The 57,671-nt window shown below is 51.2% G+C and carries 46 protein-coding genes and 3 tRNA genes (2 of these 49 cut by a window edge); 35 read left to right on the top strand and 14 right to left on the bottom strand.

All coding sequences use genetic code 11. The features are described from left to right. Positions 1-613, bottom strand: the 5' portion of a protein-coding gene (locus ACFOMG_RS12785) for a sigma-54 interaction domain-containing protein (protein ID WP_376867087.1). It extends 803 nt beyond the left edge of the window; the window shows 613 of its 1,416 coding nt (coding positions 1-613); the start codon lies at positions 611-613; its stop codon lies beyond the left edge, outside the window. A 133-nt stretch (positions 614-746) separates the two neighbouring features. Between ACFOMG_RS12785 and ACFOMG_RS12780 the strand changes: the two genes are divergently transcribed. From ACFOMG_RS12780 to ACFOMG_RS12720, 13 genes are all read left to right on the top strand, one after another. Beyond that, positions 747-1,799 carry a DUF2333 family protein gene (locus ACFOMG_RS12780; protein ID WP_376867085.1) on the top strand — a complete coding sequence of 351 codons (1,053 nt, stop codon included), beginning with the start codon at positions 747-749 and terminating at the stop codon, positions 1,797-1,799. A gap of 297 nt (positions 1,800-2,096) precedes the next feature. Continuing rightward, positions 2,097-3,281 carry a DUF6160 family protein gene (locus ACFOMG_RS12775; RefSeq protein ID WP_376867084.1) on the top strand — a complete coding sequence of 395 codons (1,185 nt, stop codon included), beginning with the start codon at positions 2,097-2,099 and terminating at the stop codon, positions 3,279-3,281. A gap of 1 nt (position 3,282) precedes the next feature. Further along, a complete protein-coding gene (locus tag ACFOMG_RS12770) occupies positions 3,283-4,764 on the top strand; it encodes a DUF6160 family protein (protein WP_376867083.1) in 1,482 nt (493 codons plus the stop codon). An 11-nt stretch (positions 4,765-4,775) separates the two neighbouring features. Then, positions 4,776-13,769 (top strand): lectin-like protein, encoded by an 8,994-nt coding sequence (locus ACFOMG_RS12765; protein WP_376867082.1) that lies wholly within the window; start codon positions 4,776-4,778, stop codon positions 13,767-13,769. Beyond that, a complete protein-coding gene (locus ACFOMG_RS12760; RefSeq protein WP_376867081.1) occupies positions 13,766-15,214 on the top strand; it encodes a hypothetical protein in 1,449 nt (482 codons plus the stop codon). The genes ACFOMG_RS12765 and ACFOMG_RS12760 overlap by 4 nt, the downstream gene beginning before the upstream one ends. Then, complete coding sequence (locus ACFOMG_RS12755; RefSeq protein WP_376867080.1) at positions 15,211-15,723, top strand: DUF6160 family protein; 513 nt, start codon at positions 15,211-15,213, stop codon at positions 15,721-15,723. Before ACFOMG_RS12760 ends, ACFOMG_RS12755 begins: the two co-directional genes overlap by 4 nt. Positions 15,724-15,730: 7 nt before the next feature. Next, positions 15,731-16,915, top strand: coding sequence for a hypothetical protein (locus tag ACFOMG_RS12750; RefSeq protein WP_376867079.1), 1,185 nt, complete (start codon positions 15,731-15,733; stop codon positions 16,913-16,915). A 333-nt stretch (positions 16,916-17,248) separates the two neighbouring features. Further along, positions 17,249-18,844, top strand: coding sequence for an isocitrate lyase (locus ACFOMG_RS12745; RefSeq protein ID WP_376867078.1), 1,596 nt, complete (start codon positions 17,249-17,251; stop codon positions 18,842-18,844). 397 nt (positions 18,845-19,241) lie between these two features. Continuing rightward, the gene (locus ACFOMG_RS12740; RefSeq protein ID WP_376867075.1) at positions 19,242-21,464 is read left to right on the top strand and encodes an OmpA family protein; all 2,223 of its coding nucleotides are present in this window, start codon (positions 19,242-19,244) and stop codon (positions 21,462-21,464) included. Between the two features lie 9 nt (positions 21,465-21,473). Continuing rightward, complete coding sequence (locus ACFOMG_RS12735) at positions 21,474-22,169, top strand: response regulator transcription factor (RefSeq protein WP_376867074.1); 696 nt, start codon at positions 21,474-21,476, stop codon at positions 22,167-22,169. A 3-nt stretch (positions 22,170-22,172) separates the two neighbouring features. Further along, entirely contained in the window at positions 22,173-23,201 is a 1,029-nt protein-coding gene (locus ACFOMG_RS12730; protein ID WP_376867072.1) for a FecR domain-containing protein, read from the top strand. Then, complete coding sequence (locus ACFOMG_RS12725) at positions 23,201-25,711, top strand: CHASE2 domain-containing protein (protein ID WP_376867070.1); 2,511 nt, start codon at positions 23,201-23,203, stop codon at positions 25,709-25,711. The genes ACFOMG_RS12730 and ACFOMG_RS12725 overlap by 1 nt, the downstream gene beginning before the upstream one ends. Positions 25,712-25,750: 39 nt before the next feature. Then, positions 25,751-26,641 (top strand): diacylglycerol/lipid kinase family protein, encoded by an 891-nt coding sequence (locus ACFOMG_RS12720; protein ID WP_376867069.1) that lies wholly within the window; start codon positions 25,751-25,753, stop codon positions 26,639-26,641. Here ACFOMG_RS12720 and ACFOMG_RS12715 read toward each other — a convergent pair. Further along, complete coding sequence (locus ACFOMG_RS12715; RefSeq protein ID WP_376867068.1) at positions 26,628-26,996, bottom strand: DUF3060 domain-containing protein; 369 nt, start codon at positions 26,994-26,996, stop codon at positions 26,628-26,630. The two genes, ACFOMG_RS12720 and ACFOMG_RS12715, sit on opposite strands and share 14 nt — an antisense overlap. Positions 26,997-27,164: 168 nt before the next feature. On the opposite strand from ACFOMG_RS12715, the gene ACFOMG_RS12710 reads away from it, so the two are divergent. The 7 genes from ACFOMG_RS12710 to nqrF all read left to right on the top strand — a co-directional run bounded on the left by ACFOMG_RS12710 (position 27,165) and on the right by nqrF (position 34,843). Continuing rightward, positions 27,165-28,613 (top strand): glyceraldehyde-3-phosphate dehydrogenase, encoded by a 1,449-nt coding sequence (locus ACFOMG_RS12710; RefSeq protein WP_376867067.1) that lies wholly within the window; start codon positions 27,165-27,167, stop codon positions 28,611-28,613. 361 nt (positions 28,614-28,974) lie between these two features. Next, positions 28,975-30,309 carry a Na(+)-translocating NADH-quinone reductase subunit A gene (locus ACFOMG_RS12705; protein ID WP_376867065.1) on the top strand — a complete coding sequence of 445 codons (1,335 nt, stop codon included), beginning with the start codon at positions 28,975-28,977 and terminating at the stop codon, positions 30,307-30,309. Next, the gene (locus ACFOMG_RS12700) at positions 30,309-31,523 is read left to right on the top strand and encodes an NADH:ubiquinone reductase (Na(+)-transporting) subunit B (RefSeq protein WP_376867494.1); all 1,215 of its coding nucleotides are present in this window, start codon (positions 30,309-30,311) and stop codon (positions 31,521-31,523) included. The genes ACFOMG_RS12705 and ACFOMG_RS12700 overlap by 1 nt, the downstream gene beginning before the upstream one ends. After that, positions 31,510-32,337, top strand: coding sequence for a Na(+)-translocating NADH-quinone reductase subunit C (locus ACFOMG_RS12695; RefSeq protein WP_376867064.1), 828 nt, complete (start codon positions 31,510-31,512; stop codon positions 32,335-32,337). The genes ACFOMG_RS12700 and ACFOMG_RS12695 overlap by 14 nt, the downstream gene beginning before the upstream one ends. Further along, on the top strand, positions 32,337-32,993 hold the full coding sequence (locus ACFOMG_RS12690; protein WP_376867063.1) for an NADH:ubiquinone reductase (Na(+)-transporting) subunit D: 657 nt from the start codon (positions 32,337-32,339) through the stop codon (positions 32,991-32,993). The genes ACFOMG_RS12695 and ACFOMG_RS12690 overlap by 1 nt, the downstream gene beginning before the upstream one ends. Further along, positions 32,993-33,607 (top strand): NADH:ubiquinone reductase (Na(+)-transporting) subunit E, encoded by a 615-nt coding sequence (gene nqrE / locus ACFOMG_RS12685; RefSeq protein ID WP_376867061.1) that lies wholly within the window; start codon positions 32,993-32,995, stop codon positions 33,605-33,607. Before ACFOMG_RS12690 ends, nqrE begins: the two co-directional genes overlap by 1 nt. Before the next feature lie 12 nt (positions 33,608-33,619). Beyond that, on the top strand, positions 33,620-34,843 hold the full coding sequence (nqrF, locus tag ACFOMG_RS12680; protein ID WP_376867060.1) for an NADH:ubiquinone reductase (Na(+)-transporting) subunit F: 1,224 nt from the start codon (positions 33,620-33,622) through the stop codon (positions 34,841-34,843). Between the two features lie 87 nt (positions 34,844-34,930). Here nqrF and ACFOMG_RS12675 read toward each other — a convergent pair whose 3' ends face one another. Beyond that, on the bottom strand, positions 34,931-35,158 hold the full coding sequence (locus ACFOMG_RS12675) for a helix-turn-helix domain-containing protein (protein ID WP_376867059.1): 228 nt from the start codon (positions 35,156-35,158) through the stop codon (positions 34,931-34,933). A 134-nt stretch (positions 35,159-35,292) separates the two neighbouring features. Then, complete coding sequence (locus ACFOMG_RS12670; RefSeq protein WP_376867057.1) at positions 35,293-35,904, bottom strand: phosphoribosyltransferase; 612 nt, start codon at positions 35,902-35,904, stop codon at positions 35,293-35,295. A gap of 118 nt (positions 35,905-36,022) precedes the next feature. On the opposite strand from ACFOMG_RS12670, the gene ACFOMG_RS12665 reads away from it, so the two are divergent. Then, the gene (locus ACFOMG_RS12665; protein WP_376867055.1) at positions 36,023-36,592 is read left to right on the top strand and encodes a phosphoribosyltransferase; all 570 of its coding nucleotides are present in this window, start codon (positions 36,023-36,025) and stop codon (positions 36,590-36,592) included. 7 nt (positions 36,593-36,599) lie between these two features. Here ACFOMG_RS12665 and ACFOMG_RS12660 read toward each other — a convergent pair whose 3' ends face one another. Further along, positions 36,600-37,475, bottom strand: coding sequence for a LysR family transcriptional regulator (locus tag ACFOMG_RS12660; RefSeq protein ID WP_376867054.1), 876 nt, complete (start codon positions 37,473-37,475; stop codon positions 36,600-36,602). Positions 37,476-37,570: 95 nt separating this feature from the next. On the opposite strand from ACFOMG_RS12660, the gene ACFOMG_RS12655 reads away from it, so the two are divergent. Beyond that, positions 37,571-38,215, top strand: coding sequence for a nitroreductase family protein (locus ACFOMG_RS12655; RefSeq protein ID WP_376867053.1), 645 nt, complete (start codon positions 37,571-37,573; stop codon positions 38,213-38,215). A gap of 8 nt (positions 38,216-38,223) precedes the next feature. Here ACFOMG_RS12655 and ACFOMG_RS12650 read toward each other — a convergent pair whose 3' ends face one another. Continuing rightward, positions 38,224-39,105, bottom strand: coding sequence for a DMT family transporter (locus ACFOMG_RS12650; RefSeq protein WP_376867052.1), 882 nt, complete (start codon positions 39,103-39,105; stop codon positions 38,224-38,226). Between the two features lie 81 nt (positions 39,106-39,186). Here ACFOMG_RS12650 and ACFOMG_RS12645 point away from each other — a divergent pair, with 81 nt between their 5' ends. Together ACFOMG_RS12645 and ACFOMG_RS12640 are read left to right on the top strand one after the other, a co-directional pair. Then, the gene (locus ACFOMG_RS12645; RefSeq protein WP_376867051.1) at positions 39,187-39,969 is read left to right on the top strand and encodes a hypothetical protein; all 783 of its coding nucleotides are present in this window, start codon (positions 39,187-39,189) and stop codon (positions 39,967-39,969) included. Positions 39,970-40,021: 52 nt separating this feature from the next. Continuing rightward, a complete protein-coding gene (locus ACFOMG_RS12640; RefSeq protein WP_376867050.1) occupies positions 40,022-41,764 on the top strand; it encodes a VRR-NUC domain-containing protein in 1,743 nt (580 codons plus the stop codon). A gap of 53 nt (positions 41,765-41,817) precedes the next feature. Here the strand turns inward: ACFOMG_RS12640 and ACFOMG_RS12635 are convergent, their stop codons facing one another. After that, the gene (locus ACFOMG_RS12635) at positions 41,818-43,494 is read right to left on the bottom strand and encodes a 2-isopropylmalate synthase (RefSeq protein WP_376867048.1); all 1,677 of its coding nucleotides are present in this window, start codon (positions 43,492-43,494) and stop codon (positions 41,818-41,820) included. A gap of 149 nt (positions 43,495-43,643) precedes the next feature. On the opposite strand from ACFOMG_RS12635, the gene ACFOMG_RS12630 reads away from it, so the two are divergent. From ACFOMG_RS12630 to ACFOMG_RS12610, 5 genes are all read left to right on the top strand, one after another. Then, positions 43,644-44,126, top strand: a complete 483-nt coding sequence (locus ACFOMG_RS12630) for an Lrp/AsnC family transcriptional regulator (RefSeq protein ID WP_376867047.1) — start codon at positions 43,644-43,646, stop codon at positions 44,124-44,126. Positions 44,127-44,147: 21 nt separating this feature from the next. Next, complete coding sequence (locus ACFOMG_RS12625; RefSeq protein WP_376867046.1) at positions 44,148-45,032, top strand: bile acid:sodium symporter family protein; 885 nt, start codon at positions 44,148-44,150, stop codon at positions 45,030-45,032. Positions 45,033-45,070: 38 nt separating this feature from the next. After that, positions 45,071-46,705, top strand: a complete 1,635-nt coding sequence (locus ACFOMG_RS12620; RefSeq protein ID WP_376867045.1) for a sensor histidine kinase — start codon at positions 45,071-45,073, stop codon at positions 46,703-46,705. A gap of 224 nt (positions 46,706-46,929) precedes the next feature. Then, positions 46,930-47,352 (top strand): translation initiation factor Sui1, encoded by a 423-nt coding sequence (locus ACFOMG_RS12615; RefSeq protein WP_376867044.1) that lies wholly within the window; start codon positions 46,930-46,932, stop codon positions 47,350-47,352. A gap of 120 nt (positions 47,353-47,472) precedes the next feature. Beyond that, on the top strand, positions 47,473-48,411 hold the full coding sequence (locus ACFOMG_RS12610) for a LysR family transcriptional regulator (RefSeq protein ID WP_376867042.1): 939 nt from the start codon (positions 47,473-47,475) through the stop codon (positions 48,409-48,411). 2 nt (positions 48,412-48,413) lie between these two features. Here the strand turns inward: ACFOMG_RS12610 and ACFOMG_RS12605 are convergent, their stop codons facing one another. Next, positions 48,414-49,319 (bottom strand): D-hexose-6-phosphate mutarotase, encoded by a 906-nt coding sequence (locus tag ACFOMG_RS12605; protein ID WP_376867041.1) that lies wholly within the window; start codon positions 49,317-49,319, stop codon positions 48,414-48,416. A gap of 303 nt (positions 49,320-49,622) precedes the next feature. Between ACFOMG_RS12605 and ACFOMG_RS12600 the strand changes: the two genes are divergently transcribed. Continuing rightward, a complete protein-coding gene (locus ACFOMG_RS12600) occupies positions 49,623-50,114 on the top strand; it encodes a hypothetical protein (RefSeq protein ID WP_376867039.1) in 492 nt (163 codons plus the stop codon). Between the two features lie 104 nt (positions 50,115-50,218). Here the strand turns inward: ACFOMG_RS12600 and ACFOMG_RS12595 are convergent, their stop codons facing one another. Further along, positions 50,219-50,422 carry a hypothetical protein gene (locus ACFOMG_RS12595; RefSeq protein WP_376867038.1) on the bottom strand — a complete coding sequence of 68 codons (204 nt, stop codon included), beginning with the start codon at positions 50,420-50,422 and terminating at the stop codon, positions 50,219-50,221. A 196-nt stretch (positions 50,423-50,618) separates the two neighbouring features. Between ACFOMG_RS12595 and ACFOMG_RS12590 the strand changes: the two genes are divergently transcribed. Further along, positions 50,619-51,407, top strand: coding sequence for a DUF599 domain-containing protein (locus ACFOMG_RS12590; RefSeq protein ID WP_376867037.1), 789 nt, complete (start codon positions 50,619-50,621; stop codon positions 51,405-51,407). 58 nt (positions 51,408-51,465) lie between these two features. Here the strand turns inward: ACFOMG_RS12590 and ACFOMG_RS12585 are convergent, their stop codons facing one another. Continuing rightward, positions 51,466-52,299 (bottom strand): hypothetical protein, encoded by an 834-nt coding sequence (locus ACFOMG_RS12585; protein WP_376867036.1) that lies wholly within the window; start codon positions 52,297-52,299, stop codon positions 51,466-51,468. A gap of 197 nt (positions 52,300-52,496) precedes the next feature. Here ACFOMG_RS12585 and ACFOMG_RS12580 point away from each other — a divergent pair, with 197 nt between their 5' ends. Then, positions 52,497-52,643: a hypothetical protein gene (locus tag ACFOMG_RS12580; protein ID WP_376867035.1), complete on the top strand. Its 147-nt coding sequence runs from the start codon at positions 52,497-52,499 to the stop codon at positions 52,641-52,643. A 185-nt stretch (positions 52,644-52,828) separates the two neighbouring features. Further along, a complete protein-coding gene (locus tag ACFOMG_RS12575) occupies positions 52,829-53,527 on the top strand; it encodes an FKBP-type peptidyl-prolyl cis-trans isomerase (protein WP_376867034.1) in 699 nt (232 codons plus the stop codon). Between the two features lie 441 nt (positions 53,528-53,968). On the opposite strand, the gene ACFOMG_RS12570 is transcribed toward ACFOMG_RS12575, so the two are convergent. From ACFOMG_RS12570 to galU, 4 genes are all read right to left on the bottom strand, one after another. After that, positions 53,969-54,044 (bottom strand) — tRNA-Asn (locus tag ACFOMG_RS12570). A 36-nt stretch (positions 54,045-54,080) separates the two neighbouring features. Continuing rightward, positions 54,081-54,157: transfer RNA gene (locus ACFOMG_RS12565), tRNA-Pro, on the bottom strand. 17 nt (positions 54,158-54,174) lie between these two features. After that, positions 54,175-54,250, bottom strand: a tRNA-Asn gene (locus ACFOMG_RS12560). A gap of 179 nt (positions 54,251-54,429) precedes the next feature. After that, complete coding sequence (gene galU, locus ACFOMG_RS12555; protein ID WP_376867033.1) at positions 54,430-55,269, bottom strand: UTP--glucose-1-phosphate uridylyltransferase GalU; 840 nt, start codon at positions 55,267-55,269, stop codon at positions 54,430-54,432. Positions 55,270-55,566: 297 nt separating this feature from the next. Here galU and zwf point away from each other — a divergent pair, with 297 nt between their 5' ends. Both zwf and pgl read left to right on the top strand, forming a co-directional pair. Next, on the top strand, positions 55,567-57,024 hold the full coding sequence (zwf, locus tag ACFOMG_RS12550; protein ID WP_376867032.1) for a glucose-6-phosphate dehydrogenase: 1,458 nt from the start codon (positions 55,567-55,569) through the stop codon (positions 57,022-57,024). Continuing rightward, a protein-coding gene (gene pgl / locus ACFOMG_RS12545; RefSeq protein WP_376867031.1) for a 6-phosphogluconolactonase crosses the window boundary here: on the top strand, positions 57,021-57,671 show its 5' portion. 54 nt of this gene lie beyond the right edge of the window; the window shows 651 of its 705 coding nt (coding positions 1-651); the start codon lies at positions 57,021-57,023; the stop codon falls past the right edge of the window. Before zwf ends, pgl begins: the two co-directional genes overlap by 4 nt.

Below are 57,671 nucleotides of genomic sequence, written 5' to 3'. Positions count from 1 at the left end.
CTTTGCCGGTACCACTTTCACCCTGTACCAATACGCAGCTGGGGGTTGGCGCTACCTGCTGAATGGCAGTTTGTAAGGCCTGCATGGCGTCGCTCTGGCCAATCAGATGACGCTGGCCCTGCTGCTCGCTGAGGGCCTGTTTCAGCAGGTGATTTTCGTCCTGCAGTTGTTGCTTAAGCTGCTTGACCTGACTGAGCGCCGACTGCAGGGATTTCTGGTGCTCCAGGCGTTCACTGATGTCTTTAAATACCACGACGGCACCGGTAATTTCGCCGTTTTCGATGATGGCACTGCTGGAATATTCTACCGGGAAGAAACTGCCGTCTTTGCGCCAGAAAACTTCCTGGTCACTGTGGGCGGTTTTACCGCTTTGCAGGGTCAGATATATCGGACACTGGTGTTGTGGGTAGTGGCTGCCGTCGGCATAGCTGTGATGATGGAACGGGTGAATGCTTTTGCCACGGATTTCATCCTGGCTCCAGCCGGTCAGTCGCTCGGCGGCCTGATTGACAAATGTGGCGTGGCCTTCGGCGTTCAGGCCATAGACGCCTTCGGACATAGCCTCGAGAATACGCTGGTGGCGATGAGACAATTCACTGTGTGTCAGTTTCATGGGTAACTGCTTTTGCTGCCTGAGTTAACGATGCCGGTTGTGAAGTATATCAGTATCTCTTGTCCACCGGGGCCGGGCCGGGTAGGCTTGGCAATTGTTACCCTATTGGCTTGAAAAACAAAGGAAATACGTAATGAGTGGTCAGTTACGCGATCGTGTGCTGGATATCAAAGAACGGGCTCAGGACTGGTGGACTGATGGCGGTTTCGCCCGCGGCGGTCTGATGGCAGTGCTGGTGGTGTATTTGCTGGTGGCTCTGGTGCTGGGTTTCTTCTGGAGTGATGAGCCGGAGACGTTTGCTGTTAAAGAACATGCGGCGACCAAAGCGGAAAGTATGGGGGTGGATACAGTAACCGGTTTTACCACAACGGCGACCCTGATGAAGGTGACCGATACCTTATTGCATAAGCAAGGTGGTTATCTGAGTAATGATATTTTTCCTCCGGGTTTGTGGCTGGATAATATTCCTAACTGGGAGCATGGAGTGCTGGTGCAGGTGCGGGATTTCTCCCGGGCGTTGCGGAAAGACTTCAGTCGTTCTCAAAGCCAGTCGACCGAAGATAAAGACCTGGCGATTGCCGAGCCACAGCTGCATTTCGACAGTAACAGCTGGGCCGTGCCGTCGACGGAAGCCGAGTATGAGCGTGGCCTGAAAGCGCTGGGCAACTACCTGCAGCGCTTGTCTGATCCGAATACGCCGTCGGCCCAGTTTTATGCCCGCGCCGATAACCTGCGTCAGTGGTTGTTTGACGTTGAAACCCGGTTAGGCAGCTTGTCGCAGCGCCTCAGTGCCTCGGTGGGTAAACGGCGGTTAAATACCGATCTGGCCGGCGACTCGGCGGCAACACAATCGACACCGGCGGATTATGATCAGGAAGTGAAAACTCCCTGGACTCAGATTGATGACGTCTTCTATGAAGCCCGCGGAACGGCCTGGGCCTTATTGCATATTCTGAAGGCGATTGAGGTGGATTTCCGCGATATCCTGGAAAAGAAAAACGCTCTGGTGTCATTGCGCCAGATTATCCGGGAGCTGGAAGCGACTCAGGAAGAGTTGTGGTCGCCCGTGATACTGAATGGCAGTGGTTTTGGTTTGTTTGCTAATCACTCGCTGGTGATGGCGTCTTATATCTCCCGGGCCAATGCCGCCATTCTCGATCTGCGTGAGTTATTGTCGCAGGGTTGAATCCAGCCAGAGTGGTGCCGCTTCTGGCGGTAATAAACCTGATAAAAAGCGTCGTTTTCCGGCGCTTTTTTTATGCCCTGAATCTGGGCTGCCATTCTGGTTGCAGAGTAAAATTTACACTACGTTTAGTTTGGGGCTAACTTTTTGTTTTATAAGGGAAATTTTCAATAAAATGATTCTGAAAGCGGTACAATTGTTCTGTTTTTATCTGGTGCTTCGTCGCACTATCTGATAACTTGCACGACCATATCACCAATAGTCCGTTCACATAAAAACTATAAGAACAGGGAGAAGGGGATGGCACTTAAATGCTATCTGGGGCTGGCTGGCGTTCTGTTCCAGATCAGTACCGTACAGGCACTCGAAGCACTCGATGAAGCCGCCATGTCCAATGTGACGGGCCAGGCTCAGGGCATCCGCCTGACGTCGGAATACGACTCTTCAATCAAATCCATCAGCTACTACGATGACGACGGCCTGGGCGCCGACGGCAGTGGTGGTGTGATCAGCTTGTCACCGGTACGGGTGTATACCCCGACTAACCGCCCGTTAATTGTGGATGTGCAGGTGGGCGAAAAAGTGCGGGATAACGGAGAGACACGGACTGGATTGCTGTTTTACAACCGCGATTTGCCCATCAATATCGAAGTGGGTTCGATTGCCATTAATGGTAAGTCGATTGGTGGCTTTGGCCAGCAAAACTTTCAGATCAAAAACAATCTCAATGCCGACCCGTCGGATGATCAGGTCTATACCGTCGATTTATTTGCCGGTGGTGCTGTCGGCAATAATGGTATCACTCTGGATATCGATCTCCCCAGTTCGATGTCGTTCGATACCTACTATGAAGATGACGGAGTACGTCTTTCCAGTACAGTGGATTTTGGCAATCCGTTTGATGCCAGCGGCGGCGGCCTGAAAATGTCGGGTGTAACTTTTGATCTGGTGCCGGAAGGGCTGCAGATTGGTTTGCCGACCATTACCGGTGGCAATGTAAATGTCTATAACGCCAGTATTGGCGACGAAGTTCTTAACAGTGCCGCGTACCGTAATATTAATTTAAAAGGCGGCGCCTTATTGCTGAAAAACGCGGAGCAGGCCGGTGAATCCGGGCTGGAGATAGATCTGCGGGTTAATAAAGACAGTTCACTCGATTATGTGTACATCGCCGGCGAAGTCGATGAAAACTATCTTGCCGGTAATCCGGGGACCGAAATCTATGAAGGTTCCGCCACGATCTCATTTGAGGACGATCTGCTGGTGCAGGGAATGCGGATGAACGTCGACGGTGAGCGGGGCCTGGTGTTCGACTTCGACAACACGACGGCCACTGACGGCGTTCGTGCCCATCTGCAGGGGCGTAATATTCGTTTTGATCGGGCCGATCGCGCTGCCGCAGGGATTCATTCACCCAGTATCGGCACAATCGACGCGCGTCTGCACCTGACTAACAACACCTATCTGCAGGTACAGGGGCACTGATATGAAACAAACAACGTCATTGTTGCTGCTGGCTTCACTGAGCACACCTGCAATTGCTTTGCAGGCTATTGATGATAATGCTTTGGCCACGGTGTCCGGGCAGGCCGGTATTACGATTGAAACCTCTAACAGTGCTGCGGATGGTACTGTGCTGACGGTTGGAGAATTTGTCTTTACTGAACTGGATGAAGACGGATTAGGGGCGGAAACTTTCTCAATGGAAGATATTCGCCTGCAAATCGTCGACCTCGACGGTGCCGGTAATGTGTTAGGACCGGGTGGCTTTAAAACCACGATTGATGTTGCTGATACCGGTGAATTGAGCATTAAAACCACCGACCTGTCAGCACTGAACCTGAATATCGGTGACGTTCGTATCGGAACCCGTTCGGTTGGCAGTGTTGGGCTGAATAAATGGCGTTTTGCCCCGGGCAGTTTTCTCGAAGTTGCTGCTGTGCCAGGTGCCGATGGTGTTAAGCTGCGTAATCGTACCTATATGACGGACGGCAGCCGCATCGATTTTACCTACATCGAAGATGACCTGGCACTGGCGACTGATGTTGAGTTTAAACCCACTTCGGGTGGTTCGCCGTTTCAATCAGAATTCTTTATTTCAGCAGTTGACGGTGAACTGCGACTGGAAATGGGTACAACCGAAGGAACGCTGGAGTTGAATAATATTCGTTTGCTGGATGCGACGGATGGCAGTGACTTATTCGGTGGTGCTGACTACGGCGATATAGGCTTTGGTGATGTCAGTGTGAATGAAGCCTATTTTACACTGCAGGCAAACCCGGATGCTGAAGGACTGAAAGGACGTTTTGCTTCTGATCTGACCATTGGTACCGCTTTTTACCGCAGCAACGATAAGCGTATTAATCTCGGTAATGTACGTTTATCGACAGGTAAAGAAGCCGGTGGTGCACTAAAAGAGGTGGGTTATACCTTCGAGATTGTTGGTGGTACCGGCTTATATGGTAATGGCATCAGTGCATCATTTTTTGACGTTGATGACCTGTCTTTATTTATCGACAACATTACCTTCAGCGACGGTGACGGTACTAATGCCTCTGGCAGTCTGGGGTCTTACGGTATTGAACATTTTTCACTTAATGGCGGCTCAATGACAGCCCAGATTTGGGCATTGCCGGGTTCTGGCCGTCAGGGTATCCGTTCCGACCTGCAATTGTCTGATGGTGTCAGCTTCGACTTAACAATTTATGATGAAGAACCAACCGGGACGAATGATCCGAAATTAACGGCCAGTGTGGTGGTTAATGATTTTTCCCAGGAAGCCTATATCGATGTCACCAACAAGGGCCTGCAGGTCAGTGTTGCTGACATGGAGCTGAGTGCCAGTATGAATGCCCTGCGACTGGGTGATGGACAAACCTATCAGGGACAATCCGGTCGTTTAGTCATCGACAGTTTAACCGTTGAGCCAGGTGCGTATTTACGCGTTGAGCCAATCCAAATTCCATAAGAAAAAGCACTATGAATAATAAAAAAACAATTCTCATTGCGCTGAGTTCTTTTGTTCTGAGTTTTTCTGCTCAGGCGATTCAGAATAATGCGGGTTTGGACGTCTGGTATGACGCCGATGGTTTTCAGGCCGATGGCAGCACGAATAATCTTTGGAATAGTGGAGAGCCGAACGATTCCAGTGGTGAGGACTGCGGTGTATTGCTCTCCAATGGCACATTTAACGATGCCGACTGCGGCGGTTCTCGCCGGGTATTATGCTTCAATGGCTCGCAGTGGCAGCTCAGCGCTGCAGCAACCAATATGGGCCCAGAAAATAATGCGAATAACGATTTTGGTGGTGCTGCGGTAGCTTGTCCTGCTGGTTATCAGTTTGCCGCACCGACCAATCCGGATGAAATTGCTGAGGTGCAAGCGCAGCTGGGTGCCATTAACGACGTGTGGGTCAATCTGTCGGACAAAGCTCAGGAGGGACGCTGGCGCGCCAATATCGGTGTTACCGTTAAACGGCCTTCTGTCGAAGCATCAAAAGATACGCTCAACTTGTGGGCGCCTGGCGAGCCAAATAATTCCGGCGATTGTGGTCAGATTTACACCAGTGGCAGTGCCGCCGGGTTCTGGGATGATGCTGGCTGTTCGGGCAGTGCAAAAGTTGCCTGTTACAACCCGGTTAACGAAGAATGGCGCGTAACGGCTGGCTCTTACAATATGGGCAACAATGATACGGTTGGGAATGGTGCTGCCACGACCGCATGTAGCACAGAGTTTGGTGCTGGTTTTGAATTCTCGGCCCCTAAGTCGTTGGCTGATACGCAAGCTATTGACGCTGCCAGTAATGATCCATCGGTGTGGATTAATCTGCAGGATAAAGAAAAAGAAAATATCTGGGTGTTTAATCAGGGCACCGCGTTTGGAGCTTCTCCATGGTTGTCCGGGCAGCCTGATAATTCCGGTGATTGTGTCGCTGCTACCGGCAGCAGCGGTGACTGGAATGATCTTGCTTGTGCGAATTCATTTCAGCTGGCTTGCCAGAATCGCCAGACTAAGGCATGGCAGCTGGCAGCCGCGGCGCCGTTTGGTGAGCTTGCAGAAATGCAGCGTTTGTGCGCAGCGTTGGGTAAAGACTACGAATTTGCGGCGCCAGAAACTGACGCCGAAGTTGCAGCACTGAATGGTGCGCGTACGCTAGCGAACGATACGGTCTGGGTCAATGCAAACGATCAACAGTTTGAAGGCTTTTGGCAGATAAACTGGGGTAAAGAAAACTGGGCCCCAGGACACCCAGTCGACCCTGTCAATAATCAGTGCGCACAAGTGCGCATCAGTGATGGTAAGTGGGTATCCGCTGACTGTGAAAGCCGCGCGAGGATTTTATGTTCGGATGGTAACGGCTGGCGTCTTGGCAATGAAAATATTCATCAATATACCAATACCGCTTTGGTGGCTTGTCCTAGGGTAAATGGTCTGACAAACCGCTGGCAGTTGGCGACCCCTCGTAGCAAGGGTGAGGTAGAGGTTGTGTCACAGTATGTACAATCTCAGTCTGGCAGTGATACCGCCTGGTTAAATGGTCGTTATTTAAAAGATGTTGGCTACTGGTCATGGAATAGCGATGAGGGCCCCTATTTACGGGGCGGTGATTTAAGTGCACCAGTGTGGTACGACGTTTATGACGGACAGGATCGCCGAGATCCAACAACCGTTGCCTATTACGAGCAAAATCGCAACTTTCAGTACTCCGATGCCGCTCCTGGAACACCGGGTGGAAATAATGAAGAGCGGTTGTTTAATCATATCTTGTTTTTGAACACTAAAGCATTTGCGTACTGGAATGCTGGCGAGCCGAACTTCAGCGGCCGTTGTACGCAAATGTATATTGATAACGAAGGGAAGTGGGATGACACTACCTGTAATACCCGCTATAAGGTTGCCTGTAGCGATGGCTATGAATGGCGTATTTCCCCGGTTCCCGCCCAGGTGAATCCAGCGGGTAACTCCACTGACACTACAGAGAATATTGATCTGGCACAGCAAGCGTGCGCCTTAATTGAAAAAGACGGCGTGGCGGGGAATTTTAAATTTGCTGCACCGCTGTCATTTGTCGAAAGTTTACGACTGCAGAATCTGGCACAAAAAGAAGGTGTTAACCGAATCTGGATCAATGTTCAGAGTCTGCGTTTTGAGGGAACTTGGAAATACAATAAAGACGCCGATATCGTTGCTCCGTTCTGGAATGCCAATGAGCCTAACAACGCTGGTGGTAATGAAGACTGTGCTGAATTAACGACCTCGGGTTTATGGAACGATGCCGCTTGCTCAGGGCAGCGAGCACTTGCTTGTTTCGACCCTTATGACGGTGTTAATGGCCGTTGGCAATTAACCGCTTCATCAAACTATGTTGGCAATGACATTGTTGCTGCCAATCTGGCCTGCGAGCAAATTGGTAGCCGCTATAAATATTACGCGCCGGTTAATCTGTCACAAAACAATGATCTGGCAGGTGTTCTGGCTGGCGCATCGGTTTGGATTAATGCCAATGACATCAAGCAGGAAAATGCCTGGGTACTCAATTCCGAGCTGAATAACTGGGATTTGGGCCAACCAGCGACAGCCGCTTCTGGAAATTGTGTTTCTGCCAATGCCCAGTCCTCGTTGTGGCAGGTTCGTGACTGTTCTGTCGCACTTCCGGTTGCGTGTTCCACCGGATCTCGCTGGGTGTTTACAAATACGGCGGTCAGTTTGGCCGACTTTGGTGAAGCTCAGCGCCAGTGTGATGCTCTTGGTGAAGGGGTATTGTTTGCAGCGCCTAAAAACCCGATTCAGTTTGATAGTTTTCGTTATTACGCGGAACAACAAGGGCTGGGTGGCGACTTCTGGATCAACGGTTATCGCCAGGACAACGGCAATAACTGGAACTGGAATATTCAGCAATTGTATGTTCCGGCCTGGGGCGCGGATGAACCGGATGGTAACAGCAGTGAAACCTGTGCGACTTTGTCTGCTGCTAACTGGGCCGATCAGGCGTGTGGTGGCAATTTTAAATATTTATGTCGCGACAATGCCGGCAACTGGGCGGTATCAAATATTTCGGGAGCGTTGACGGATTTTGCTGAGGGCGTCAGTGCCTGTAGTGACCTGGGTGCTGGCTGGGTGTTTGCTGCACCTGAGACATACAATCAAAACCTTGCCGCACGCGAAGTGGTGGCCGCTGAAGGTGGTCAGGTGTGGGTTAATGCAACCGATGCACTGAAAGAAGGTAAGTGGTTATTAAATGCCGCCAGTATTGGCTCGACAAACTCCATTGGCGCTAATTACAGCAATTGGTTAAATAATTCTCCTGGCAATGACGTAAGTAGCAATCCGCTTGGTGAAGACTGTGCATACCAGGACAATAACGGACAGTGGTCGGCTATTAGTTGTTCGGTTGCCGATAATTACCCATGGGCTTGCACCGACGGTACTAACTGGCGGGTTACATCTGTGAGAGGTCGTATTCAGCAATTTTCTGATGGTCATAAGGCGTGCTTTAATGAGTTTGGTAGTCGTTACATTTTTGCTGTTCCTTTGTCTAAAGATGATGCGATCCAACTCGATTTTGCTCGTAAATTGTCTGCGCAGGAAAATAATCTAGCCGTCAACCGTGTATGGCTGAACCTGACCGATGGTGGGAATGAGGGGGTGTTCCGTTACAATTTACCATTTGTAAACTGGTCTGGTGCTGAATATCCGCCTGGAGTGGAACCGATTAATAATTGTGTTCGGAAAGGAGCAACTCCGATTGGGAGTAATAATGCGTGGCAGGTTGTTGATTGCGTAACACAGGCTGCCCACTATGCTTGTTTCAGTGGTTCCAGCTGGAAAATTGCTACCTCAGAAGGCGCTTTGATCGGCGGTTCGTTACAGATTATTCCGCAAATCGGTAAAGACTACTGGTCATACGAACGTGGCAACCAATTGTGTAAAGAGCAACACGGTTCTGAATATTATTTCTCTGCCCCGGTCACGGCCGCGGAGGAATTAGCACTCGATAAAGCCATTCGTAACGCTGATGCACAGACTCGTAATACCTGGATTAATTATTACTACGTTCGTTCTCTGGTGTCGGACAACAATCGCTGGTTCGCAGACCGTGTAACGTTGGGGAACTGGCAGAAAACCGAATTTGATAACTTCAGTGGCTCAGACTGTGCAGCGCTTAAAAAGCAAACCGATACTCATGCCGTCTGGCAGGATGCACAGTGTAATAGTACTCAGCTGTCTTATGCGTGCCTCAATCTTAATGATGCCAGCTGGCAGATTACGCCAACAACCGGTAACTGGAGCAAAGGTTTTGAAGTGTGTGAGGCGTCAGGTGGTTTATATGCCGCTCCTCGCTCCGCCGATGAGCTGAATACACTGTTAGCGGGTTTAGCGATACAGGGCAGTGTATGGGTGAATGCAACCGATACCGCAGTTGAATCGCAGTGGATTGTAAACCGGTTACGTTCTGCCTGGTGGGATGAAAATGAGCCGCGTAATAATGGCAATAAAGATTGTGCGGTAGTCGATCCAGCCAGTGGTTTATGGCAAGCAGAGAAATGCAACACTCAGGAATACCCGTTTGCCTGTCGCGTCGTGAATGGCAGCAATGTGGAATGGCGAATTTCTGCAGCCAAAGGGTTGTGGAGCCAGGGGTTTGGTGTCTGTGCGCGTGAATTTGAAGGGTTCGAATTTATGGCGCCGGTGGGTTATGGCAATACTCTGGCGAAGTCAGAACAGGAGGCCTTGGCTGCGTTGGTCACCACAACGCCGGTATGGATTAACTACAGCGATCAGGATATCGAAAGCGCCTGGCGCACCGAGCGGGCCTACAGCGACTGGGGAGTCGCATCGCTGCTCGATGAGCAAAATGACTGTGGCTATTTTGACCGTGTCACTCAGGGAGCGGGCACCTGGTATGCCGACCGTTGTAAATATACGTCGGCCAGTCCGATTGAACGTGGTTTTGCCTGTACGGATGGTTATGAATGGCGTTTGGTACAAACAACAGCGAGCAGTGATCAGCGCTGGTCCGCCGGGTTTGATGCCTGCCAAGCGCTCGGTAGTGAGTGGGTATTTTCAGCGCCGGCTGACGGTGTTGATAACGCCAAGCTGAAACTGGCTCTGGAGTTGGAAGGCCAGTCCCAGGTGTGGATCAATATTCAGGACCGTACCGGTGAAGGCGAATGGCAGATTAACGGACCTCAAACCAATTTCCCGATCGAAATTGAGGTAGTGGCCGACACAACCGTTTCAGAACAGACCAGCAATATTGAGCTGCGCGCCAATTTAACCGACGACGAAGAGCAACCAATCCCGGCTGTTGCAGCCGGTGTTCTGGGTTGGGAGTTAGTAGAAGCAGAAAGTGATCTGGGCGGATTTAGCGTCGCCGATTTCTCCCTGACAACAGCCGTACTAAGCGGCGATACTGCAAATGGTTCTGGTGTTCTGACGGCGACATACAATACGCCAAGGCTGTTCAAAAATGACCTGACACTGGTATTCCGTGTATTCACGACCGATACCAAGCCCGGACCAAGTGCTGAGGTCAAAACCTCTGAAGCACGAGTGGCCGTGACGGTTAAGGCGCCACTGATCGCAGCCTATAACTTCGACGACCCGAATGCTGTTAATCGTGATGTGTCGGGTAACGGCCGTGATGCCTTTAATACTCAGGCGCACCCATTACCGCCTGTGGCTAATGGCGCTCTGCAGTTCTCCGCCAACAGCGCGATGCGTGTTGCCGGTAAACAAACGGATCCGATCAATGGTCTGGAGTTACCACTGAATGAGTACGCGCTGGCGTTCCGCATCAGCATTGAAGAAGATTTTGATGACGATGGCGAAACTGCAAACTTCCGCGGCATTTTGCAAAAGGGTGCTCTTGGCGAGCCTGATCGTCGTCAGCCCGGGATTTTCTTACGTCCGGATAGCAATAAACTGCACGCCCGTAGTTCCACCAACGTCAATTTTAATCGGGGACTGTATCAATCATCGGAGCCGGATTATGTTACCGGTTCGCCGGATGAGCCGGAGGTGGCTGTTCGTCAATGGCTGAACGTTATTTACGTCAAACGTGCCGGTGGCTTTGATGTGTACGTTGATGATATGACCAGTGCCAATGCGCTGATCAATTATGACTACCCATCGGGTGAAAATGCAGTGAGCAACGACGATGACTTATGGTTTGGTTTGACCCCGGATGTGGTTGCCTCGTTTGTTGGCAGCATGGACGATATCTTTATTTTTGACCGTGCGCTGAATGAGAACGAGCGTATAAATCTGTTTGATATCGCACCACCTGTGGGTGAAGTCGCTTATGTTGTTGATGCCAGCTCGGCGAATGAAGATGCGGGGACAATAACGGTTGAAGTGGAACGTCGTCGTGGCTATCGCGGCGCCTTCAGTGCGACTTTCAGCCTGAATCCCAATGCACCAACCACGGCAACCGTAGGTGATGTACTGAATGTTGCGGCCGTAGATGCCGGGCTGGTTGACTCCGGTACTGCGGTTAACAGTGTGACACTGGATTGGACACACCAGGAAAAAGGCAGCAAACCATTTACCATTCAGCTGGATGCCATGGATGATGGGTTGCGTGAAGGTGCGGAGCGGGTTGACGTTGTCATTGATTCCGCGACGGATGGACAAATCTCTGACGATAACCGTCATATCCTGACTCTGAACGATGTTACACCTAACCCGAACGGTAACTTCTCGGTCTATCGCTTATCGTCTCCGGCTGAGCTGGCCGATTACAGCAGCGTGAAAGTAGCGAATCCGGTTGTACTGGAAACCGAGAGTGCGCCTCAGTACCTGTGTGTGGTGCGTGAGAGTGGTGGTGTTGGTGAAGTTGCGGTGAGTTATACACTGGCAGGCAGTGCATCACGGGGTGCCGATGCGGTGAATGACGACTACAACCTGGTTGCAGGTAGCAATCGTATTGTACCACCGGCCGGTGCTTCGGTGAGCGGGCAGCTACTGTTTGCCGATGGTGACCAAAGCCCTCGTTGTTTCGAAGTTTCGGTGTACAACCATGCGGCCGAAATTGGCGAAGCGGACCGCACGATTGATGTCCAGCTGACGTCTGTTAGCCCAACGAACAGCAGTGATACCCCGGTACTGACGCAGGATCGCAATGCTAATATTGTGATTCGAGATTATGCCGTGGGTAAAATTGAATTTGCCGCAGCGTCCGGCACCTGTTGGGAGCCTAATGGCGCTGACGCTTGTTCAGTTGTCAGCGGTGATAACTGTTTGCCGGATACCATTGAGAGTCAGTTTAATGAACTGGATGCCTGTGAAGTGACAGTCGTTCGTTCTGGCACCGGTACCCAGGCACCTGCGCAAACGGTTACGCTGGATATCTCGGCATTGACCGCGAATAATGACTTAACCGGTTCGGATATTACTCTCAATTTCCCAGCCGTCTCTCCATCGTCGCCGGCGACCTCAGCTACAGAAACTCAGGTGGTGCAGCTGTCGGTGGTGACTGATAACAGCCAGGAGCCACTGGATGAGGTGGGCACGCTGACTCTCACCGGCACCCCGGCCGACCTCGGCAGTCAAACCAGTTATGACCTGACGATTAAGGATGTTACCACCCCGGCGGTGATCAGTATTGATAGCAAACCCGACCTGGCCGGAAAGAATTACCAGATTGAAGATGGCCAGTCGTTTGATATCGACGTCACACGTGGTGGTAATTCTGACACGGAATTCACTCTGACTAGCGAGCTGACCACTAGCAAAACCGGCAACTGTGATATTACTGATTTGCTCGACTTTACTGCTGGCGATTTTACCGCAGTGACAAGCACGCAGGATTTTGCACGCAGCGGCGTAAACCAGTCCTGGCAGGTTAAACCTCGTAAGGTTTATGACCTGGGTGAAAATTACACCGTATCGCTAACGTTATCGAATCCGGTGTTGGGCGCTGAAAATGTGTCCCGCGTGGTGGGTTTTGGTAGTGCGGCTAACGCCAATGATGCCAGCCCTTCTACGGTGCGAACTTTTACTATTGGTGGCGATGACAGTGGCGCCATTAACGGAGCGCAGCCTGCGCCTGCAGTCAAGGTGAATAGCGACACAGAAGATATCTATGTATATCAGGATCTGTCATGCGCTAACACTGACCCTGACCCAGTAGCTAATTGTAACCGGGTTAACGATACCTTCTATGCGGTATCAAAAAAATTGGCGCAGCGCGCTAAGGTGACGGTAGCACTGACGTTGCCCGCGGTACCCGGTCTTACGATTCATAACAAAGACTGCGCCGTTGGGCGAGCATATTATCGTTGGTACGAAGTTAGTGACGCTGGTGTTGAATCACCTTTAGAGCTAACCACTCTTGATGCCGCTGGTCAGAAAGCCAATGTCGGTATGATGGTAACAGCCGGTAGCCTTTCTGGGTGGGTGGATATACAGGAGCTGGTTGAAACTCCAAAGGAAACTGGTGAATTAACCATTACGCTACCATACACTTATACCTCTGATGTTAGTAAAAACCTTCGAGTAAAAGTCTGGTATGGCTCAAATATACAGTCATCAATTAATGATGCGGTTGCTATAACTGACGTTGACCGGACTTTAACTGTGAAGCCAAGGTGGCGAGAAATAAAAGTCCGTCAGGGACAGTGCCTCAGGGGCAGGAACTCTGGAAGCGGTTATGCTGGACAGAGCTGTGGTAGTGGTGAGTTAAGCGCCTTGTGGACGATTAATCCAGTGAATAACTTTATATACAACCGCGAGGATTATCGTTGTACTAAAGGTAATAATAGTGCGTATGCAAACGTTTTAAATGCAACTACTGATTGTAGTGATGCCAATGCTTGGCGGATATTTGATCAAACTAACTCTGAGTTTCGTGTATTTCATCCAACCGGTAATAGGCGTTGGTGTACTACTGGTGTTGGTAACGTTTTACAAATGCTAAACGGTATTTGCGGTGACGCTGATGAGTACTTCTTATGGGGTAATGACCAATGAAAATAATTACAACACCGTTGCTTTTTTTGCCCTTCACTACTGTTGCATTGCAAGCGCTGGATGAAAACGAGTTATCCAACGTCACCGGCGAAGGCCTGGGTGCCACCTTTGATAACGTTGTGCTGTATTCTGAAGACTTGGGCAGTCCAAACGACTTCGAGTTAAACCTGTTTCTGGATGATCAGGGCTTTGGCGGAAATTATTTGCGCTTTAGTGAGCTGCGTTTAAATAAGTCTGGAGCAGAACCCGGTCAGGCCGATTCTGGCGGGCAATTCGGTACGTATACTGATCCGTTTTTTATAGGCCTGCTCCTGGATGTTAACGAAAGCTACAGCTCTTTGCATGATCATGATGGCGATCCGGGGACTGGTTTTGTCAATATGCCACGCTCTCACACCGCCTTGTACACCGGCTTTCCGGCGGCGAATGAAGTTCAGAAAGAGCGTAGCTTTTTCTACTATTCTCGTAGTGACCTGGGTGGACTCGACGATGAAGCCCGCTATCGCGGCAATCCGGATGGTTTCTTCTCATCCGCCAATAACGTCAATGTTGGTAACTTTTTTACCTTGGCAAATAACTTCGATAGTTACCTAGCCGAACAGGAAGCGGTGCTCGACCAGGCGACGGATAAATTTGATCTGCATTTACGCATAGATTCGATCAACGATAGCAACCGTAATCTAGATGCTGAAGATCAGTTCCTGGCCAGTATCGATCTGGAAGGCTTCCGCTTATACGGTACGGAAACCTTTATATGGTCACACTCACGTAAAGGTCAGGAAGATGCCGGTATTAATCGCGCCGGTGAGATCATTATGGCCGATTATGGTTTAGCTATTGCAACCAGTGTTGGGCTGCGCGCCGATAAGCTGACCATCAATGCTGACCCACAAGGTCTTGCGACCAGTGCCTTGTCGGCCGAAGGCGTTGATGTATACCTGCCGCTTGGCACAATCGATCAGCCAATGACCATCAGCACGGTGCAGTTTCAACAGCAATATCGCGGAGAGTGGCTAACCGATGGTAATGGCAATCGGGTTGCCAGCTCGCTAGCGCCAGCATCAACACAACTGCGCTTAGAGATTGCGCCCCTACCTCAGCAGGCGATTCAGTCTGAGCGCGGCCATATCTATATTCAGCAACTGTCGTTTGGTAACACGGTGGACGCGGATGGCAACCGAATTGTTGACGATGAAGTGGTCACCGGCTACGAAGACATCTATTTGCGTAACAGCAATGGCGAAATCGTAGAGACGGTGGATGATGTGCAACATGTGGCTTTTGTTCCCAAAACGGTGACCTATAACGAACAGGTGAAGATCTACAACGAAGCCAATCCAACAACGCCGATCCCTTATATTCCCAACGAAAATACCCTGGAAATTAAAGGGCTGGAAATTCAGCGTTTGGTGATTACCACTCAGGACTTGGATTTAACACGATGAAAAAAATAATAATAACAACCGTGGCCATGCTGGGCTCTTACGCTTGCTGGGCTGATCTTAAGCCGATGGCCGAAGACGAATTGCAGGCACAGACCGGGCAGACTGGTATTACGATCAGTGCCAAGATGGAATTCGGTGAAGATACCCGTATCAGCTACAGTAATACGGATGCCAGTTTTTCGGATTCGCAGGAAACCTGGTTAGTGATGGATCAGATTACTGGTTCTATCGAGATGAAAGGCCTTAAAATTGATCTTAAAGATGGTCTCGGTCCACAGCAGGATAAAAGTGCTTTGGTTATGACTCTGCCGGAAGAGGTTCTGTTCGATCATTATGCGATTGAGGGGGTTTACGTTGGTCTTGATAAAGATGTTGATCGTTCCGGTGCTAATACCGGGCAACACGTCTTTCTGATGGGAGTGGACGTGGATGGTGTCTTGTCTATGCCTGCGGAAACCAAAATCAATATTTTCCCGGCGGAAAAGCCGGTGATTAATGGTTTGAATTAAGGAGGCTATGATGAAATTCATTTTTGTTATGTTGTTTACTTTATGTGCCTCCTACTCATTTGCGGCACTTGAGCCGATGACCGAAGCGACAATGTCTGGCACTTATGGTCAGGCCATTTTTGAAGTCAGAGACCAGGCGGTTGAACAGGCGGATGGCTCCTCTTTAAATATGCTGCGATTAACAATGGGCGCCCATGTCGAAATTAACGCAAATATTGAAGAGTTATCTTTGGGACGTTACTGGCGTCCTGAAGGCACAAACTGTACTGGCGGTGCGGGTGGCGACAAGGTGTGTTACAACAATATTGTCCCTGAAAGTTACAATGATAATATTAACTGGGCTTGTACTGCTAAGCCGTGTGGCTCTATTGGCCTGGATTCAGCTAATTATTTGTCATCTGACTTAACTCACGACATCGGTGAGGAGTCGTTTTTTAATAAATCGATCTTTCCGGCGGGGTTTGAGCCAGACTCCGGCGTAGATGTGAAGTTACGTCATTTGACTATGGGGCAGGTGCGTGATGATGATGGTGATGGTGTTTTTGAGCTGATTCCTTTAGTTCAGGAAAACCCTTATTTTGAATTCGCCTTTGATGAATCTTCTGGTGCACGAAAACTGGTTGGTTTTCGCCTGGGGTTTGAAGACAGCTTTGGTTATCAGGGCAATGCTATTGATGTAATTTCTGGCTTTATCCGGCCGTCAATTACAGTGGATGCAAAGTTATTTGGGGCCATTAATGTTGGTCAGATTTTCCTGGAAACTCAGCTTGGCGGTGTGAGAACCATTGGCTGGATTGATGCCAATACGACGTTCCTGAAAGGCACCACAGGTTTGACTGGCTTATTGATTGGCAGCGAAGAGGATCTGGAGAGCCAGTCATCTCATGCGCAGCTTTATCCGGTACAGTCGAACTACCTGAATCATTCACCGGCGTTCTTTTTCTCCGCCGGTACTCGTTCGATTACCTGGAGTGAAGTGGGTGGCTTTACTCCTGCGGCTTCCCAGCCCGGTTTTTGGCTGAATCTGGGGGGGGATGGGGCGCTGATCGCTGAAACGCAGAAAGGCAGTCACCCTATTAATTATTATCCGGGCCATAGCTATGGTCAGGGTTATCGAGATGGGATAGGTAGCAGTGCAAACATTCAGAACTACAACAACGCCCAGCCCAGTTGGTCTGAGACTTACCAATAGTTAATATTTTTGTATGAATAGCACTTAAAGCCACCTGTTTCAGGTGGCTTTTTTGTTGCTGGCCAGGTGGTCGTCTTCTGGTCGACAGTACGCCTGGAGAAGGCAGCTGTTTTCAGGTCGTTTTACCGCTCGGCTGACCCCCGCTTGTTGTGTTTCTGCAGCATCGGTAAAGTCTCGGCTCATTCTCTCAGGTTTATTCAGCTCAGAAATAGTAGGTATACATACTATTGATTTCAATTATGGGGGGGAACTCTCTAGTATTCGCTGCAGTTAGCATTCGCCCATGCCGGGAAATGCCGATATCTCCAACAACCCACTTTGAAGGATTGACTCATGTCAGCTTATCAAGACGACATCAAAGCGGTATCAGCGCTGAAAGAAGCAGCTGGTAGCCCTTGGGACGCTATTAACCCAGAATCTGCAGCTCGCATGCGCGCTCAGAACAAATTCCAAACTGGTCTGGATATCGCTCGTTACACTGCCAAAATCATGCGTGAAGACATGGCAGCGTTCGACAAAGACAAGTCTCTGTACACTCAGTCTCTGGGTTGCTGGCACGGTTTCGTAGGTCAGCAAAAGCTGATCTCTATCAAAAAGCATTTCGGTACTACTAAGCGTCGTTACCTGTACCTGTCTGGCTGGATGGTTGCGGCTCTGCGTTCTGAGTTCGGTCCTCTGCCTGACCAATCTATGCACGAGAAAACTGCAGTAGCGTCTCTGGTTAACGAACTGTACACCTTCCTGCGTCAGGCTGACGCTCGTGAACTGGGTGGTCTGTTCCGTGCTGTTGATGCGGCTCGTGAAGCTGGCGATGCGGCTAAAGAAGCTGAACTGCAAGCTCAGATCGACAACTACGAAACTCACATCGTGCCTATCATTGCTGATATCGATGCTGGTTTCGGTAACGCTGAAGCCACTTACCTGATGGCTAAGCAAATGATCGAAGCGGGTGCTTGCTGCCTGCAGATCGAAAACCAGGTTGCTGACGAGAAGCAATGTGGTCACCAGGACGGTAAAGTGACCGTTCCACACGCTGACTTCCACGCTAAGCTGCGCGCTCTGCGTTACGCATTCCTGGAGCTGGGCGTTGACGACGGTGTTATCGTTGCACGTACTGACTCTGAAGGCGCAGGCCTGACTAAAGAAATCGCTGTTGTTCGTGAGAAAGGCGATCAGGGTGACGTTTACAACTCATTCCTGGACGTTGAAGAAGTTAACGTTGAAGACGTTAAGAACGGCGACGTACTGCTGAACCGTGACGGCAAGCTGGTTCGTCCTAAGCGTCTGCCTTCTGGTCTGTACCAGTTCCGTCAGGGCACTGGCCACGAGCGTTGCGTATTCGACTGTATCGAAGCTATCAACGCTGGTGCTGACCTGCTGTGGATCGAAACTGCAGTACCGACAGTACACGAAATCAAAGGCATGATGGACGAAGTACGTAAAGTACACCCAGATGCGAAACTGGTTTACAACAACTCTCCATCATTCAACTGGACGCTGAACTTCCGTCAGCAAACCTATGATGCATGGGAAGCTGAAGGTAAAGACGTTTCTGCATACGATCGTGCAAACCTGATGTCTGCTGAATACGACGACTCTGAGCTGTCTGCTGCTGCTGACGCTCGCGTTAAGACCTTCCAGGCGGATACTTCTCGCGAAGCGAACGTATTCCACCACCTGATCACTCTGCCGACTTACCACACGACTGCACTGTCTGTGGACAACCTGGCTAAAGAGTACTTCGGTGACCAGGGTATGCTGGGTTATGTTGAAGGCGTACAGCGTAAAGAGATCCGTCAAGGTATCGCTTGCGTTAAGCACCAGAACATGGCTGGCTCCGACATGGGCGACGACCACAAAGAATACTTTGCTGGTGAGAACGCTCTGAAAGCCGGTGGTGCTAAGAACACTTCTAACCAGTTCTCTTAAGATCTGATTAGTTGTTCTTAAAGAAGCGGCCTACGGGCCGCTTTTTTTATGCGCGCTTGTTATCCATTGCCTTTTATCTTGTTATCTCAGCCGCTTGTGTAACTTTGTGGTTCAGACATGATTGGAACGCTTGTAAAGCGTAACTGTATGATAAACTGCGCCATTCGTTTGTTTGCATCCGGTTGTATTACTATCGGTTTATCGACATAAAATCCTGGCTTGTTACCTGTGTGGCCGGGTTGTAACAAAAGGTTGGTATTGCGTGTTCAGAAAACTCTTTGTGGCAATGGCGTGTTGTGCGGCCCTGAATGGTCAGGCTAACGAGACGCCGCTTAATCTGGATGATAATGCTGATGGCATTTGCAACAGCGGCTACAGAGAGCCGTCGGAAGTTTGTATGCCGGCTCCTCGTGCAGGACTGGATTCTGATAGTGATGGCATCTCGGATGAAAACGAAGGTGTTGGTGAGCTGACTAACGCGGACTGGCGTTATGATGCCGCAACCATGGATCAGGATAATGATGGTGTGCCGGATTATCTGGACCCGGATGATGATGGCCCGGGCCCGGGTGATTCTGACGGCGACGGCATTGATGACAAAATTGAATGTGGCGCTTTTCCCTGTCGTAACACCGATAGTGACGGTGCTTATGATTATCGCGACCCGGATTCGGATAACGACGGTTTATCGGACGACTTTGAAGCTGATCACATCGCTGGTAATGCTGATCAGCTGGTCAGTAATCCCCTTGATATTGATGGTGATGGCTGGGCCGACTATCGCGATACTGATGCTGACAATGACGCTATCCCTGACGAAGATGAATGTTTTACGCGGGATAAAGAAGGTAAGTGTTTAAAAAACCAGGATGGGTCGCCCGCCGCTGACACGGATGGTGATGGTATTCCAGATGTTTATGATATTGATGATCGTGGCGCTTTCGGCAACCTGGTGGGCGGTGACAGCGATCAGGATGGTATCAGTGACAAAGAGGAATGTTCATCCTGGCCAGCCTGCCCGGACAGTGATACCGACGGTAAGCCGGATTACCTCGACAGTAACCTCGATAGCGATGACGACGGCATACCTGATCGCATAGAAGCCCCTGGTTTTGATTTATTAACCAATCCGCAGCAGCAGGCGCTGGATACCGATCAGGACGGTATTGCTGACTATCTGGACCTTGACTCGGATGGTGATGACATTCTTGATAAAGACGAACGTTCTGAGCCCTTTAATCCCGATCATCGCCGGGACACCGATGGCGATGGTATCCCGGATGTGGTCGACTTCGATGGCCGTTTGAACGGCAATGGTGCCGGCGGAGACAGTGATGACGATGGGGTTGCGGATGCGCTGGAATGTCCGCAGTGGCCACAGTGCCTCGACAGTAATGGCGATGGTATTTACGACTATGTCGACAGAGATTCCTGGCCACCGCCGCCGCCTGAACCGGATTATGGTGAGTTAAAAACCGGGGTTGGTCATGGTGGTGCCGTCTGGTGGTTATTGTTGCTGGCACCATTGTTGTGTTGGGTGCGTGTCGCGGACGCAGGCTCTGCCGATGACGAAGCACTGTTTGATGGCTGGTATGTGTCAGCCGGGATGGGGCGCAGTCAGTTAGAACCGGATACCAGCGGAAGTTTGTATGCTATTCAGCGTCGTGGTGACTGGGGATATCGTGTGGCTGCGGGACTGGATATCAATCACGACTGGTCATTGGATGCGTATTATGCCGACCTTGGGCAAGCTAAGCTGTCTCCTAAGGGAGAATTGAGTTATGCCAGCTATGGTGCCGGGGTGAGCGGTAATTATTGGTTGCTGGGGGGGGAGCGTTTACCAGGGAGTCTGGCATTGACGGCGCGTGCTGGTCTGAATCAGCTGAGTAATACAGCCAGTCAGCTGGATTATCGTCAGCAGTCCGCTGTGCAGCTGGCACTGGGTGCGGGCCTGGAGTTGTATTTAGCGCATAACTTCAGCGTTGCACTGCAGCTGGATTCTTTTGCTCAGGATGCCCGTTTATTAAGTCTGGTGGTCAGTAAGCGTTTTGGTCGCCAGCAGCGGTTGGTGTATGCCTTGCCAAAAGAGGACAATCGCCTGATGTTCAGTGACCTGCCGCCGCCGGGATCGGGCAGAGTGGCTGTTATTGAACCTTATGTGCTGGACTCCGATCAGGATGGGGTGCTGGATGATCAGGATCTCTGCCTGAATACTCCGCCGGCAGATGGTTTTGTTATTGATGCGGATGGCTGTGCGCCGTTTCAGGGAGTCATTGACGTCATTCGTTTTGAGGCGGCCAGTGCGCGGTTGACCGCTCCGGCCCGTGAGCAGTTGGCCATTCTGGCTGATGCTGTGCAGCGGCAGATGCAAATGGTTGCAAAATTACGCCTGCAGGTGAGGGTGCATACCGACAGCCGTGGCAGCGATCATTATAATCGCCGTTTGTCTCAGATGCGGGCTGAAGCGGTTGTGCAGCAGCTGATCCGCCGGGGGATTGCCCCGCAGCGTCTGAGTGCGCTGGGCTTGGGAGAGAGAAAGCCGCTGGCCAATAATGCTACGGCGGAAGGTCGTGAGCAGAATCGCCGGGTAGAGTTTATTCTCACCGGAACCAATGAATAGAGGTGTTGTGTGTTAATTGCTTTTCTTGAAGATGACCTGGATCAGGCCGCCAATGTCACTGCCTGGTTCGAAGAGTTTGGTTTTGAATACGAGCACTTCACTCATGCCCAGGCGCTGTTGAAGCGCTTAAAAGACCGTAATTTTGATGCTGCTCTGCTCGACTGGGAGTTGCCGGATATGCCGGGTACTGAGGCGTTGCGTCAGATTCGCGAAAAATACCACCATGATTTACCGGTGCTGTTTTGTTCGATGCGCGACAGTGAAGAAGATGTTGTTACGGCACTGGAGTTGGGTGCTGACGACTATATGCGTAAACCACTGCTGAAAATTGAGCTGAAAGCACGTTTATCAGCGTTATTACGCCGTATTCAGGGGCCAAAAGAAGGTGATGGCCGGATTATTGAGCAGGGGCCGTATCGCTTTGACTTACAGAATCGGCAGGCATTTTGTGATGGCCGCCAGGTGGATATGACCGATAAAGACTTTGAGTTGGCGACCTGCCTGTTCGACAACATCGGACGTATTATGTCACGCAGCTTTTTACTGGATGCTGTGTGGGGAGTGTCGTCGGATTTAAATACCCGGACCGTTGATGTGCATATCAGCCGGGTGCGTAAAGCACTGGCGATTACCCCGGCCAGCGGCTTTCGCATTAAAACCATCTATCAGCATGGCTATCGGCTGGAACGGATTGATCACGGATAAATTATGATGCGTATTTTTTTGCAGCCGCTGCTGTTTTTGTCACTGTTGTTCCCGTTGTTTTCACTGGCAGAGCAGGATCAGGATGATTGGCTGTACCAGGTAAAAGTGAACGACACCATCTGGGATATCTGCAAAAACTACGTTGCCGATAGCCAGTGCTGGCGCAAGCTGGTGGATTATAACCAGATAAAAACACCAAAGTATCTGCCGCCGGATACCATTGTGCGGATACCGAAGGCCTGGCTGAAGCCTTCTCTGGCTCAGGCGCTGGTCATTGCTGTGCAGGGGGAAGTTAAGGTGTTGCGCGATGGTGAGGAAGGAGAAAAGCCGGTGACAGTGGGGGATCAGTTATCCCAGTTTGATACCATTACCGCGCGTAACGGCAGCGCTATGATTAAATTTGCGGACGATTCACGTTTGTTGCTGAAACCGAACAGTGCGGTGCGAATGCAGGGGTTGCGCTATTACCAGCGTGGTGGCATTGCCAATACTCAGCTTCGTTTGCTGAAGGGGCGGGTCAAAGCCAGTGTGGAAAAATTACGGGGTCTGGAAAGCCGTTTTGATATCGCCACACCCGCTGCTGTGGCGGCGGTGCGCGGCACAGAATTTCGGGTTGGTCTAGCCGAAGAGAGCGGCAAAGCGGTGATGGTGACGGAATTGCTTGAAGGTGGCCTGGATATGACCAACGACCAGGGAAAGCAGCGTCTGGCAGCCGGTGAAGCATTACGTGCGGTTGAAGGTGAAACGCTGCAGGCGCCGGTTAAATTATTACCTCGGCCACGTCTTGAGTTGAGTGCTGCCGAGCAGGTGGTGTTGCCTTATTCACTACGCTGGCAGCCGATTGCGGGGGCTGCTTATTATAAAGTGTCGTTGCGTCAATCCGGCTTGTTGCTGTGGGAGAACAGTACGACTGATGTGACTTATGCCATCGACCTGCCTGGTGATGGCGATTTTGAAGTGCAAATCAGCGCTGTGGATGAACAGGGCTTTGAGGGTCGGGGGCGGCGTTTACGTATAGCATCGGGTGAATAATGAACAGGAAGCATTTATTCGCTGATGGGCCGCTGATTGTTCTCGCCTTGCTGCTGATTGTGGTGGTTAACCTCAATATCAGCTGGCATTGGTCGGCGGCGACGGATCGCTTCTGGTATGACCGCCTGATGTTATTTTCCGGGCAGCAGGTCAGCGACGATATACATATTATTGAAATTGATGATCAGAGCTTATCTCTGATTGGTGACTGGCCCTGGGATCGTGCATTTCATGCTGAGTTGATTGATATTCTGACGGCCGCCAATGCGGATGTTGTGGCCTATAACCTGGCTTTTACGGCGGGTAATGCACCGCTGAATGCCAGTGATTATTTATTGGCCGATTCTATCGAGCGCAGCGGACGGGTAATTCTGCCGGTTTATTTTGGCCAGATATTTAAAAATGGTCCGCTGGAGTTGGTGTTGCCAGCCTCGGTGTTTGCTGAACATGCACATCTGGGGCACGTTAATGTGTATCTTGATCAGGATGGTGTTTATCGTCGCCTGAGTGTTAATGATGTCTATGGCAGTCATGACTGGCCGCATTTCTCTCTGGCAGCGCTGTCGGTTGCTGAGCCGAGCAAAGCTGAACGTTATCGGGCGTTCAGTTCATTGCTAATCCGTTTTGTTGATCCTGACCGTGCCTTTCGGCGCCATTCTTTTGTTGATGTGATCACCGGTGAAGTGGATCCGGCTGAGTTTTATCAGAAAAAAGTGTTTGTTGGTGTGACGGCAACCTCGATTGGTGATCCCTTGCTTACGCCTGTCAGTGCGTCGGGCACTCAGACTGCGGCAGTTGATATTAACGCCAGTATTTATCAGATGCTGGTGAACGGAGATGAAATTCAGCGCTTGCCTGCCGTGTTCAGTTATCTGGTTAATACGCTGACCATTTTTTTGCTGCTGTTGATTATTCCGCGCTTATCCATTTTTTATCAGATCGCATTTTCCCTGTTGTCGCTGCTGTTGTTACTGGTTTTGTCCTGGCTGGTGATGGAGTTTGGTTATTGGTTTCCGATAGCGGGCGTTGGTTTTGCTGTGGCATTAATCCCGTTTGCCTGGAATGCGATTCGGCTTAGCCGGCTGTTCAGTTATTTTCGTAAGGAGGCGCGATTGCTGGAGCAGCGTCGCCGGGAAGAAGTTTTCCATTTTCCGGATCAGCTGAGTTTGCAGTCTCGGGAGCAGCTGGAGCGTTTACTCGATACTCTGGCGGTAAGTCATTATCGCCTGTTAAAAGGTCGGTTACATGCGGATGAGCCGGGTTCGACCCTGGATATTCGCAAATGGCTGCCATTGGTTATCGCCGGGGAGGAATATCAGCTGGTTGTTGAGTTTCAGCATTATGGTCAGCGTGAAAAGCGCCAGTTACATTTGTTGATGCGCTGGCTGGAATCGTCTGACGTTCAGCAAGCTGAGGATGACAGCGCGGGGGTGAGCAGTGATATCTTTTCTCGCCAGTTGCAGTTGGTGCAGGGCTATCAGGACTACATTGCTGCCAGTCAGCATTTGTTTGAGTCCAGCATTCAGGGATTAAGTTCAGCCGTACTGGTGGCTGATCTCAGCGGTCATTTGTTATTTCGTAACGAACAGGCTTTCCGCTTGTTACCGGGGCAGAGTGAAAATTTATTCGAGTTGCTGGAGGCGTGTCAGTTGGCAGGACGCCTGCAGTGGCCGGAATTGTGGTGCCAGGCCATTCTGGATCAGTGCCCGGTGACGGCGGAGGCGAGGCTTGAGCCCTTTGATGTATCCATCAGTCTGCGTTGTCTGGAAGACAACAGTGCGCGGTTGTCGGTATTGGTGGTGAATATTTCTGATATCAGTCAGGTAAAACGCGCTCAGCGTGCGCGTAATGAAATGATTGATTTTATCTCGCACGATATGCGTTCTCCGATTGCTTCGCTGCAGGCGCTGGTGCGTCAGGCGGAAGCCAGTCCGGCGACGTTTTCCCGGGACGAGTTTTTACGCAAAGTGGATAGTCACAGCCGCAGGGCGCTGAATTTTGCTGAAGAGTTTCTCAGTCTTGCCAAGGTTGAGAGTGAGGAAAATATTCAGGTGTATGAAGTGGATATGTATTCGGTGTCGCAGAATGCTGCGGATACCCTGTATGAACAGGCTCGGGAAAAACACATTGAGCTGGTGCTGACGGTTGATGACGACTGCTGGGTAATGGGGAATGGTGATCTGCTGGAGCGGGTAATTCTGAATCTGGCCAGCAATGCAATTAAATACAGCCCGGAGCAGACCCGGGTGGATATTCGTATTACCGACAGCGGAGACAATATCCGGGTGGCGGTGGCTGATCAGGGAGAGGGGATTCCGGCAGATTTGCTGCCGGATTTGTTTAAATCCTTCCAGCGTGGCACGGGTGAGCGGGAAGTGAAAAGTAAAGGGTTGGGCCTGGGGTTGCGCTTTGTTGATGTGGCATTGCAGCGCCATGCCAGTCAGATACATGTGGCGTCATCGTCTTCGGGTTGCTGTTTTTATTTTGAGTTACCAAAACTCAGTTTCTGACGCGTATAATGCGCGCTTTTGTTTCTTGAGGCGGCAGGCGTGTCCCGATCGGTATTAATCATTTTTAACCCGGTATCCGGTGCCGGCAAACGAGCCCGGGTCGACGCGGTGAAGCAATATCTGGAAGCCGGTGGTGCGGAGGTTGAACTGTACCTGACGCGTGGTGCCGGGGATGCCACCACGTATCTGCAGAGTTATGCGGGTGAGCTGGATGTTGTGGTTGCTGCGGGTGGTGATGGTACTGTTAATGAGGTGGTCAACGGCCTGGTTGATCGCCCGTCGGACAGTTATCGGCTGGCTCTGATTCCTACCGGAACGACTAATGTGCTGGCGCTTGAGTTGCGGTTGCCTAAATCGCCCCGGCAGCTGGCGGATATTATTCTCGGAGAGAATACCCGGGCTGTGTACCCCGGACGGGCTAATAACCGTCGTTTTCTGCTGATGGTGGGGATTGGTTATGATGCCTGGGTGGTGGATAAGGTTAACCTGGCGCTGAAAAAGCGAGTGGGAAAACTGGCGTATGTCTGGTCAATGCTGAAGCAGTTACGCCACTTCGGTAAAAAACAGTACCGCTTGCTGGTCGATGGTCAGACTCATCTGGCTAACTCCGTGGTTATTACCAATGGCCGTTACTATGGTGGTTCCTTTGTGTTATCGCGTCAGGCTGATCTGAGTCATAAGACAACTCAGGTGTTGATGATTTCCGGTGCTAATCCGCTGACCTTTCTTGTTGCTTTGTCAGGCCTGCCGCTGGGAATTATGGAGCGTATGCCCGGTGTGGTTTCCGTCGCCGCGCGCCGTGTTGAGGTTGAAATACCGGGACGCCAGCAACGTGAGGCGGTGCAGGCTGATGGCGACTCTTTGGCAGAGTTGCCATTGCTGCTGGAGATGGAAGATCAGGCGTTAAATGTACTGGTTAGTAACGCGTGATGTCGTTATTGGTGCCGTTATCGGTGATTTTGATATGTGTTTGGGCATACACTTTGTTGCTGTCACCTCTGATTACAACATCACCCTTGTTACCATAGGCAATCAATGTGTTGTGATCACCATAAAGTTCAATGCGTTTTGGGGAGTTGTACATACGGATGTAGTTTCTATTTCCTGTAAAGCGATAGACTGTATCACTTTCTGCTGTGTACTGTTTGGTCGTATTGTTGTCGCTGTCACGTACAATTTTCGAGGATGCAGTGCCAATGCCACCGCTTTCCATGACATCGCCGTTGCCACCGCCACAGGCGGTCAATAACGCAGAGAATAGGATGACAGAAGTTGTTTTCAGCACGGGAAAGTCCTTTTTAGCCGTTTTTATCAGGATCTGCGTATATTATGGCGTTTGTCTGGGCTCAGGTAAATAACCTATGGTTTAAAGGCCAATAATTGTTTGTCCGGCGAAAACGGGGCATACTATGCGCCCCAAATTTGCCACTCATTATTACTGGAAGGTGAAACCGTGAGCCAAGACATGCGCGAAGCCTGTTTACAAGACTGGATGGATCGTGAAGCGATTGCTGAAGCCATGATTCCTCTGATTGGTAGTCTGTACCGTAAAAACAACGTAGTAACGGCTTTGTATGGCCGTCCTGTTGTTAATCGTTCTGTGATCGAACTGATGAAAGCGCACCGCTTTGTTCGTCATATGGAAAAACAAGAGCTGTCAGTTCATGACACCTTCCCGATTCTGCAGGCTCTGAGCGAGCTGAATGTCGCTCGTGCCCATATCGATCTGGGTAAAATGGCGGTTAAATTCCGCAATGAAGGCAACGGCCGCGATGTCAAAGACTTCGTTGCTGAAGAGTTAAAAGACGTGATTGGCCAGGCGCCGGCTGAAGGTGAAAACCGTGACGTCGTGCTGTATGGCTTCGGTCGTATTGGTCGTCTGCTGGCGCGTATCCTGATTGAAAAGTCCGGTGGCGGTAACGGTCTGCGTCTGCGCGCCATCGTTGTGCGTCGTGGTAAAGGTGATGACCTGGTTAAGCGTGCATCGCTGCTGCGTCGTGACTCCATTCATGGCACTTTCCGTGGCACCCTGACGGTCGATCATGAAAACGAAGCGCTGATCGCTAATGGTAACTACATTAAGATTATCTACGCCAATAACCCGGCTGAAATCGATTACACCCAATACGGCATCAATAATGCGCTGGTGATTGATAATACCGGCGTATGGCGTGACGAAGCTGGCCTGGGTCAGCACCTGGAAGCTAAAGGTACAGCGCGTGTGCTGCTGACCGCTCCGGGTAAAGGTGATCTGAAGAACGTGGTTTACGGCATCAACAACAATGTGATTGAGGCGAACGACAAAATTCTGTCCGCCGCTTCCTGTACCACCAATGCCATCACTCCGGTTCTGAAAGTAATGAACGATGCTTATGGCATCGATAACGGTCACGTAGAGACCGTTCACTCTTATACCAATGACCAGAACCTGATCGACAACTACCACAAAGGTGATCGTCGTGGTCGTTCGGCGCCGCTGAACATGGTTATCACGGAAACCGGTGCGGCTTCCGCAGTTGCAAAAGCCTTGCCTCAGCTGAAAGGTAAGCTGACCGGTAACGCCATTCGTGTGCCGACGCCAAACGTATCCATGGCGATCCTGTCGCTGAATCTGAACAAAGAGGTGACAGCAGAGGAAGTGAATAACTTCCTGCGTGAGCAGTCGCTGCATTCTGATGTGCAGAAACAGATTGACTGGGTCAACTCACCGGAAGTGGTTTCTACTGACTTTGTGGGTAACAGCCATGCCGGTATCGTTGATGCTCAGGCGACGATTGCTAACGGTAATCGTGTCAATCTGTACGTCTGGTACGATAACGAATACGGTTACAGCCGTCAGGTGGTTCGCATTGCGCAGCAGGTGTGCGGTGTGGATTACCCGGTATATCCGGCTCGTGGCTGATAGCTGAGTCGAATAACAAAGCCGTTGCCTGTGCAACGGCTTTTTTTTGGCTAAAATTTAGTCATTTGTGATCAGCCTGACTTCAAAAGCCACATATTCGTCGCAGCGGGGGTCTTCTACGCCAAAAGGGGCAAACAAATGCGCCCCTCATCGGTGGATTAATCATGGTCTGATCATTATACTTAGCGCGATTTTTTACTGGGAAATGGGTCCAAGTATTTGTTTCCAAATGCAAAATAGAGCAGAACTTAAACAATAGGTTCTATTCGCGTGCAGCAACTTCGGAGAGAGGGCTTTGTTGTGCGTCTTTTTGTGTACTTGGAAGTCAGTACTCTGGGTCAACTGTGATTAGGCGAGGCGTATGATCAATATCAACAAGGGTCTCGACTTACCAATCACCGGAGCACCCGAACAAGTCATTTCGGCATCGGCCAACGTAACGGAAGTTGCGCTGGTAGGTCCGGATTACGTAGGTATGAAACCTACGATGGCTGTTCAGGTCGGTGATCGAGTCAAGAAAGGCCAGGTGATTTTCACCGATAAAAAAACAGAAGGGGTGCAATATACGGCACCGGCTGCGGGTACGGTTAAAGCCGTAAACCGTGGTGAGCGTCGGGTATTCCAGTCGATTGTGATCGAAATCGACGGCACTGATGAAGAAACCTTTAAGGCGTATTCAGCCGACCAGCTGGGGTCTTTGTCCGCGGCAGATGTGCAGGATAATCTGGTGAAATCCGGTTTGTGGACGGCATTACGCACGCGTCCGTACTCCCGGGTGCCAGCGCTGGGCAGTAAGCCTGAAGCCATCTTTGTCACCGCGATGGATACCAATCCTCTGGCGGCGAACCCTGAGCTGGTTATTAACGAACAGGCAGACAACTTTAAAGCGGGTCTGCAGGTACTGAAGCAACTGACTGACGGTACCTTGTATGTTTGTAAGGCGCCGGCTGCGAATATTCCTGTGGCAGGTGTTGAACAAACCGAAGAGTTTGGCGGTAAACATCCGGCGGGTCTGGCCGGTACGCATATCCACTCTTTGCATGCGGTCAGTGAGAACCGCACTGTCTGGAGTATTGGTTACCAGGACGTAATTGCGTTTGGTGCTCTGTTCCTGACGGGTAAACTTTATACCGATCGGGTTGTTGCTCTGGCGGGTCCTCAGGTAAACAAGCCACGTCTGGTTCGTGTACCTTTGGGCGCAAATCTGGATCAGGTAACGACGGGAGAGCTGAAAGACGGCGAAAACCGGATTATTTCCGGCTCCGTATTTGGCGGTCGTACGGCGGCTGATGGCCATCAGTTCCTGGGACGCTTCCATAATCAGATCAGTGTTCTGGCTGAAGGACGTGATCGTCCGATGCTCCATTACTTAACGGCCGGTACTGAACGTTTCTCAGTGATGCCGATTTACCTGTCGAAGCTGATGAACAAGCTGTTCCCGTTCACCACCACCACGAATGGTAGTGAGCGTGCCATGGTTCCGGTCGGTGCTTATGAAAAAGTTATGCCGCTGGATATCCTGCCGACTCAGCTGTTACGTGCGCTGATCGTGGAAGACATGGAGTCAGCGATTAATCTGGGTGCGCTGGAACTGGATGAGGAAGACCTGGCACTGTGTAGCTTCGTCTGCCCGGGCAAGTATGAATACGGTCCGATCCTGCGTAAAAACTTAACCCGTATCGAAGCGGAGGGCTGATAATGCTGCGTTCTATGCTCGACAAGCTGGCCCCTCACTTTGAGAAGGGTGGCAAATACGAAAAGATGTATCCACTGTACGAAGCCATTGATACCGGCTTGTACTCTCCGCCAAACGTTACCAATAACACCGCTCACGTGCGTGATGGTATCGACCTGAAGCGTATTATGATCACTGTGTGGGTCTGTACCTTCCCGGCGTTGTTTTTTGGTATGTACAACATTGGTCTGCAGGCCAATGAAGCCATTGCGGCCGGTAACGGTACCGCGATTGAAGGCTGGCGCCAGATGCTGATCGCCTTGCTGGGCGGCGGTGCTCATAACGCCGCCAGTGTCTGGGACAATATGGTCTTTGGTGCTGCTTATTTCTTACCGGTTTATGCCACGGTATTTATTGTTGGTGGTTTCTGGGAAGTCTTATTTGCCACTGTGCGTAAGCATGAGGTTAACGAAGGCTTCTTTGTGACTTCGGTGTTGTTTGCCCTGATTCTGCCGCCAAGCATCCCGTTGTGGCAGGTTGCGCTGGGGATTACCTTTGGTGTGGTGATCGGTAAGGAAATTTTCGGTGGTACCGGTAAAAACTTCCTTAACCCGGCACTGACAGGGCGTGCTTTCCTGTTCTTCGCCTATCCGGCTGATATGTCCGGTAACTCCGTCTGGACGGCTGTTGATGGCTTCTCCGGTGCAACAGCACTGAGCAATGCCGCTGAAGGTGGTGTGGATTCAGTGGTTGCCGGTGGTGTGACCTGGCTGGATGCGTTCTTCGGCACGATTCAGGGTTCCATGGGTGAAACATCAACGCTGGCTATCCTGCTGGGTGGTGCGGTGTTGCTGGTGATGGGTATTGCTTCCTGGCGTATCGTGGCGGGTGTCATGATCGGTATGGTTGCCACAACCCTGCTGTTTAACGGCATCGGGTCGGATACCAATCCGATGATGGCGCTGCCATGGTACTGGCATCTGGTGCTGGGTGGTTTTGCCTTCGGTATGATTTTTATGGCAACCGATCCGGTTTCTGCATCAATGACTAACAAGGGTAAATTCTTCTTCGGTGCGCTGATTGGCTTTATGGTGATTATGATCCGTGTGGTTAACCCGGCTTTCCCTGAAGGCATGATGCTGGCAATTCTGTTTGCCAACCTGTTTGCCCCTCTGATCGACCACTTTGTGGTCCAGGCTAACATCAAGCGGAGGATTGCTCGTGTCAGCGAATAACGACAGCATTCAAAAGACCTTACTGGTCGCTATCCTGTTGTGTCTGGTTTGTTCTGTCATCGTAGCCGGTGCTGCGGTATCGCTGAAGCCAATTCAGCAAGCAAACAAGCAGCTGGATAAAAACTACAACATTCTGTTAGCAGCAGGTTTGGTTGAGGAAGGTGCAAAACCATCCGCCGATCAGATCGAACAGCTGTTCGCCGATAAAGTCACTGCAAAAGTAGTGAACTTAAGCGAAGGCCGTTATGCCACTGCCGCAGAACTGGATGAGATCAAAGCGTCTGGCTTAATTCCTCAGGGGAAAGGTCTGGCGGCTTACAACCAGCGCAAAGCGTCGAAAGATCCGGCGTTCTCCAGCAAATTGCCGGGTGATGAAGATATTGCCAGCATTAAACGTCAGGCCAAATTTGCAGCGGTTTATACCGTTGAAAATAACGGCGTGGTCGAAAAAATGGTGCTGCCGGTACATGGCTATGGCCTGTGGTCGACGCTGTACGGCTTCCTGGCATTAGAGGGCGATCTGGAAACGGTTGTTGGCCTGGGATTCTATTCTCATGCTGAAACACCGGGACTGGGTGGTGAAGTGGATAACCCTTCCTGGAAAGCCCTGTGGAAAGGTAAAGAGCTGTACAACAGCAAAGGCGAGCTGGCCATTAAGGTGGTTAAAGGTAAAGCTGCTGCTGATGATGAAAACAGTGTTGATGGCCTGTCTGGTGCAACTCTGACCAGTAAAGGTGTTTCTAACCTGGTGCAATTCTGGGTCGGTGAGAACGGCTTCGGCAAGTTCCTGGCGACTGCTAAAGGAGGTGCTTAATGTCTGTTAAGTCCGTATTAACCGAACCTTTATTTTCCCAGAACCCGATTGCGGTTCAGATTCTGGGTGTTTGTTCTGCACTGGCGGTAACCACCAGTCTGCAGGTTACTCTGGTTATGTGTATTGCACTGACCTCAGTAACGGCGTTTTCCAACTTTGGTATTGCGTTAATCCGTAACCACATTCCAAACAATATTCGTATCATCGTGCAGATGATCATTATTGCTTCGCTGGTTATCGTGGTTGACCAGGTACTGAAGGCCTATGCCTATGAAATCAGCAAACAGCTGTCGGTGTTCGTTGGTCTGATTATTACCAACTGTATCGTAATGGGCCGTGCTGAAGCGTTTGCAATGAAGAATGGCCCTGTGCTGAGCTTCTTTGATGGCATCGGTAATGGTCTGGGGTATTCCGTGGTACTGATTGTGGTTGCCACGATCCGTGAACTGTTTGGTGCAGGCAGCCTGTTTGGCTTCGAAATCCTGCCTCTGATCACGAACGGCGGCTGGTATCAGTCTAATGGTCTGTTGCTGTTGCCACCAAGTGCGTTCTTCATCATTGGTTTGTTCATCTGGGCACTGCGCAGCTGGAAAACCGAGCAAGTGGAAGCGGCTGACTTTAAGATTCTGCCGAACACTGAGAACGGAGGTCACTAATGGAACATTACATCAGTTTATTTGTTAAGGCCGTTTTCGTTGAGAACATGGCGCTGGCGTTCTTCCTCGGCATGTGTACCTTCCTGGCGATCTCGAAGAAGATTCAGACCGCGATTGGCCTGGGTGTGGCTGTGGTTGTGGTACTGGCGATTACCGTACCGGTTAACAACCTGATTTATACCTATGTATTAAAAGAGGGTGCCTGGGCCTGGATGGGGCCGGATTACGCTTCCGTTGATCTGAGTTTCCTGGGTCTGCTGACCTATATCGGGGTAATTGCCGCCATGGTTCAGATCCTGGAGATGGTACTGGATAAATACGTACCGGCGCTGTACAACGCGCTGGGTGTGTTCCTGCCGCTGATCACCGTAAACTGCGCCATCATGGGTGCGTCGCTGTTTATGGTTGAGCGTGACTACAACTTCGCTGAATCGACCGTTTACGGTATTGGTGCAGGTGTGGGTTGGGCGCTGGCGATTACGGCGCTGGCAGGCATTCGTGAAAAGCTGAAGTACAGCGATGTTCCTGCGGGTCTGCAGGGGCTGGGCATTACCTTTATGACGGTAGGCCTGATGTCGCTGGGCTTTATGTCTTTCTCCGGCGTATCACTGTAAGGAGCAATTACAATGAGTCCAGAAATCATCCTCGGCGTAGTGATGTTTACGGTCATCGTACTGTCTTTAGTTGCGGTGATCTTAAGTGCACGTGCCAAGCTGGTTAGCACCGGCAACGTTAAAATTCTGATCAATGGTGAAACCACCGTTGAAACAGAAGCCGGTGGTAAGCTGTTGCAAACCCTGGCTGCGAATAACATTTTCCTGTCTTCCGCCTGTGGCGGCGGCGGTACCTGTGCCCAGTGTAAGTGTCAGGTGACATCCGGTGGTGGTTCTATGCTGCCAACGGAAGAGTCTCACTTCACCAAAGGTGAGGCCCGTGAAGGCTGGCGTCTGTCTTGTCAGGTGCCGGTGAAACAGGATATGGAAGTCGAAGTCGACGAAGAAGTATTCGGTGTTAAGAAGTGGGAAACCACTGTTGAATCCAATCCGAATATGGCCACCTTTATTAAAGAGCTGACGTTACGTCTGCCGGAAGGTGAAAACGTTGATTTCCGCGCCGGTGGTTACGTTCAGCTGGAATGCCCGCCGTTTGAAATCAATTTCTCAGACTTCGATATCGAAGAAGAATATCGTGGTGACTGGGAACGGTTTGGTTTCTTCGACCTGAAGACCGTCAACAAAGAAAACGTCATTCGTGCGTATTCAATGGCGAACTATCCGGAAGAGAAAGGTGTGGTTAAGTTCAATATCCGTATTGCAACACCACCACCGGGTACAACCGGTATTAACCCGGGCATCATGTCATCTTACGTGTTTAACCTGAAGCCAGGTGACAAGGTAACCGTTTACGGTCCGTTCGGTGAATTCTTCGCCAAAGACACCGATGCTGAAATGGTATTTATCGGTGGTGGTGCGGGTATGGCGCCAATGCGTTCACATATCTTCGACCAGCTGAAGCGTCTGAAGTCTGATCGCAAGATCAGCTTCTGGTACGGTGCACGTTCCCTGAAAGAGCTGTTCTATCAGGATGAATACGATGCGCTGGCGGCTGAGTTCCCGAACTTCGACTGGCACGTGGCGATGTCTGATCCACAACCAGAAGATAACTGGGATGGTCTGACCGGCTTTATTCACAATGTATTATACGAACAGTACCTGAAGGACCACCCGGCTCCGGAAGACTGTGAGTTCTATATGTGTGGGCCACCGATCATGAACCAATCGGTGATCAAGATGCTGGAAGGCTTAGGTGTTGAGCCGGAAAATATCTTGCTGGATGACTTCGGTGGTTAATTAACACCGGCAATCCGCTAAAAAAACCGGCCTTGGTGCCGGTTTTTTTATGCCAATATTCTGGCCGCCACTGGATGCCCGGCGACGTTATAACAGGGATTTCTGGAATTCTCCCGGCGTTTGTCCGGTCCAGCGTTTAAAGGCTTTATGAAAAGCGCTGACGTCCTGAAAGCCTAGCTGATAAGCCACCCGGCTGATGGGACGTTCTTTCTGGCTGAGCAGGCTGGTCGCCAGTGCCGCTTTAAAGCGTCGTATCTCTTCCTGGAAGCTGGTGTTGTCGTGTTTTAAGTGACGCTGCAAGGTACGGGAGGTCATATTGAAGTGGCGCAGCTAACATTCGATACCCAGGCGCAGGATCCTAATGCGGTCGATTGAGTGGTGTTTTCAACGAAAAAATAACCCGACAGCTGTTGGGTTATTAAATTTTTGGACGGTGGTTTTGGCCGCTCTCATTCGTTAATAAATTGTGGATGAATCATCGGCGCAACAAAAGGTTTATGTTGTTCGATTTCCTGCTGGGTCAGGCCGTTTAATTCATAGGGAAATACCAGCCAGTCGTTGGTCTGGTGCAGGCAGAAGTCCGGATTAAAATCGGTACGGTTGTAATCCGGCCGTTGCCATAAGGTGGCTACTTTAACCTGGGATGGCATATTGCGTTTCAGCTTGCCGCGTAAGCGGTTAATCACCGCCTGAATGTTATGGCCGGTGCTGAAAACGTCATCAACAATCAGTAAACCATCATCGACGTTGAGATTTTCCACCAGATACTGAGTGCCGTGTACGCGGATTTCCTCCGGCGATTCCATAATATCCTGGTAGGCAGTTTGCCCGCGATAAGAGGTTCGCAGTGCAATATGGTCGGTTTTGACTCCCAGCGTCTGCAGGCATTCCTGTACATAAATACCCACCGAACTGCCGCCGCGCCACAGGCCAACAATAAAGGTCGGGCGGAAGCCACTTTCGAAGATAGAAACGCCCAGACGGAAGGCATCCTGAATCAGCTCCTCTTCGTCGAGGAAACGTTTAGGGAGTGAAGCCGGTGCATGTTGTACAGAGGACATAAAGACCGTAAATCCTTGATTCGTATTAGCAGTTTTATAACCAGAGGAGTATGATACACGACTGACCATCTGGTCAGCTAATAGTTTTTGGGCGCACCACAAGAGAGTCATAGTCATCATGAGCGAGAAACTCTACCTCACCGGGCAAAGTCTGCTGGAAGATTCCTACCGGCTGGCGGAGAAAGTGTTGTTAAGTGATTTCCGCCCGACCTTTATGATTGCGGTATGGCGTGGCGGTGCGCCAATGGGCATTGCGGTACAGGAATACCTGGCTTATCACGGTATTGAAACCGACAACATCTCGATCCGTACCTCTTCTTATGCTGCCGGTATCGACCAACAGGCGAAAACGGTACAGGTCCATGGCCTGAACTATCTGGTAAAAAACGTGCGTCACGAAGACAGCCTGCTGATCGTGGATGATGTGTTTGATACCGGTCGGTCAATCGATGCCATCATTGATGAACTGGGTCGTCGTGCGCGCCTGAATACGCCTCACGACATTCGTGTGGCTGTACCGTATTACAAGCCGGAACGTAACCAGACTGAGCGGGTTCCGGACTATTACATCCACGAAACCAGCTCCTGGCTGAAATACCCGCATTCACTGGAAGGTCTGTCGCGTGAGGAAATTCAGCAGGGACGGCCGGAACTGTACGACATCATCAAAGATCATCTGCCACAATAACCGTGTGTTATTGTGCACTGCCGGCAAAGAGTCCGGCCAGGTAGCGGCATGCCGGACCGGCACTGTCGCCTCCGGCAAGCACCAGATACAGATCGATATAACGGCTGGCGTCCTGATCCAGTGGGATTTCCGCCAGTAACCCCTGTTGCAGATCGTCTTCAATCCAGTGTTGCGGCAGCCAGGCAAACGCCAGGCCACGGCGGATGATATTCAGGCTGGTACTGGCATGGCTGACAGTCCAGCGCTGATTGGCGCCTAGCCAGCCGCCATCACGATTGCTTTTTCGGGCACTGTCTTTTACCACCACCTGGCGCTGCTGGCTGAGGTCGTTGTAGCTGGCCGGCCGGCCGAGTTGCTGCAGCGGGTGTTGCGGATGACTGACCGGCAGAAACCGTACCCGTTCGATATGCTGATGCGGTGTGCCACTGGGAACCACGGTCGAAATTAATAAATCGGCTTTACCCTCGCTGAGCAGTTCGAGCCCGCCACCCAGTACAAATTCATCCAGCTCGATACGGGTATCCGGATATTGTCCGGCAAATGCTTCCAGCACCGGCATCAGTGCCGGATGAGGGTAGATCATATCGATTGCCAGACGCACGCTGGGTTCTACGCCCTGTTCCAGCGATGCGGCCAGACGGTCCAGATTATCGGCCTGCTCCAGCAGCTGTTCTCCGCGCTGTAACATGATTTTGCCATGTGCGGTCAGCAGGGCTTTGCGACCTTCCACCTCCAGTAACTGCACCCCCAGCTGCTGCTGCAGTTTGTGGACGCCATAACTGATGGTGGACTGACTTTTATGAATCGCCTCGGACGCCTGGGTATAACCGCCGTGGTCAACGACGGCTTTGAACATTCGCCATTGTTCGAGCGTGGTTTTCATAATCATTCGCCATTATCGAAAGGAATCTGCCAAATTATGCGCTTTTTGTTCGTCTCAGGCGAATTAGCATAGCCGCTTCTCGACAGGAGCACGCAATGAATACTTTTGATGCCTTAAACCAGCGTATCTCGGCTAACTTTTTTGATACTGAGCGTAAGTTATCGTCACAGCAGTTAACCGACCTGATCAATTATGCGCAACAGGCACCCAGTGCGTTTAATATTCAGCACAGCCGTTACCTGGTGGTGACCGACCAGTCAGCAAAAGAGCAGCTGAAAAGCATTGCGTTTAACCAGCAAAAAGTATCCGACGCATCGGCCGTGATTATTGTGTTGGCGGATGAGCGTGGCCATGAACGAATGCCTGACATTGCGCAGCAAGGGGTGGATCAGGGGATTTACGATAACAATGTGCGGGACTATTTCGTCAACGCGACCCAGGGAGCTTATGCTGATAACCCGACAGCCGCGCACGATGAAGCGTTACGTTCGGCGTCGTTAGCGGCAATGAATCTGATGACCGCGGCAACGGCGATGGGCCTGGCCAGTGGCCCGATGATCGGTTTTGACAGCGCTCAGCTGAAGCAAACATTTAACATCGGCGAACGTTATAACCCGGCGATGATGATTGCGGTGGGTTATGCCCGGCCCGGTAACTGGCAGAAAAAACCCCGTCTGGCTGCTGCTCAGGTTGCGGTGATGGATGTCCGCCCGGCACGTGACCATGCCTTATCGTCATAAATGCTTCATCAACTGCGGCGACGGAGGAAATTTCTGACGTTGCTCCAGCGGTTGGCCAGCAGTGAAGCAAAAATCAGTGCGCAGCCCAGCAACTGCTGCGCACTCATTCGTTCATCAAACCACCAGGCGGCAATCGCCGAAGTCCATACCGGTTCCAGCACCATAATCACCGCAGCATGAGCCGGTGACGTCAGCCCCTGAGCGTAGGTTTGTAACAAAAACCGCGCCGCAGTCCCCACGATCACGCTCAGCGACAACCACCAAAGCATGTTGGCGCTAACCTGTGCCGGCCAGCTTTCCAGAGCCAGTGATAATGTCAGTGATACCAGTCCGACCAGTGCCAGCTGAATCGCACTCAGCGCCAGTGCCGGGGTTTTGGCTGCGGCGTGGCTGTTGAGAATAAACGTCAGTGACAATAATAACGCCGCAAAAAAGAAATAGATCTGGCTGGCCTCCGGATGAAAACCGTCCTGCAAGGCTAATAACGCCAGTCCGGCGATGGCCATTGGTAAGGCCACCCAGGTTGAACGGGCGATGCTGTCGCGGAATAACAGGTAACCCAGTGGTGCGACCAGCACAACAGCCAGGCTGGTGATAAATGCGCCTTCACCAATGCTGCGGGTGGTAAACAGCCCCATAATCCAGCAGGCCATTGCGATGCCAAATACCAGACCAATATTAATGGCCGCCCGCCACTGTTCGCGGCTCAGTGACTTCAGGCTGCGCCAGCCAAAAAACGCCAGAATCATTCCGGCCAGTAAAAAGCGGCTACCCATAAATAATAGCGGTGGCATGTCGGCCAGAGACTCTTTCGAGAACATCCAGCTGACGGCGGCCAGCAGGGTAACGATAATTAACAGAAAATCGGCTTTGGAGGAGTGTTGGTTCAAACTGTGGTCCGGTTCAGTTTCGGTTAAGATGGTGGCGTTAGTGTGACAACGGCGACAAGCCTTCAGAAAAAGAGATCAATCATGCGCCAATTTTTACCTCTGCGTCAGTATTTTTCGTTCACCCTGCTTGCAACAGTGTGTTGTTTGCAGGCCTGCAGCAATACCTCCGATGAGGTTAAGGCTTCCAGTGATTTTGCTACAGCCGATATCCGCGCGGAATACAGTGTGATTGTCCGGCCCGACAATGGTGAATTCAGTTACCAGATGGAAGCGCGTTTTAAAAATGGCGATAACAATCTGCAACTGGATGGTGGTGATCGTGTAGTCGCTGAGCGTGGCCGTCAAACTTATCAGCTCAAGGAAGAGCGATTACTTAATCAGATTGTGTATTCTGCTAGCTTCAATATCTCAGCTGATGATAGTGACGATACTGTCAACTTTGCTTTTCTGCGAGATGAAAAAGTGAGTGCAGTTCAATCAAACGTCCATATACCGGAGGTCTTAAATGTTCTTGAGCCCGCATCAAGTAGCTCTGTGGGGCTAACGACTTCGGGAAACCTGAACATAAGCTGGGAAAAAAATGATAGCGGTAATGCGCCTTTAGTCATTGCGCAGCAGTATCATTGTACGGTTCAGGGATCATCAAAAACGCTGGATCTTGTTGCAGCCGTTAAAACGGGTGACAATGGTAGTCACTTGTTACAGGTTGGTGAGGTAGTCGATATTTCAGATTATGATGAATGTTCGCTTAATTTACGCCTGACTCGTACTAAAAAGGGAGAGCTTGACCCTGAATTCTCAGGTGGATCATCTAATGGGTTGTTTATTGCAGAAGTGAAAGATATCACTGTAGCACTACAGTAGATTCTGTTTCACACCCCGCTCCTGCGGGGGTTTTTCTTTGTATTTAATATCTATGAATAACACGCCGGTATTACCCACTTTTTATTATCAGCATAACTTTCTGCATTTATTGCAGCGGGTAAATAATTTGTACCGCGACTTGTTAAACGACGCTGAAATTCAGTTTGTTGATGACTTTCTGGCCCTGAGTCAGGATGCACAATGTTTATATATTCGTTTGTTATGCCGCAAAGGGGATGTTTTCCGGCTGGATAAACTGAACTACCCGGAAATCCATTCACTTGACCTGGCTTGCCAGGAATTGTTGAACGCGCAGTTTTTTTGTTCAGTTGATCTCACTGATATCAGTGACTTTGGTGAAAGTAATCTGATTAAGCTGTTCAGTAAAAAAGAGCTGCTGGATCTGTATTGTGGCATTGCACCCGAGGCGCAGCGCGGTGCACTGAATGCGCTCAGTCGTGAGCAACTGGAGCGGTGGCTGCTGACACAAGCCGAGAGCGAAAGCTGGTGGCAACCCTTGTTGTCGGTTGGCGTTATTGGTGTGTTTGGTGAGCTGGAGTTCACCACATTACGGTTATTATACTTTGGTAATCTGCATCAGGATTTCAGCGACTTTGTGTTGCGTGATCTGGGGATTTACCGTTACGAAAAATACCCGCTTGAACTGAATAGCCGGGGTTTTAACCGGCGTTGCCAGATTGATCAGTATCTGGAATATGATCAGTTACTGACGGCCATGCCGGAGCTGAAGCAACAAACGGCTGAACAGCTGCTGCACTGGGCGGAGCGTTTTCAGCAGTTGGCAGCGACCTGCGATGATGCGTTATTACAGCGTCGTATTGCCCGGCGCTGTTGTGAACTGGCACGTCAGCTGGAGCGTCTGGCAGAGGATGATGCGGCGCTGGCTCTGTATCAGCAGTTGCCGGTGCATCCGGCGCGTGAACGTTGTTGCCGGATTTTATTTCAGCGCAAAGAGGTTGCCGCACTGCTGACGGAATGTCAGAGCATCGCCGCCCGGCCTTATCACGTTGTTGAATACCAGTTTTTGCAACAGTTTTTACCGCGTGTCATTCGCTGGCTGAAGCAGCAGCAACAGTTCAGCCTGATGGCACAATGCCAGGCACTGTTACAGCCTGTTGCGGCGTTGCATGAGCGGACGCTGACACTGGCGATGGATGATGTCTGGCGTCAGCAGGGTGTGGAAGCGGCGGCAATCAGTGCATTGCAGGCAGAGGGTGGAGGGCGTGCCTATCATCTGGAGAATGCGTTAATTCTCAGTGTATTTGGTTTGTATTTCTGGCCGCTGTTGTATGCCCCGGTCAGTGGTGCTTTTTTCCATGAGTTCCAGGCTGCACCGCTGGATTTGTATGAACCGGACTTCGTTTGCCGCCGGCAGTCTGTGTATGACCAGCTGTTGCAACAATTGCAGGGCTTTACCGGGTCACACCAGCTGGAACTCTGTGTGCTTGGCACAGCGGAAGAAAAGCATGGCATTAATAACCCGTTTGTTTTCTGGGGCCTGCTGCAGCCGGAAAATCTGGCTCTGGTCGGTCAGGCTATTCGTCAGATTCCACTGGCACACTGGCAGGCGATGTTTGCTTATTTATGGGCCGATTTAAAACATCACCGTAACGGGTTACCGGATCTGTTATGGCTGAATGATGACGGTGGTTATCGTCTGATTGAGGTTAAAGGACCAGGAGACACGTTGCAGAAAAATCAGCGTGGCTGGCTGGAATATTTTTCCCGGCAGGGAATTCCGGCCAGCGTATTGTATATCCGCACTGCTGAGTGAGCACCGCAGGGCTACTATGCAGGCGGATACATTCCCGGGTTTTCGGGGCTGATTCAGGCGGCGATACTGGCCGATTTCATCGCTGTGTTTAAGCAGGCCAACACGACGCTGAGTCCGGCGGCGACTATATCGGAATCCTGAGCCACGGCGGTGTAACGCTGGCCACGAATGTTGACCTGCATCAGCGCCAGCGCCGAGGCGTCGGCACCTTCGCCGAGTGAGTGTTCGTCAAACTGAACAATCTGAATTTCGATACCGGTTGCTTTGTGCATGCCGTCGACAAAAGCACTGATGGCACCGCTGCCGTGGCCGTGTATCAGCATCAGGTCATCAGCGTCTGAAACCGAGGCCTGAACATGGTGCTGATTGCCCTGGCGGTCGATCTGGTAGCCGGCCAGCTGATACTGTCCTTCGCGTGACATAAAGTGCTGGCGAAATACCTGTAATACCTGTTGTGGCTCCACTTCTCCCTGCTGTTTTTCGGCCAGTGTCTGAATCGGCTGAGCCAGCTCAACCTGCAACCAGCGGGGCAATTCAATGCCAAGCTGTTGTTCCAGCAGATACGCCGCGCCACCTTTACCCGACTGACTGTTCACCCGGATAACCGACTGATAACTGCGGCCGATATCCTGTGGGTCAATCGGCAAATAAGCGACATCCCAATGTTCGTCAGCCCGTTGTTGCGCCAGGCATTTGCGGATGGCGTCCTGATGGCTGCCGGAGAAGGCGGTGTACACCAGCTCGCCGAGCCATGGATGGCGCGGGTGGGTTTTAATATTGGTACAGGCCTCAACCGTGGCAATGATGTCGTCGGCGATACTGATATCCAGCTGGGGATCGATTCCCTGGCTGTAGAGGTTCATCGCCATGGTGACGATATCCATGTTACCGGTACGTTCACCATTACCCAGTAAGGTGCCTTCGATACGGTCAGCACCGGCAAGAATCGCCAGTTCGGCGGCAGCGACGGCACAGCCACGGTCGTTATGGGTATGGATACTGATGATCAGCGCGTCACGCTGATTGACCTGATCGCAGAAATATTCCACCTGGTCGGCGAACACATTCGGCATGGCTGATTCAACCGTGGCCGGTAAGTTGATGATGGCCTTTTTCTCCCGGCTGGGTTGCCACTGGTCAATCACGGCATTACAGACATCCACTGCAAACTCGACCTCGGTGGATGAAAAGCTTTCCGGTGAATACTGGAACACCCATTCGGTGCGCGGGTACTTACGGGCTTCACTCTGTACCTTGGCGGCACCGCGGCGGGCGATATCAATAATGCCCTGTTTATCCAGTGCAAAAACCTTATTACGTTGTACCGGGGAGGTGGAGTTATAAACGTGAATCACCACCCGGCGAGCGCCGGCAACCGCTTCATAGGTGCGTTCAATTAACTCGTCACGGGCCTGTACCAATACCTGAATGGTCACGTCTTCCGGAATCTGATTGGCTTCGATTAACCAGCGGACAAAGTCGTAATCCGGCTGCGATGCGGCCGGGAAGCCGACTTCGATCTCTTTAAAGCCCATGCGTACCAGCAGGCCCCACATGCGTTGTTTCTGCTCCACCGTCATCGGTTCAATCAGTGCCTGGTTGCCATCACGCAGATCGACTGAACACCAGTCCGGCGCCTGCTCGATGGTGTTGCCCGGCCAGCGGCGATCCAGTTTCTGGATCACCGGGAAGGCACGGTATTTTTCATGATTAAATGCGGTGTGTGACATGGTACTTGTCCTGCTGTATGCAATTCAGATGATAGGTGTATTGTATTGCGCCGGCGGGAAAATTAATTTGCAAAGTTGCTATTGTTTTTGCCTTTAAAAGGTGGAATATTCCAATAATATTGTTTTTTTCAGAATAAAGTTGCGCTGATATGTCTGAGTCATCATCGCCGGTCTCCCTGGACCGCACCGATAAGCGGATCCTGCAGTTATTGCAGCAGGATGGCAGCCTGAGTAATCAGGAGTTGGCAGAACGAGTCGGGTTGTCACCATCGCCCTGTTCCCGGCGGGTCAGAGCGCTGGAAGATAATGGCATCATTGAGGGCTACCGCGCCCATGTGGATGCCCGGCGGCTGGGGCTGACGCTGATGGCACTGATCAGTGTCAGTATGGATCGCCATACGCCGGATCGTTTTGAGCAGTTTGAAAGCATACTGCGGGATTGTCCCGAGGTGCTTGAATGTTACCTGATCACTGGTCAGACTGCCGACTATGTCGTGAAGGTGCTGGTGCGTGATATGGAAGGTTTTCAGCAGTTTTTATTGGGAACGCTGACCCGTATCGAAGGGGTGTCGGGTGTTCATTCAAGTTTTGTGATGCGTAAAGTGCTGGACCGCAGCGCGGTACCGGTCTGATTAACAGGGAATAAAGCTCATATGGAACCTCAGGTTGTTGTGTCGCAGCTGGTGCTGCCGCTGGCCCTGGCGATGATGATGCTGGTGATGGGGATGTCAGTGCGGCCGTTGCATTTCCGGCGTCTGCTGCAACAACCGGGCATGATCGTGCTGGGGCTGGTGTTGCAATGGCTGGTGTTGCCTTTGTTGGCCTTACTGCTGGTGATGCTGTTACCTCTGCCCCAGACAGTGGTGATTGGTCTGGTGATTCTGGCCGCCTGTCCCGGCGGTGCAACGTCCAATATTATCAGCCACCTCAGTGGTGGTGATGCAGCACTGTCGGTGACGCTGACCACTGTGGTCAGTTTGTTATCGCCGCTGACGTTACCGCTGGCGGTTAATCTCATGTTGTCTGCACTCGGACTGGGGCCGCTGGAGATTCAGCTGAGTTTTGCTACGGCTCTGGTGCCACTGTTACTTGTGACCGTGGTGCCCCTGTTGCTGGGAATGGCGCTGCGACATTTTCTGCCCGGCTGGAGCCAGCGTTATACCGGCCTGCTGAACCGCATCAGCTTTGCTGTTTTTGTGGTACTGATCGTGGCGCTGGCCTGGGTTAACAGCGAACAACTCCCTCAGCTGGGGTCACTGGTAACCCTGGCGTGTTTAGGTTTATGCGTACTGGTGATGATGGCGGCTGCGTTGATCAGCCGGCTATTCAGCAATGATGTGGTAACGATCAAAACACTGATGATTGAAGCCGGTATTCAGAATGCCGGTACCGCTATGCTGGTGGCGGTTACCCTGCTGCAGCGGCCAGATTTAGCATTGGTGGCGTTGTTTTACGGCATTTTAATGAACTTGCCGGCGTTATTAATGATCGTCAGGCAGCAGTTTGGACATTCTGTCTATACTAAGGCCCGGGCGTAGCAACCATTTTTACAATACCGATGCGTTAAGGTGTGATCTTGAAAGCACAACTGCAGTCTATTGAAAGTCGCCTGACCCTGTACGTAGTGATTTTCAGTATTTTATTGGGCGTCGCCTTCAGTGCCGTTCAGATCGGGTTTGACTATGTCGGTGATCGTCAGCGGTTCAGTCTGCAAACCCGGGAAATGCTGGCGCGTCAGGAAGGTTCTGCTGCGCTGGCGTTATATAACTACGATGACAATGCGTTGCATACTATTCTCGAAAGCCTGCAAATGAATCCGGCAGTGGTCGCCGCTGAAGTGGTGGAGTTTGGCAGCGAATATAAAGTTCACAGCGGTTTAACCATTGATCAGCGTAACCGGCCGGACAGCCGGCCGCACATGCAGACCTTCCGGCGGGATCTGATGGAGCCGCAAAATTATTCTTCCGGCCAGAAAAATCTGGGCGTCTTAACCGTCTGGGCTGATACCCGGCTATTACACCAGGGCTTTGAGCAGCGGGCTGCCCTCACTCTGGTGCTCGATGTATTGCGTAATATTGTGCTCGCTTTTGTGCTGATCATGGTATTCCGTTCGCGTCTGACCGGTCCGATCCGGCGGCTGACCAGTAAAATTCTGCAGGTCGATCCACAGGCACCGGTAAAAATGCCGCTGGCGGTTGAAAAGCAGCTAAAAGGCAGCGAGCTGGATGATCTTATTCATAAAATGAATGCCTTATTGATGTCGATGGACGATGAAATGAATCAACGTTATCTGGCGGAAAAACAGGTGCGTTTTCTGAATGAAAAACTGGAAGAAAAAGTCCGTGATCGCACCCGGGCACTGCATGAAAGTAACCAGCAGCTGCAAAGCAGTCTGGATGAGTTACGTCAGACCCAGGATTTATTGGTTAAAGCGCAGCATATGGCGGCACTGGGCCAGCTGGCCGGAGGCATGGCACATGAGATTAATAACCCGATTGCCGTGGTGAACAGTAATTTAACCACGCTGGCCGATTATCTTACGGATTTGATTGAACTGGGTGAGAAATCGGCGGAAGCGGAGGCGATCATCGCCGATGGGCGTATCGTCGCTGAGCTGAAGCAGTTACGTGAACAGATTGATTTTGACTTTATCCGTGATGACGCCCCGGATCTGGTCGCGGCCAGTCGTCAGAGTATCTGCCGGGTGCAGAATATTGTCGAAGAACTACAGACTTTTGTTGGCGGTGAGGATCAGGAGCGCCAGCTGGCCCAGCTGAGCGATTTGTTCTGGCGTGCGGTCGACGACAATAAGCTGAATGACGATAACAATATTCATATCAGTCACAATTTTGATCTGGTGGTTGACCCATTGCTCTGCAATACCCGGCAAGTCACTATGGTGCTGGGAAAAATTCTGCGTAATGCCCGGGATGCCATGCCTGAAGGCGGCAAAATAGAAGCGGCATTACTGGAAGAAGATGACGTTCTGGTGCTGGCAGTTAAAGATGAGGGAGTGGGTATGAGCGAAGAAGAACTGCTGTATGCCACCAATCCGTTTTTTACCCGCAAGGAGGTTGGACAAGGCATGGGCATGGGGCTGACGGTCGCCTACAACGTCATGGCCAACCACAAAGGGTCGCTGGAAATCGACAGCAGCCCGGGTAGCGGTACCTGTGTTACGCTGACGTTTCCGCTGCATCCGGATGATTAGCAATACTTTTTACTGCGTCAACCAGCATTCTAAACCGGTTTCTTAACCATTCGTGTGCCTGATCCTGCGAGCAGGAACGACGGCAATCAGGTCGGTGATTGGTCAACCGACGATGCTGATGACATAAATTCAGCTTCCCAGCGTTGATGTGGCTGCAGACGGCAGTTGCCCAACCCGGTACAGATCGGTTAACGTCGCGCTCAGATTGATCAGCGAATTTAAAGATGATGGCAAACGATAAAAAAAGCGTCGATTTATCGGCATTGTTAGCGGGTGGCCTGGGGTCGGCCAATACGACGAGTGACAACAGCGGAGCGGTCTATTCCACCGAAAGCGGACGAACCTGCCCGGACTGCGGTAAGGCCAGGCAGGATTGTGCCTGTTCGCAGGACTCTCAGCCCCAAGGGGATGGCATAGTAAGGGTCAGCCGTGAGTCTAAAGGGCGGGGCGGCAAAGTTGTGACGCTGGTGTCGGGTATTCCGCTGGCTGGCGCGGAATTAAAAACCCTGGCAAAAGAGTTAAAAAAGAAATGTGGTGTTGGTGGTGCACTGAAAGACGGTGTGGTGGAAATTCAGGGCGAGCAGCGTGACCTGCTGGTGGCTGAGCTGAGCCGACGGGGTTTTACGGTAAAAAAATCCGGCGGCTGAGGGCTGCGTCATACCGCTTGCAGTAATCATGCTGTTTATACCAAAGACGCAGATAATAGACTTGGTGAATGCCGGGAATCCTGAGACAATACGCCTTTGTTAAGTTTCTGAGGATTGGCCGTGAATCTGGATCGAATTGATCTTAATCTGCTGGTGTACCTGGACGTGCTGCTGCGCGAGGGCAGTGTCACTAAAGCAGCACAGCAGCTGGGTATTACTCAGCCAGCGATGAGTAACGGTTTGCGGCGCCTGCGTGAGCTGTTTTCCGATCCGATTCTGGTACGTACTTCCGACGGTATGACACCCACCGAACGGGCGCAGGAACTGCAGCCTATGATCCGTAAAGCACTGGGTGAGCTGGAAGCGGCATTACAGCCGCTGGAAGATTTTGATGCCCTCGACAGTCACCGGGTGTTCCGCATTATGGTCAGCGACTATGCCGAATCCACGCTGGTACCGGAACTGGTTAAACGTCTGCGTCACGATGCTCCCGATGTTATTCTGGACGTATTAACGCCCTCCGATGTGACCTTCAAAGATGTTGAAGCCGGCAAGGTGGATATGGCAATTAACCGCTTTGACGAAATGCCACAGTCGTTTCATCAGATGACACTATGGCAGGATGATTTTGTGTGTCTGGTGAATCCGAATCACCCTCTGGTGGACAGGTTTGATCTGGACGCGTACCTGGCCAGCAAACACATCTGGGTCAGTAAAACCGGTATGGGTGCCGGCGTGGGGATCGACCCGGAAAAAATTGTCCGCCTTGGCTGGGTTGACCATGCGTTATCCAAGCTGGGTCATAAACGTAAAATTTCGGTATTTACCCGTCATTATCAGATGCCGGCGTTGCTGGCACACAATAACGATCTGGTGGCAACGTTGCCGCGCCGGGTGGCAGAGATGCAGGCTGAGGCCGCATCGTTACAGGTAAAAGAGCCGCCGTTTTCTATCCCACCGTTCGAACTGAAAATGGCCTGGTCGCCGCTGCTGCAACACCACCAGGCCCACCGCTGGTTGCGCCGCACCATTGTGGATGTGGCGCAGCAGTGTCAGTAATCTCAGCCTCGCTGTAACGTCAGTGTGGTGGTGTGTTGCCGGCCGGCCGGCAGGCAAATGATATCATCCATCACATTGGCGGTTTCGATACACAACATGCGCTGATAGTCGTCGTCAGCAAACTGGCTCAGGCGACGCGATTTATCAATCCACGGATTCCACACCACACAGGAACGACTGCCGTGGCTGCTGAGCAGCCACTGGCGTGCTGGCGTTTGCAGCCGCACGGGCCGGGCTTGTGGCAGAAAATAAATACGATCGGTTTCCGCTGCGAAACGGACCGCGCCGCGTTGCCGGCATAAGCGCCAGTCCCCATCTTGCAGTTGTAAGGCATCGCGATAAGCACACTGTTCCAGCCCTCTGATATAGCTGTTGCGAATATCCCCGGTGGGTATATAGCTGTGCAGCGCCTGACTGATGTGCAGTGTTTTATCACTGAGGTTATGGCTTGTCAGTGCCACCTCCAGCCGCTCCCGGCGCAAAGTAAAACACAGGCTGGCCCGGGCATGACCACGCCACTGTTCAGAGTGCTGGCTTTCCAGTTCCAGCGTCAGGCGAACCTGATCGCACTTTTCCTGTAACTGTTTCAGCTGCCAGATTTGCTGGCGCGCAAACCCATGTGCGCCGGCGCTGGAGATGTCGTTGATGTGTTGTTGCACCTCAGCCGGGTTTTTATCGGCTTGTCCGAACCAGGGCCAGCATACGGGGATGCCACCACGCACGGCCTGGCCGGGGATATATTCAGCCTGACGGCTGAGCCATAACCAGGGCTGGGGGTCGTCTGTCGGGCGGAAATAAATCAGCTGCGCGCCCTGCAATAAAATATCGGTCTGGAACAGCGGGTGGCGTATGGCTAAACAATCCAGTTGCCCCCGTTTAACCTGCTGACAAAAAACCGGTGTTGGCATACACAATCCTGATGATCAAAACTGACAGTATACCGGCAGTTACAAGCCCGGGGTAATTGTCGGTTATTGGCAGACCGATCGGTCGGAATGTTATTCTCCGGTTCCCGTTTTCAGGAAGAAGCGTGATTTTCGTTTTGGTGGTATCTGATTTAAAGAATGCAGCAAACGCGACTCAGGGAGGTGCGGCTTATGAAAAATAAATATTTTGCGATGTTTCTGGCGTTACACCAGCTGTTGGCGGGGACCTGGTGGACTACCAGCAAGCGGTCGATACGCCAGCACAACTGATTATTGACGGTATCTATGTACACTGATTTGGATAAATGTTTTTTAAAACAACAGCTGCTGGAAGCTCTGGATCAGCAGATCGACGCGGCTATGGCGGCTGCCCAGCAGGCCCAGCAGGCGGCGTCTCACGAAGATAATCAGCCGGAAAACCAGTATGACACACTCAGTCTGGAAGCCGCTTATCTGGCCCATGGCCAGTCGGAGCGTATTCTGCAGCTGCAGCAACAACGCATTACTCTGGCGCGCTGGCAGGTGACTGATTTTACTGCGGATGATGTGGTGGCCTCCGGAGCGCTGGTGGTGCTGCAGCTGCAAGACGAGCCGCGGCCACAGCGCCTTATCTGGATTACGCCGCTGGGTGGTCTGCAGTTATCGCAGCGCGACTGCCTGATTCAGGTGATCAGTAATGAAACGCCGTTGGCTGCCAGATTGCGCGGGCTGACTGTCGGTGATGAACTGGAGTTGCCGGGGCAAGCTGGCTGCTGGGAGCTGGTGTCGCTTGTCTGAAACTGGTTTGGGGTGTGCTGGCGCCCGTTTAAACGTGTATATCACCAGTTATCGAATGCACGGATTGTGCGGCTGGCAGAGCTGATTCAGCAGGTGGGGCTGGCTTAAGCGGCCAGAGCGGGGGAACACGAGCGGTCGGACCGCTCGCGCAGTTGCAGGTGAATTTGTTGCCGCGCCTGCTGGCGACCGGCCTTGCGGCTGCTCTGATGCGCGCCACCTTTTTTCATAATATCTGCATGAGCAACCGGGTTGCGCAGATGTGCTCTGGCTTTACCTTGTGGTGCAGCTACGGGTTTGCGTTTTGCCATAGGGTTCTCCTGATAATGGCGGGTTCTGGCGGCGCTATTGTTTCTTTATTTACCCTGGCGTCAAGTATTTTGTGTGGCTGCTGACCCGTTTTCCGACAGCAGGCTGTTTTTTTCTGTTTATGCGGTTAATACCTATTTGATGCGCTTTGGCGTCGTTGTACTCTGGGCATAAATATCATGAGTCAAGAGAGTTGCCGTGCTGAACGAATTAGGGATTGCTAACCTCATCAGCCTTGCCTGGTTTTTATTTTGCTGGGTCAGTTATTCATTGTTTGCCAAACGTATGGCGAAAAAAGTAGCGTCGTTATCGTCGGTGTTGCATGTGCACCGGATTAACTGGATGCGGCGTTTATTACAGCGTGAAGTGCGGGTGGGGGATGCTTCGTTATTGGCAAACCTGGAGCGTAACGTCACCTTTTTTGCGTCGTCGTGTGTGCTGATACTGGCCGGTTTGCTGACGGCGCTGACGGCTGCTGATGAACTGCAGATTATATTGTCGGGGCTGACCTTTGTTGAACCTGATTCGTTGCTGGCGCTGGAAATGAAACTGGTGACACTGATTTTTGTTTTTATCTACGCCTTTTTCACCTTTACCTGGTCAATGCGGCAGTTTGGTTTTGCCTCGGTGTTGTTTGGTGCTGCACCGTCTCAGGATGATGAAACGGTAACCGCCAATGAGAAGCGCAGTTTTGCTATTTACGCCGCTAAAATTATTGATCACGCCAGTCACAGTTATAACTATGGCTTGCGTTCCTTTTATTTTTCGCTGGCGATAGTGGCCTGGTTCGTCAGTCCCGGGTTGTTTATGCTGGCCGCTACCGGTGTGGTCGGGGTGTTGTACGAACGTGAATTTTTGTCCAATTCACTGCAGGCGCTGAAAAAAGTTGAGAATGTTGGCGAAAAGTTATTTCACGACGATAAAGAACTGTATCGTCGTTCTCTGGTGAAACCCGCTAAAGATAAAAGCGATAACCGCAAGCTCTGAGGCGGGCTTCTTGCCGGACTGATCGGAAAGAAGCCGCCGCGGCATTATTATTCCTGAGTTATTCCTGATCGTTCACAAACTCAGCCAGAATCTCTCCGCTTTTCTGGTTGTAGATGATGGCGGATAACACCTCAGCACGAACGGCGTGTGTCGGGTGTTTACGATAGCTGGAGTCGAGATAACAACGGTCTTTCAGCAGGCAAAAGCGTAATCCCAGTTGCAGTTTTAGATCACGGTCAACGGTGTGTGGGTAGCTGATTTCCGGCGCTACCTGCCAGGATAAATCTTCAAACAGTCCGGTTTCCCAGTACCACTTCTGATTGTCTGTTTGCAGTTGCTGGTTGTTTTTAAAATTCAGTGCGGCGGCCACCCAGCGTTGTCCCCGGGGTTTTAATACCGGTTGACCAATACGGTTTAACTCAGTCTGTTCTTTTAAGGTAAATTCCAGCACCGACTTGGCTTTCTGGCCGGGCTGATATAACGCCGACTCATCCGGAAACAACGGGCTGTATACCGCACTGTTCGGCAGGTTGCGCATTCCGACGATTGTGAAGCTTTGTTTGGCTTTGTTGTAGTTGTATTTGGCAGGCTGCAAATCAAATACCTGATAATACAGCTGGTCGGACGACAGTTGTTGCTCTGGTGTTGCGGAGAAAAGCTGTTCAATCTGGCTGTTGTTCAGCTGACTGTTTTGTTGCTGTGCTGTGCGGGCACTACTGATGCGATTGTTGATACGTTGTTCGCGGCGCTGAGCTTCCAGTTGTGCCTGGCGGGCAGCCGCTTCGGCACGCTGGGCTTCCAGCAGCTGCATGCGGCGCAGTTCTTCGGTGGATGGACCACTACAGGCGCAGAGTAACGTCACTGTAGCTAACAGAAAGGCGATGCGTGGCATGGTGACCTCTTGATTATTATCTTTGATCGGCTTGCCATTATAACGAGGCTCGGCCGGAATTTCTGGTGTAAGTGGTCAAAAGTGGACAAATAAAACAAGCTGTGCGAATCTGGCGGCATCAGAATAGGACGGGCACTGGTGTGAAATATCTGCTGTTGATCGCTGTTTTCGGGCTGACGGGTTGTGGTAATACGACGATGAGTCAGTTGTCTGATAAGGAGCTGCGTAAACGTCATGCTGAATGCCGCATGAGTGTTAATCTGTCGGCACCGGAAATTCAGGTGTGTAACAATATTCAGCGGGAGTGCCAGCGCCGCGCGCAACAGGGTAATTACGCCTGCTGAGTTGTCTGGCGATTGCCGCATTGAACAATGATGTCTTTTCCCTACAATACGCCCCCTTTTATCAGACTGTTGGCCGGTTAACATTTCCGCCATGGCAGTGTGATCTTTGCGCTTCTTTCATAGGAATTCCACAGTGCTTGTAGTAGGGTACAAAATCTGTAGAAATATCATGTGAAGGAAACCCCATGAAACTGAATAAATTTGCACCAGTGATTCTGGCAGGTGCAGTGTTATTGGCCGGTTGTGGTCAGGAGGAAAAAGTGAAGTTAGAGAACCATATTGATCAGGCTAGTTATGGTGTTGGCCTGAACATTGGTCGTCAGCTGTCTCGTGAAGAAGTTGAAATGAACGCCGACGCTATTGCAGCGGGTATCAAGGATGTATTGTCCGGTGCCGAGCAGCGTGTTGATGATGAAGCGATCGAAGCGGCATTCGCAAAAGTGCGTGAAGAACAGCAACGCAAACAGGAAGCTCTGAATGATGCAGCGGCCAAAGAAAGCGAAGAATTTCTGACTAAAAATGCTGAGCGCGAAGAAGTCACTGTTACTGAATCCGGTCTGCAGTATGAAGTGCTGGTTGCCGGTAAAGATGGCCTGGAAAAACCAGCCGCAACCGATACCGTTCGTGTTCATTACCACGGTACTCTGACCGACGGTACTGTATTCGACAGCTCTGTAGAGCGTGGTGAACCGGCTCAGTTCCCGGTGAATGGCGTGATCAAAGGCTGGATTGAAGCGTTACAGATGATGCAGCCTGGCGACAAGTGGAAGCTGTACGTTCCGGCTGAGCTGGCTTACGGTGCACGCAGCCCGAGCCCGAAAATCCCGGCTAACTCTGCTCTGATTTTTGAAGTGGAATTACTGGAAGTGGTTAAGCAGGGTTAATTCCTGCCGGACACACAAAAAAACCTGCCTCCGAAGGATGCAGGTTTTTTTGTGGCTGTTATTAGGTGTGGGCTCAGTCCGGGCTGTCTGTTTCTGTTTCCTGGTGCTGATATTTTTTGCCGGCGTGACTGCCCAAGTCGGCCAGAGTGCGTTTCAGGCTTTGCTGCTGGTTGTGACTCATAACAATGGTTTCACCGCAGTGGCGGCAGATTAGTTTGGCTTGTGCTAATAACTGGGAAGCGGAGCAGGCAGTGTTGCGTTGACAGGCGGGGCAGACCAGCGGGTACTGCATGGTATCGGCGAGCGAATTCACGATGAAGAATCTCAGGGTGCAAGTTTCCCCATTTTTAAGCGAAAAGTATGAAAATTGAAAGACAGGAAGTGTAAATCACCGGATTTAACGATCCAGATCAATTTATAACAAAAAGGTAAAAGAAGAAGTGGCTCCCCGAGCTGGACTTGAACCAGCGACCAATAGATTAACAGTCTACTGCTCTACCGACTGAGCTATCGGGGAACAAAGGCGAACGTGATTACGTTCAAAACAAATTGTTGGTCGGGGTAGAGAGATTCGAACTCCCGACATCCTGGTCCCAAACCAGGCGCGCTACCAGACTGCGCTATACCCCGATGTTGTTAAAGAAAGTTGGCTCCCCGAGCTGGACTTGAACCAGCGACCAATAGATTAACAGTCTACTGCTCTACCGACTGAGCTATCGGGGAACATCTCTCAACAACGGGGCGCATTCTAGGGATTAGATTCTTAGCCGTCAATACTTTTTTTTAAGTTTTTTTGAAAAAAGCTAACAAAAACAAAAAACTAGCGAAATTGTACGCACTTTAAACGATTCCCCCACCGGGCAACCCGATCCGCTGTCCCGCTGGAGGTATCGGTCGGCCAATCAACCGTTGTCTTTCTGGTAGATATTCTCAAATACGTAATTGGTGGCTTCAACAAAACCTTCGATGGAGCCGCAGTCAAACCGCCGGCCACGGAATTTATAGGCCATTACGCAGCCTTCCTGAGCTTGCTTCAGCAGGGCGTCGGTAATCTGAACTTCGCCATTTTTACCGGGTTCGGTATTTTCAATTTTGTCGAAAATATCCGGTGTCAGGATATAACGGCCAATAATAGCCAGGTTCGACGGGGCATCTTCCCGGGCGGGCTTTTCGACCATATCGGTTACCCGATACAGGCCATTGCCCATGTCTTCACCGGCAATCACGCCGTATTTATGCACCTGGTCGTCCGGTACTTCCTGAATCGCAACGACGGAGCAGCGGAATTGTTCATAGATCTTTACCATTTGCGCCAGTACGCCTTCGCCATCGTCGGCCGGCACACATAAGTCATCGGCCAGCACTACGCCAAACGGTTCGTCACCCATCAGGTTGCGGCCGGATAATATCGCATGGCCCAGACCCATCATGTGATTCTGGCGGGTAAACGCAAAATCGTTGTTATCGATCAGCTCGCGAATGGAAGTCAGCAGCGATTCTTTACCACTGCCCTGAATCTGGTGTTCCAGCTCGTAGCTGATGTCAAAGTGGTCCGCGATGGCGCGTTTGCCACGTCCGGTTACAAAACCGACGGTATTTAAACCAGCCTGGTCAGCTTCTTCCACACCGTATTGCACCAGCGGTTTGTTGACCACAGGTAACATCTCTTTCGGCATGGATTTTGTGGCTGGTAAAAAGCGGGTGCCGTAACCGGCAACCGGGAATAAACACTTGCGAATCATTGGATTCCGCCTTCTGTTTGATGAATATAGTTGACCACGCGACTCCGCTGCGCCGGGATCGAAAAACCACAGATTATGTCAGATTTGTTGCAGTTATGCGTCACTACCGCGGGTTCGTGACATGAGTACATTTGCAACATTGGTGCCTGACTCCTGGCATAACCACGGGTTGTGGCTTAAATGGCCGTCTTTGTAATTTTTTACCGGCCACAGGGATGCTTAACCCGGGATTTAGGCATACAGTAAATGCATAACCAGTGTGTTGTGCACGGAAGTTGGGCGGTAAAGGAGGAGAGGATGCACATTGATGCACCATTCGAATTAGTCTTGTTTGGTGGCCTGGGGGATCTGTCGCAGCGCAAGTTATTGCCCGCCATGTATATGTTACATAGCGATGGACGTTTGCCTGACACTGGCAAAATTGTGGTGATTACCCGCCGTTCGTTAGCACGGCCGGATTTTCTCGATACGGTTTATGAGGCACTGCAACAGCATGTGTCCGGCGATTATCTGAGCGATGAAAACTGGCAGTCCTTTCAGCGTTACCTGCTGTGTCACACCATCGATTTACAGGATGAAGCCAGCTTTAAAGCACTGGCTGATGAATTACAGCCAGAGTGTGGTAACCGGGTGTTTTATCTGGCGACCGGGTCGGATCTGTATGTCGATATCTGCCAGGGCTTGCATCGCCAGCAGCTCACCGACACCAGTAAAGTGGTGCTGGAAAAACCGATTGGTCATGATTACCCATCGGCTACCGCGATCAATCAGGCGGTGGCAGAATATTTTGATGAATCCCGCATTTACCGCATTGATCATTATCTGGGTAAAGAAACGGTACAAAACCTGATGGTGTTGCGGTTTGCCAATTCGTTATTTGAGCACCAGTGGAATCACAAATATATTGATCACATTCAGATCACTATTTCGGAATCTCTGGGGGTCGAGCAACGCGCCGGGTTTTACGATCATGTTGGCGCCATGCGTGATATGTTCCAGAACCACTTGTTGCAGCTGCTGTGTATTACCGCCATGGAACCACCGGCACGGCTGGAGCCGGATGCCATTCGTGATGAAAAAGTAAAAGTGTTACGGGCGTTAAAGGCTATTACCGGTGACAGCATCGGCCAGAAAGTGGTTCGCGGCCAATACGATGCCGGCGTATCAGAAGGTCAGCCGGTGGCCCGCTACCGCCATGAACCCGGGGTGGCGGCTAACAGTAATACGGAAACCTTTGTTGCGGTGAAGGTCGAAATTGAAAACTGGCGCTGGGCCGGGGTGCCGTTTTATTTGAGAACCGGCAAGCGCCTGGCAGAGCGGGCCTGTGAAATTGTCGTGCATTTTAAAGAAATCCCCCATTCCATATTTCCGCTGCAACACAAAAACACCATGGCCAATAAACTGGTGTTTCGTCTGCAGCCGGATGAGGGCATCCGTCTGATGTTGTGTGAGAAGCGGGTTGGCCCGGGGATGAATGTCAGGCCGATGAATTTAAGCCTGAACCCGTCGGATCATAAAAAAACCCGTGTACCTGAAGCTTATGAAAGGTTATTGTTCGACGTTTTGGTCAGCAATGCCACGCTGTTCTTACGTGATGATGAACTGATGGAAGCCTGGCGTTGGGTAGACCCGATTTTAACTTTCTGGAATGACCTGGAACAACGACCTGAACCTTACACCTCGGGAAGTTGGGGGCCAGCGGCAGCGACCCTGCTACTGGCCAAAGACGGGCGTTTATGGGATGAGGCTGAATGATTAACGATAACCGTTTCTCCGATACACACACTCTGGCGCAGCAACTGGCGGATTCCGTTGCCAGTAAAATGCGCTCCATTATTGACAGCCGCGGCCGGGTATCCCTGGCGGTGAGTGGCGGAACAACTCCAAAAGAGTTCTTCCTTAAGCTGTCTGAAAAAGAGCTGGACTGGTCCAAGGTGCTGGTCACCCTGGTGGATGACCGCTGGGTAGATGACAGCGATGAGGCCAGCAACGCCCGTCTGGTGAAAGAAAATCTGCTGATTAATAAGGCCGCACTGGCGTATTTTGTACCGCTTAAGAATGCTGAGGCGACGCCGAAAGAAGGCCTGATGATCAGCGAAAACCGGTTGCACGAACAAATTGATGAGCTGGATATCGTGGTACTGGGAATGGGAATGGATGGTCATACTGCATCCTGGTTCCCGCAATCGGAGGCGTTAACCAGCTGTCTGGATGAGCAGGCTGCTGCCTGTTGTTTTGCGGTGATGGATGCACCGGAATTTGCTCAACGTATGACCATGTCTTTATCGCTGGTGTTACGCGCCAAACATATTTATCTGCACTTTGAAGGGGCGGATAAAAACAAGGTGTTCGAACAAGTGTGTGATGAACACGAAAAGCATAATTTTGAACCTATGCCGGTT

The sequence above is a fragment of the Bacterioplanoides pacificum genome (assembly GCF_042648445.1).
Classification (GTDB): Bacteria; Pseudomonadota; Gammaproteobacteria; order Pseudomonadales; family Oceanobacteraceae; genus Bacterioplanoides; species Bacterioplanoides pacificum.
The sequence above is the reverse complement of the archived record's forward strand: the minus strand, read 5'-3'. Positions and strand labels throughout refer to the sequence as shown.

Coding starts and splice junctions, on each gene's coding strand:
- ACFOMG_RS12780 (WP_376867085.1), top strand. CDS start 747: ATGAGTGGTCAGTTACGCGATCGTGTGCTGGATATCAAAGAACGGGCT.
- ACFOMG_RS12775 (WP_376867084.1), top strand. CDS start 2,097: ATGGCACTTAAATGCTATCTGGGGCTGGCTGGCGTTCTGTTCCAGATC.
- ACFOMG_RS12770 (WP_376867083.1), top strand. CDS start 3,283: ATGAAACAAACAACGTCATTGTTGCTGCTGGCTTCACTGAGCACACCT.
- ACFOMG_RS12765 (WP_376867082.1), top strand. CDS start 4,776: ATGAATAATAAAAAAACAATTCTCATTGCGCTGAGTTCTTTTGTTCTG.
- ACFOMG_RS12760 (WP_376867081.1), top strand. CDS start 13,766: ATGAAAATAATTACAACACCGTTGCTTTTTTTGCCCTTCACTACTGTT.
- ACFOMG_RS12755 (WP_376867080.1), top strand. CDS start 15,211: ATGAAAAAAATAATAATAACAACCGTGGCCATGCTGGGCTCTTACGCT.
- ACFOMG_RS12750 (WP_376867079.1), top strand. CDS start 15,731: ATGATGAAATTCATTTTTGTTATGTTGTTTACTTTATGTGCCTCCTAC.
- ACFOMG_RS12745 (WP_376867078.1), top strand. CDS start 17,249: ATGTCAGCTTATCAAGACGACATCAAAGCGGTATCAGCGCTGAAAGAA.
- ACFOMG_RS12740 (WP_376867075.1), top strand. CDS start 19,242: ATGCCGGCTCCTCGTGCAGGACTGGATTCTGATAGTGATGGCATCTCG.
- ACFOMG_RS12730 (WP_376867072.1), top strand. CDS start 22,173: ATGATGCGTATTTTTTTGCAGCCGCTGCTGTTTTTGTCACTGTTGTTC.
- ACFOMG_RS12725 (WP_376867070.1), top strand. CDS start 23,201: ATGAACAGGAAGCATTTATTCGCTGATGGGCCGCTGATTGTTCTCGCC.
- ACFOMG_RS12705 (WP_376867065.1), top strand. CDS start 28,975: ATGATCAATATCAACAAGGGTCTCGACTTACCAATCACCGGAGCACCC.
- ACFOMG_RS12690 (WP_376867063.1), top strand. CDS start 32,337: ATGTCTGTTAAGTCCGTATTAACCGAACCTTTATTTTCCCAGAACCCG.
- nqrE (WP_376867061.1), top strand. CDS start 32,993: ATGGAACATTACATCAGTTTATTTGTTAAGGCCGTTTTCGTTGAGAAC.
- nqrF (WP_376867060.1), top strand. CDS start 33,620: ATGAGTCCAGAAATCATCCTCGGCGTAGTGATGTTTACGGTCATCGTA.
- ACFOMG_RS12675 (WP_376867059.1), bottom strand. CDS start 35,158: ATGACCTCCCGTACCTTGCAGCGTCACTTAAAACACGACAACACCAGC.
- ACFOMG_RS12670 (WP_376867057.1), bottom strand. CDS start 35,904: ATGTCCTCTGTACAACATGCACCGGCTTCACTCCCTAAACGTTTCCTC.
- ACFOMG_RS12665 (WP_376867055.1), top strand. CDS start 36,023: ATGAGCGAGAAACTCTACCTCACCGGGCAAAGTCTGCTGGAAGATTCC.
- ACFOMG_RS12660 (WP_376867054.1), bottom strand. CDS start 37,475: ATGAAAACCACGCTCGAACAATGGCGAATGTTCAAAGCCGTCGTTGAC.
- ACFOMG_RS12655 (WP_376867053.1), top strand. CDS start 37,571: ATGAATACTTTTGATGCCTTAAACCAGCGTATCTCGGCTAACTTTTTT.
- ACFOMG_RS12645 (WP_376867051.1), top strand. CDS start 39,187: ATGCGCCAATTTTTACCTCTGCGTCAGTATTTTTCGTTCACCCTGCTT.
- ACFOMG_RS12640 (WP_376867050.1), top strand. CDS start 40,022: ATGAATAACACGCCGGTATTACCCACTTTTTATTATCAGCATAACTTT.
- ACFOMG_RS12635 (WP_376867048.1), bottom strand. CDS start 43,494: ATGTCACACACCGCATTTAATCATGAAAAATACCGTGCCTTCCCGGTG.
- ACFOMG_RS12630 (WP_376867047.1), top strand. CDS start 43,644: ATGTCTGAGTCATCATCGCCGGTCTCCCTGGACCGCACCGATAAGCGG.
- ACFOMG_RS12625 (WP_376867046.1), top strand. CDS start 44,148: ATGGAACCTCAGGTTGTTGTGTCGCAGCTGGTGCTGCCGCTGGCCCTG.
- ACFOMG_RS12615 (WP_376867044.1), top strand. CDS start 46,930: ATGATGGCAAACGATAAAAAAAGCGTCGATTTATCGGCATTGTTAGCG.
- ACFOMG_RS12605 (WP_376867041.1), bottom strand. CDS start 49,319: ATGCCAACACCGGTTTTTTGTCAGCAGGTTAAACGGGGGCAACTGGAT.
- ACFOMG_RS12600 (WP_376867039.1), top strand. CDS start 49,623: ATGTACACTGATTTGGATAAATGTTTTTTAAAACAACAGCTGCTGGAA.
- ACFOMG_RS12595 (WP_376867038.1), bottom strand. CDS start 50,422: ATGGCAAAACGCAAACCCGTAGCTGCACCACAAGGTAAAGCCAGAGCA.
- ACFOMG_RS12585 (WP_376867036.1), bottom strand. CDS start 52,299: ATGCCACGCATCGCCTTTCTGTTAGCTACAGTGACGTTACTCTGCGCC.
- ACFOMG_RS12580 (WP_376867035.1), top strand. CDS start 52,497: ATGAGTCAGTTGTCTGATAAGGAGCTGCGTAAACGTCATGCTGAATGC.
- ACFOMG_RS12575 (WP_376867034.1), top strand. CDS start 52,829: ATGAAACTGAATAAATTTGCACCAGTGATTCTGGCAGGTGCAGTGTTA.
- galU (WP_376867033.1), bottom strand. CDS start 55,269: ATGATTCGCAAGTGTTTATTCCCGGTTGCCGGTTACGGCACCCGCTTT.
- zwf (WP_376867032.1), top strand. CDS start 55,567: ATGCACATTGATGCACCATTCGAATTAGTCTTGTTTGGTGGCCTGGGG.